The following is a 57,671-nucleotide window of genomic DNA, read 5'->3' on the forward strand; positions in this document are numbered from 1 at the left end:
ATTGGCGGGCGCCGGTGGCAAGCTTGTTTTACTCCTTTAGCGGGGGCGAGGCAGCTGTCCATTATGAATCGCCGGATGGCCTCGTAGAAGGAAATGTTCATTTAAAACGCAATCTGCTTGTGCGAGACAGCAATTTGGAACGTATTGTCGACAGCTATGTAAGAGGACAGGATGAAGAAACGGTAACCGACGAGTTTCTTTTGTATCGCCTTGGTGAAAACAAAGATAACCGGTTGCGTGATATTGTATCTACTATTCAGCAAGAGCAGGATCGCATTATACGATCGGAAAAAAATAAAGCCGTATTTATACAAGGGGTAGCGGGAAGCGGAAAAACGACGGTGGCGCTTCATAGACTGGCCTTTCTTTTGTATCAATATGCCGGCAGAATCAAAGCGGAGCGCATGGTTATTTTTGCGCCAAACCAAATGTTTCTCGATTACATTTCCGGCGTTTTGCCAGAGCTAGGCGTAGGCGATATTGCACAGACGACGTATGCGGAATGGGCAATTGGTCAGCTGGAGAAGGCAGTCCGCATCGATGAATCGGCAGATGCCTTCGCTTATTGGTTCGAGCAGCCCCGCACGAAGGATGAAATGCTGCAGGCCTCGGGACGGTTAAAGGGCAGCGCAGCGTTTAGGCAAATGATTGATGATAAGCTTATGGAGCTGGAAAAACAGCTATTGCCTGATCAGCATTTTGAGCCGATCGATGGGATGCTGCTGCGTGCAGAAACGATTCGTGAATGGTTTGTAACGGACATTAGCGGCGATCCGCTGCTGCGCAGGCGTGAAAGAATAATTAGCAGAATCAAGCGCTGGTTTGAATCGGAGTGGAAGCTGAAGGGCATTGCCGACAGCAAGTTGAAAACAAAAGCGATGACGCGGCTTAGAGCGTATACGAAAAAAATCCCGGCGCTAACCGCGGTGCAAATCTATTCGGGCTTAATGGATGAGCAAGCTGTAATCGGCTTTTTGCCGGGGGAAGAGCGCGCAGCCATTAAAAAAAGATTGAAGCAGGGGAAAGCTTCAGCCGATGATCTGGCGCCGCTTGTTTATATTAAGCTTCGCGTTGCCGGTTCAGATCAGCCGGCCTATGATCATATTGTTATTGATGAGGCCCAGGATTACTCGCCTTTTCAATTAGAAACTTTAAAGCTGCTGCAGCGCCGTCCTTCCATGACTATTCTTGGCGACTTGCAGCAGGGTATACACGGTTATACAGGCATTCATAGCTGGTCGGAGCTGCAAGCGTTGTTCGCGGAGGATGATTTCGGCTTTTTTGAGCTGAATCGCAGCTATCGCTCGACTATGGAAATTATCGAATTCGCCAACAGCATATTAAGAGGCATGGGCGATGAAGTAAAGCCTGCAGTACCTGTATTCCGCAGCGGGGAGGAAGTAGAGGTGGAAGCCTGCGCTTCAAGCGACGAGCGCTTGGCAAGACTGTCAGACACAATTAAGCAATGGCAGGCGCAAAATATATATCGGACGATTGCTATACTTGGCCGTACAGAGCGGGCGTGCGAAAACATTGCCATGACGCTGGCAGCGGCCGGAATAGAAGCTTCCTTAATACGCAGTAAGCAAGAAGCTTATAGCGGAGGGCTTACAATCGTGCCTGTTTATTTGGCAAAAGGGCTTGAATTCGATGCGGTCGTCATTGATGGGGCTGATCATCTGCAATATACGGCGGACGATGCCAAGCTGCTTTATGTCGGCTGTACAAGGGCGCTGCATCGGCTGAAGCTGCTCTATAATGGTGAAAAAACACAATTAATACAGCTAGCCAAGCATTGACAATTGATGCCACGACACCTATACTCAACTAAGAAAACCTAATACCAATTAGCGGTTAGGCAGAGTCAAAGGAGAACCTTACCCGCGAACATGTCCTTTTTCCATTAGGAGAGGTGTGTTTGCTGGTGAGGTTTTTTATGTTTCAGACAGCGAGAATAGAAAGCGAGAAGGGGAGAGACATATGAAAGGATTTATCTTTGATCTTGATGGAACAGTGTACTTGGGGGATAGGATGATCTCAGGAGCAGCTGAAACGATCCAGGCTTTGCGGGATAGAGGAGATAAGGTGCTGTTTTTGACCAATAAGCCAATCGCTACGCGGCAATCCTATGTTGATAAGCTGGTAGGCATGGGAGTGCCGGCGACATTAAGCGAGGTGCTTAATTCCTCTCAGCTGGTAGCGCTTTATTTGAAAGAGCATTTGAAGGAGGGAGAGAAGGTTCTAGTCATAGGCGAGGAGCCGATAAGAAAGGAGCTTCATGAGCATGGCATTGCAATAGTCGATGATAACAGCTGCGACGTGGATTATGTGGTGCTGTCGTGGGATCGCCAGTTCCATTATGACGATTTGAATGTGATGTACCAGGCAGTTGTCCGAGGGGCCAAGGTGCTTGCCTCCAATCCTGATTGCACCTGTCCTATGGAGGATGGGCAAATTCCGGATACAGGCACGCTTATTGCAGCACTGGAAGCGGCAACAGGCAAGCCGGTTGATCTTGTTGTCGGCAAGCCGTCAGCTATCGCTGCTGAGATCGCCATGAACTATTTGGGGCTGAAGGTAGAGGATTGCTACATGGTGGGCGATCGCCTGGAAACAGATGTGAAAATGGGCAATGATGCTGGCATGAATTCTGTTCTAGTATTGACAGGAGTGGCTACAAGAGAGATGGCAAATACATCTATACATAGTCCCAAATACATCATAAGTTCAATAGTGGATGTTGTCTCCTTATAAATCGAGAGCATGTTATACTGTTTAAGTATGACATAAAGATGTTAGCTGTAAGAGCTAGGAGGGAGATTTGTAATGTATCCAATTGTAGATTTAGTTGAGCATCAAACGATTGGCGCAGTTCAAGCAGAGGAAGACCTGGAGATTGCACTTAATGGGAAAGTGAACATTATATTTTTATTAATGGGGTCAATATTTAATGTCAAATCGATTATAGATCGCATAAAAGATGCTGGTAAGCATGCATTTTTGCATATGGAATTTATAGAAGGCATTGCCGCGGATCGCAGCGGCGTTGCCTATGTTGCCCAAAACATACGTCCTACAGGAATTATATCGACCAGAAGCAATTTAATCCGTGTCGCGAAAGAGATGGATCTCATGACGATTCAGCGTATTTTTCTTATTGACCGCAACGCAGTGGCGAAAGGGATCAAAGTTGTCGAGCAGACACAGCCGGATGCTGTTGAAATTATGCCCGGCGTGATGCCGCGTATTATTAGCGAAGTAACTAATCTCACACCGCTGCCTATTATAGCCGGCGGTCTAATCGACAACCAACAGGAAATTGATAATGCGCTGAAAGCAGGAGCTCTCGCGGTTTCTGTAGGCAACAGTAAGTTTTGGGGAGCAGATCTCAAATAAAGGTAGTGAAGCTTCTTGAAATTAATACCGATGGATGTTTGGCATATCTCATATCTTGATTTAACGTTACGCTTTATTGTTTCCGCTGTTTTAGGCGGTTTTATTGGATTTGAACGGGAGTGGAGAAATCATCCGGCAGGTCTTCGAACACATATACTTGTATGTGTCGGGTCTACTGCTATTATGCTTTTATCTATTTATGGATTCTCAGAGTTTGTTGATGAAGTGAATGTTCGTGTTGACCCTGCGCGTCTAGCTGCGCAAGTGATTAGCGGTATCGGCTTCTTGGGCGCAGGCGCCATTATGCGTTCGGGGCTTACCGTATCAGGCTTGACCACTGCAGCCTCGATCTGGGTTGTAGCGGCTATCGGCCTATGTGTGGGAGCAGGCTTTTTTTATGTGGCAGTTATGGCTACGATCGCTGTGCTTATAAGCCTGGTTGTTCTTCATAAATGGGAAAATTATTTGATGCGCCATCGTCGCCGTCATGAAATATCTATGAAAATTGTAGATGAGCCGGGTAACCTCGCGCAAATTACAGCTGTTTTTGCCGATCAGGGCGTGCAAATTCAAAATCTTAGAATGCATGCGGTGGAAGGCGGAGAAGAAGGGGAAAGCCCGATTATGGAGCTGCATTGCACATTAAAGTCAGCTCATCCTGAACGGTTAAAGCGTTCGCTTAACAGCATTTTTTCGATGAAAGGCGTTATATCGGTTGAAACGGATCATATGGATCAGCTTGCTAAAAAAATGAAGAAATCAAGTGATCGCCTATCTGTCTAAGCACCAAAATAAAGTTTATTGCTTGACAACAAATTGTCGGTGTGATTTACTTAACATGAAAGCGTTTTAGGTTTTTCCTTTAATTGAATAGTGGTTTTGGGTGGAGATGACGAGATAACCCGAGAGTACCGCTTAAGCTGATGGACTATGTACATAGTGCCATGAGCTTTGCGTATTCTCGGTTTTTTTATTGCCTTTTTTCGGAAAAGGCACGGAAATCTGTGCAAACTGTCACATTCAATTAAGGGATATGCTTTATCAATTTATTCAAACAAGGGGGAACTAGTAAGTGAAATTAAATAAGTGGGTTAAAACATTAACGGCATCGACCATGATTCTAGCTTTAGTTGCAGGCTGCGGTTCCAATTCAGGCTCAGGCGGCAACACGCCTAATACCGGGTCTGGCGGCAATAATGCAAGCACGCCGCCGGAGGAGCAAAAGCCGATCACGATTCAGTACTGGCATGCTCATCCCGATACACAGACAGAAGGCCTGGATTATATAATCGAGGAATTCAAGAAGGTAGAGCCAAACATTACGATCGAGCCTGTATACCAAGGCTCATACGACGATCTTGCTCAAAAGCTGCTTGCTGCAGTATCTGCTAAACAAGTTCCTGCGGTAACAAATGTTGAGGTTGCATCAGTACCTGTTTTTGCCAGAGACGGTATTTTTGAAGATCTTACGTCCTACATTGAGCGCGATAAGCTGGACGTAGCTGATTTCTCCGAAGGTATGCTGAAGGCCTACGCTTACGAAGGCACACAATTTGGCTTCCCGCTAATCGTAAGTACAAGCGTAATGATTTACAACAAAACGTTGCTGGATTCCCTTAATGTACAGCCGCCTCAAACATGGGATGAGATGGATGACTATATTAGCAAGACAGCAATCGTTAAAGATGGCAAAACGGAGCGCTATGCATTCTCCGTTCCAGGCTGGGATGTATGGTATTACGATCCTTGGATGATTAACGGCGGCGGTTCTATTCTGAATGAGGATATGACAAAGGCAACGATTGATACAGAAGACAGCCTTCGTTATATTAAAAACTTTGAAAAATGGTTCAAAGACGGCGTAATGCAAATCGGCTACGGCAAAGGCGCTTCCGATACGATGCGTCAGCTATTCCTGCAAGGACAAGTAGCTATGGTTCAGCACTCCTCTGCTATTATTAAAACTTATGTAGAAAATGCAGACTTCGAGGTAGGCGTATCATTCGTGCCAGGCGATAAGAAGCGCATTTCGAATATTGGCGGAGCAGGTATCGTTATGATGGCACAAGCTAAAAAAGAGGAAAAAGAAGCAGCATGGAAATTTATGAAGTTTATTACGGGTGCAGAGCACAATCTGCAATGGGCTGAAAAGGTAGGCTACCTGCCGACTCACAAATCAGTCATCGATACAGAAGAAGGCCGCGCTTATCAAGAAAGATGGCCACAGTACAAAGCGGTGCTAGAAAACTTTGATAACGTTACGCCGCGTTTGCAGCATCCGGTATACCCTGAATTTAGAAATAAATATAAGGATGCCGTTGGAGAAATGGTATTGAATGGCGCAGATGCGGTATCCGCAATGCAAAAAGCCGCCAAAGAAATTGATGAAATTTTGGCTGATCAATAATAATGCAGCTGCTTCATGTTGTAGGTGTGAGATCATTCACACCTACAACCGTTTTTTCGAAATATAAGGCTTTAAAATATAGCAAGCTTTGCTAGCTAGCGGATTATTTTAATAGAGATGAGGTTTTTGTATGAAAGCAGAGAGCAGCCCTCCACAAGTAGTACCGGTTACAAAAACCAAGCGTACTTATTCTAGATTAAAAGAAAAATGGAAAGATTTTGGATTTGCCGCACCAGCCATTTTTTTGTTAACGACATTCGTATTTTATCCTCTAGTTTATTCTGTATATTTGAGTTTTACGAATTGGAATATGATCAAGCCGAACAAGGATTATGTCGGCGTTGATAACTATACAAAAATATTAACGGGCGAAATGTTTGCAAAGGTAATGAAGGTAACCGTCAGCTTTACCCTTATTGATGTATTTTTCACCTTGCTTATTGGGTTAGGCTTGGCATTGCTGTTTAACGTATCTACTAGATTTTTCAACTTTCTGCGTATGATCGTTTTCATGCCATATTATATTTCCATGGTTATCGCATCGATGGTATTTCTATGGATCTACAACGAGCGTTTTGGTCTGGCAAATGCATTTATGAACTGGATTGGCCTGGACCCTGTCAATTGGCTGACGAATACGAGCACAGCGCTCGGGGCCGTAGTCACTGTCTCCTTATGGAAAGGCGTCGGCTTTGCGATGATCATCTTTATTGGCGGCTTGCGCGGTATTCCAAAAGATTACTATGAGGCATCCAATATTGACGGTGCAGGCAAGTTCAAGCAATTCCGTTATATTACATTGCCGCTGCTGTCTCCTATTACGCTGTTCCTTGTCGTAACTAACTTTATTTCATCTATGCAGGTGTTCCAATCGATCAAGATTATGACAGCCGGTGGACCGCTGAACTCTACCAAAGCAGTTGTTTATTGGATTTACGAGATGGCCTTCCAGGATTACAGAACAGGAAGAGCCTCCGCCCTTATTGTTATTTTCTTTATAATCATTATCGCGCTTACTGCGTTGCAGTTTGCCGTATCAAAGAAGAAAGTTCATTACGAAGGATAGGGGGAACAGAAAGTGGCGAAATCATTTTTTAAAGGTTCACGTATCATAGCTGCAATAGCAGTAACCGCGATTATGTTTTTCCCTGTCTATTGGCTATTAATTACGTCGTTCAAATCATCATTTGAGCTAAGGCTGGCTTCGCCTTCCTTTTGGCCGGAGAAATTTTTGTGGAGAAACTATATAGAGGCTTGGAATTCAGCGAGATTCGATCGCTATTTGCTTAATACAATTATAAAGACGTCAGGCATACTTATTCTTCAAATGAATATTACGCTTTGGGGAGCATTCGCGTTTGCTAAAGGAAATTTTTGGGGAAGAGATAAGTTTTTCTTATTCGTACTGGCGGCGCTTATCGTTCCGACCCAGGTTACGTTCGTACCGATCTATGTCATGCTTTCAAAGCTGAATTGGATTGATACCTTTTATGCTTTAATTATTCCGCATGGCGCTTCGGCTTACGCTATCTTTTTGCTAAGACAGTCCTTTAAGTCGATTAATGATAATGTTCTTGAAGCTGCACGAGTGGACGGCGCAGGACGGTTTACAATTTTGTACCGTATTCTGTCACCGATGGCTTACCCGACTATTGCAACACTTACGGTATTAACCTTCATTAGCAGCTGGAATGAATACTTCTGGCCGCTTGTTATGACGAATACAGAGAAAATGCGTGTATTAACTTTGGGAATTGCCTCTATGCGCGATGCCATTGCAGGTGACGAAGCACTTACATTCCATCTGCTTAGCGCGGCGAGTATTATGGTCATTATCCCAATCATACTGGTATTTTTCTTTGCACAGAAGCATATTGTATCCGCCATGTCGAATTCCACTTTCAAATAGAGCTATTCAACTATAGAGAGAGCAGCTCCAATATACAAGTACTTAGGAGGATTGAGGATGGAACTTACGAAACCGCTAATTATTGCACATCGAGGCAGCGCTGGCGAGGCGCCAGAAAATACAATGGCCGCTTTTAAGCTTGCGCTTGAGCAGCAATGCGATGCCATCGAGCTAGATGTTCACTTATCCAAGGATGGAAAAATTATTGTGTGCCACGATGCGACGGTTGACCGTACGACGAATGGCAAAGGGCATATTCATGAAATGACGGTAGACCAAATTAAAGCGCTGGATGCTGGCAGCTGGTTTGACGCGAAGTACGCAGGCGAGCAAATTCCATTGCTGGAGGAAGTGTTTGATCTGGTTCCTCCTCACATTATGATCAACGTCGAAGTCAAGTACCCGTACGGCCATGAAATTGAAGCGAAGCTGATCCAATTGATGCGCGAGAAAAACCGTGTTGACAATGTTGTTGTATCCTCCTTTGATTTCAAGAGCCTGCTAGTGCTTAAAGGGCTGGAGCCGGAAGTGAAGATTGGCCTGCTCTATAACGTGAATTTTGTCAGACACCGCGATGCGGCTGTTATTATGCAGGTTCCGGTGTATTCCTTGCATCCGAATATGAAACGGATCAGCAAGGAGGACGTTGCTGACGCCAAAAGCCATGGACTGCATGTCTATCCGTATACGATTAATACGGAAAAGGATATGAGAAAGGCGATCAACTGCAAAGTTTCAGGCATCATTACAGATTACCCTGCCGTACTTAGAAAGGTGCTGGAGGAAGAAAAGCAACTGCAATAGGAGGTTACAGCCATTGCTGCGTAAACTTATGATGGCTTCAGGCACAGCTTTGTTTCTGCTCGTTGCAGCTGCCTGCGGCTCATCGACTACTGGTGAAGAAGCGGAGCCGAGCGCAACAGTGCCGGCAGCGGAGGAAAGCAATCCGAGTACAGAACAGCCGAAAGTGGATAAAACGAGTAAAAATATTACTCAGGTGGAGGCTAACATTAAGTTCCAGCTCGATAAGCCGGAGTTTAAGCAGCTTCTTGATATTATGCAGCCGGGACCGGTTATTCCCGGTCTGGAGCTGGATCTTGTGCCGCAAGGGCTGGATTATATAAAGGAAAAGGATTGGTTCATCGTATCGCATTATCGTGCGGCTGGCGGAGCTTCCGTATTATCGTTGCTCGATGCTGATTCTGGCGATATGGTGAAGTACTTTCATTTGAATAAGGAAGATGGAAGCGTCTATGCAGGCCATGCGGGCGGAGTAGCTGTCAGCAAGCAGCATGCGTGGGTTTCGTCGGACAAGCATCTTTATCAAATTAAGCTTGAAGATATTTATAATGGTGATTCCAATGCCAAGCTGAAATTTTCCGATCGTATCGAAACGGACACTCGCGCTTCCTTTAATGCCTATGCGGATGGCGTGTTGTGGGTTGGGGAATTTGCCCATGGCCTAGATTATCCTACAAATATAGAGCATCGTCTAATGAATCGGGCCGGTGAGGAGTATAATGCCTGGATTATGGGTTACAAGCTGGATGAAGAGACGGATACCCTACCTCAGGAGCGGCTTGACCAGCGCCCGGCGCGGCCGGATTATATTTTATCCGTAGCTGATCGCATGCAGGGTGTCGAGCTGCTTGAGGATCAAATTATTTTAAGCCAATCGTTTGGCAGAAACAATAGCAGTGAATTGCATTTTCACGAAAATGTGCTGCTGGAAAAACCGCATCAGCACGTCACGATAGACGGCGTGGAGGTTCCGGTGTGGTTTTTGGATAAGGAAAATATGATCCAGAAGCTGGAAGGGCCGCCGATGTCAGAAAGCGCCATTGTGAAGGATCAAACGCTATATGTCCTGTTTGAATCTGCAGCAGATAATTACCGCGACTCGGGAAGTTATCCGCTCGACCGCATTCAATATGTGGAGCTTGACAAGCTGCCAGCCAAGTAGGGCGGCTAGTGTGAGGGAATGGCTGATTTCATTAGCGTTCCCTCATTTCAATAGAGAGGGGGGATGCCGGGCTCTATGATCAGGCGGTAAAAATAATAAGTGCAAATAAGGAGGATGTTATGAGAAAAACCTTGAGAAAAATGGTCGCTGCTGTACTGATGGTCTGTTTATGTTCGATTTATTTTCAAGGAGCGGCAGCTGCGAGGGCTGAAGCTAATTCATCCAATCCAGGAATAGTTATTAGTGAAATTGTCGCTAAATCAAGCGGCAGTGGACAGCTGTATGAATACGTCGAAATCTATAACATGTCGGATGCGCCAATTGATCTTTCAGGTTATCATCTGCTTTATTACACATCGAATTTTGATAGCGCTGCCAATCGCTGGCCTATAGGTAAAACGATTGCCCCTAACAGCACGCTTGTGCTGTGGCTGCAAAAATATAATGTTTCCCCTAAACCTACGCTTGCTATGTTTAACCAAAATTATGGCGTCAGCCTGTCTGCTTCGCAAGTGGTCGAAGTATCGCTTACAACAGCAGCGCAAGGGCTGCATGATACATCCAAGCGGAGAGTGGGCATAGAAAATGCAGCTGGCAGTCTCGTAGCAGCAGCTTATTTCAATGATGCAGGCGTAGACGGCATTACCGATCGCAGCGTTATATATGGTCCTCCTGCAAGTGGAGTGGATGCTGTACGAATTGCCAATGATCAGGAAGCGACTCCTGGCAGCATCGTGCCTGGACAATTTGACAGCACATCGCCTATCCCGTCAGCATTGCCGAAATTGCTTATTACGGAGCTGGTTCAGGATACTGATAATTATGCGGGCTTTGATGCTTTTGAATATGTCGAGCTGTATAATACGACGGCTTTGCCTATTTCCTTGGAAAATTACAAGCTCAGCCTGCTAAGCGGCAGCAATGCGCTGAAGTGGGAGCAGGCAATCGGTGCCGGCGCAGTAATCGAGCCTTACAGCACATTTGTTATATGGACGCATGTAGTAGAGATTGATCCCATTATAGTAGAAGGATTTAATAGCTATTATTATGACTCTTATCAGCTTAAGTGGCTGAGCGGCAGTGAGCTGTACCGCATGGGGGGAGTCGGCGGCTTAGTCAATACGAGCAAGCATATTGTGACGCTTGCCGATCCACAGGGCGGGGAGGTTGTCCGCGCATCCTATAATGACACCGTAAAGGATGTTGCACTAGGAACATCGACCTCGTACAGCTATCCTGTCGACGGGTCGAAGCTGATGCGCAAAACAGGCGTGGCACAAACACCTACGCCGGGCTGGATTCATGCTGGGCAGGTGCCTGCGAAACCGAAGCAGGACGCAATTCCTCCAGCTATGCCGCAAGGCCTGCAGGCGATAGCGGGTGACGGCTTTGTACAGCTGAATTGGCTGCCTAACGCGGAGTCTGATCTGGACAGCTACCGCATTTACAAAGACGGTGCGCTGGAATGGAGTGTGCCGGCCGCACAGCAGGAGGCCGTTATATCTCAGCTATGGGGCAATGTCAGCGTCAGCCTTGCGGTCACGGCAGTGGATACGTCAGGCAATGAGTCCCAGCAGTCTGTAATCTCCGCAACACCGGGCCATCAGATTTTGACACAGCAAACGGTTGGCTCCAGCGTGCCGGGTGCCATGTTTGACCAGTTCTGGCAAGTGAGCGAGGAGGGGGCTTTAATTCCAGGCCTCCATCAGGATATTGTACCGCAAGGCATTGCCTATGATGCGGACAATGACTGGTTTATCATGTCCGCCTATATGCGCGACAAGCGACCGAGCAGCTTATCTGTTATCGATGCAAGCAATGGCCAGCTGATTAAATCAGTTCTGCTTAATAATGATGATGGCACGCCGTATGTTGGCCATGCGGGCGGCGTTACGGTATCCAAGCATAATATTTGGGTGTCATCGGGCGAATATTTGCACCGCTTGCCGAAGGATGCGCTGGAGCAGGCTGCCGATAATGATGAGCTTGCATTCAGCGATAAGTTTTTAACGCCTACACGCGGCTCTTCTGCGACCTATCATAATGGCGTTTTGTGGGCCGGTGAGTTTTATGCCAGCAGCAGCCCGACTGATCCGAGCCATGCGATGGTGAATCGGGATGGCAATACGTATAATGCCTGGCTGGCAGGCTATGAGCTTGACCCTATTACCGACCTGCCTGTCAACACTGCCGTGCCAAGCTACATTTTGAGTATTGCGGATAGTGTACAGGGAGCAACTTTTACGGATGATTATGTCATTACAAGCCAGTCCTATAACCGTTACGCGGATAGCCATCTGACGCGGTATAATAATCCGCTTGCGACTGCGCCGCATACGACAGTTATGTATAATGGCGTCTCTGTGCCGGTATGGTTCCTCGATAACCAGGAGCGGGCATCGGGCAACAGCTTGCTTCATTTGCCTGCCATGTCCGAAGGTGTCATTGCGGTTGGCGATGATGTGTATGTATTGTTTGAATCAGGTGCGACCCGCTATCGCTATACGACTACATTTGTAAGTGATCATATTCGAAAAGTAAGCCTGCCATTGTGGGAAGGTTTGCAATAAATATTGACAACTATAGCAGTGATAATGACCGATTTCTATAGCAGTGATAATGACCGATTGCCCTCATTTATGGGGGGGGATCGGTCTTTTTTTTGAGCAATGGTACATCCTTAGCCGGGGACATGCAGCGTCACTACTTGTGGCATCTGTTGCAGGCTCGAAACGGTCGATTCATCAGAACTTATGTTTCAAAGGCGAAAATATAGTTTACAAAATAGAAAGCCGCAATTCAAACTAATTAAGGCAGGTGTTTCACAATGAAAAAGCATATAGCAAGTGTCAACGGAAATGATTTGGTCTATGAAGAATGCGGAGAGAGCAGCAGGCGCGTTATCATTTTGCTTCATGGCTTCTGCGGCTCATCTCATTACTGGCACAAGGTTTGTCCGCTGCTAAGCGATAAGTATCGCATTATTATGCCACAATTGCGCGGACATGGGGGCTCATATGCACCTGATGGCGATTATTCTATTGAAGCAATGGCAGATGATATATATAAACTGATGGTAAAGCTGGAATTGGATAAAGTCGTTATGTTCGGCCATTCGCTGGGGGGATATGTGGCGCTCGCATTTGCAGAGAAGTATAAGGAGAGACTGCTGGGTCTAGGCCTTATTCATTCAACCGCTTTGCCGGATACAGAGGAGACGAAGGAAAAAAGACGCCATGATATTGACGATATTTCAGCTAACGGTATTAACAGCTATGTGGAGAAGCTTGTTCCGAAGCTGTTTACAGAGTCTAAGAAGCAGAACATGCAGGAGGACATCCAGCATATCGTTCATATTGGCCTTCATATGAATCAGGAAGGAGCTATTGGGGCACTGCAAGCGATGATGAATCGGCCGGACCGCAGCCATGTGCTGGCTGAAGCGGATTATCCGATTCTGCTCGTCGCCGGTGCTGAGGATGATGTCATATCGCCGCTCGATTCCTTCACTATTACTTGCAAAGGCGTGGCAGACTCCACCTTCGGCTATCCGCATATACTGGAGAACACGTTTGAAGATGTGTCGCATATGAGCCTGGTGGAAGTGCCGAATCAGCTCTCTCGCGTAATCGCTAACTACTTGAAGATTGTGTACGAGAAAGCAGAGCTGAGGGCGTAATGGAAAAGCAGAGCTGTGCGCGTAACGAAGCGGAGATGCGAGTGTAATGGAGAAGCAGAGCAGGGCTGCGAGCGTAGCGGAAAGCTGAGCTGTGAGCGTAATGGAAAAAGCGGGGGAGCGCATGCTCCCCCGCTAAGTCTGTTGAGCTTCAACAGACCTAATCCGCGATGAATCTCCAGTTTCACTAGCCTAGCTGGTCAGACGTTCCGCTATTACGTCCAAAATCGCTGTTTCGAGGCAGCAAAGTGACAGACGTTCCGCTATTGACCCATAAATCGCAGAAAAAGTATCATTTAGAGCCGAATAGCGGAATGTGTGACCGCGAAAATAAAAAAATGGTAGTTTTAAGGCAAATAACGGAACGAGTGACCGCGTGAATATGAGCAAACGTGGGTAAACAGCGAGAAAGGGGAGTGAGGGTCAATATGGAATCAAAAGCTTCCTAGCCGGTCAGACGTTCCGCTATTACGTCCAAAATCGCTGTTTCGAGGCAGCAAAGTGACAGACGTTCCGCTATTGACCCATCAATCGCAGAAAAAGCATCATTTTGAGCTGAATAGCGGAACAGGTGACCGCGAAAATAAAAAAATGGTAGTTTTAAGGCAAATAGCGGAACGAGTGACCGCGCTGACGGATGGACAATTCTATAATTTCGCGATAATTCCAAAACGAGCAGCGTTTGTTTTGATGCCTTTCTCGCATTGGTTTTCGTCAATAAATTGCTGCAGTATATTAAAATCGGATGCCTGATGTCCAAAGTCGGGAATGATAGGTGTGTGCTTTAACAGAAAGATCAAATCTTCCGCTGTTTGATAGTACTCGGTCACCTGATATTCAAATGACTGGATATCGGCAAAGCCTGCGTCACGCAATTCTGAAATGTATTGCTGTTTTAATGTACCTGCCGGTGTGCCATACGTTTGTCCTCTCCCGAATGCTTCTTTTATATTTTGCTTGTCGTTTTCGTTAACCTGTTGAGTAAGAAATATCCCGCCATCGCCTAACACTCTGGCTACCTCTCTCGCACAAAATGGCGAATGTCTGCAGGAAGCGATCTGGAAGAAGCGGTTAGGGAAATCCAGCTTTTCTGCATCCATTTGCATAAAACGCACATTAGGCTTATCCGCTGCGGCACCATTGTTAATGGCTGTTTCTATCATGCTTGACGATTGATCAATACCTACCAAAAGCAGCGCCGAATCGGATATTTTTAAAATAGCTTCCCCACCGCCGGTTCCGATATCGAGCAGCACATCTGATTTTTTGCAAATTTTCACTACTTCATGATATAGGTCCCACTGCTTTCCTTCAGATTGACATTTCACCTTGCTGAAATCCCATCCGTTCCTTTGTCCAACTTGATCATAAAACAGCTTATAATCGTGTGTTTGCATAGTTATGCTCCACCTTTCATTGAGTACAGATTGAAATAGCCATTCTATTTACATTCAAAGCATAGCTTCTATGGATCAAAAGGGCAGACTTCCCCCTTGATAGCTGGTACGCGTTTTTTCCAGCCCGAAAACTAAATACCTCGAACGATACGGAAGGACATCCCATTCACCCCAATTGAAAGATAATTCCATCATGCAAAGATAATTCCATCATGGAAAGTTAGTTCCATCAAGGAAAGTAATTCCATCATGGAAAGATAGTTTCATTATAGAAAGATTATTTTCATTATAGTTGGACGAAAGCTTGGCAGGCAAGCGAATGCCATGCGGACATATATCGACGAACTATATATTATTTATTGACATATATCGATCGTCTATATACAATGTTATATAGATGATCGATATATAAGGAGGACGGGATGAAATGAAAATTGATAAAAGTTTGATGAGCGGAAGCACAACATTGCTTATTTTAAAGCTTCTTGACAGCAGCGATATGTATGGCTATCAAATGATCAGCGAATTGGAGCGCCGCTCAGAAAGTGCTTTTACGCTAAAAGCAGGGACGCTGTATCCGATACTTCATAATTTGGAGCAGCAAGGGATGATAGAGTCATATGAGCAGGCGGAAGACAGCGCCAGACCGCGCAAATACTATCGCATTACTAAGCAGGGCAAGCAATTGTTTGCAGAGCAAAAGGCGCAATGGACGACGTATACTTCAATTGTAAATCAAGTGCTGGGAGGGGCGAATTGTGCAATCATCTAGCAGGAACTACGTTGCTTCTTTTTTAGAAGAGGTGTGCAAGGAGATACGCTATAAGGGCATTCATAGAAGTATACGAAGGGAATTGACGGATCATATTGAGGATCAAAAGAGTGAATACATATCGCAAGGGATGGAGGAGGAAGCGGCAACCTTAAAGGCTGTTCAGCAAATGGGCGATCCATACGTGGTCGGCAGGCAGCTTGATAAGACGCATCGGCCTAAGACGGAATGGTCGATTCTAATTATTGCCGCATTATTCGTCGTAGTTAGCGGTGTGATTCAATACTTTTTTTCGCAAATCAGCGAGCCTTACAGTGAGGGTATGTTTTTGCATTTTCTTATGTACGCGCCGATTGGTATAGCTGCCTTTGCGCTTTTGTATTTTTTTGATTATACGTGGCTTGGGCGCCATGCAAGGCTTGTCTTCTTTATTTTATTTGCCATGACGATTGCCGGCTGGCTCGTTTCAACAACGAAAATTAATGGTTCATACACCTTCATCACTTACGCTTCCTTAGTGTTGATTCCCGCATTTGCCGGTTTAGTCTACAGCTTTAGAAATAAAGGTTATGCCGGCATTTTGTACAGCAGCTTGTGCTATGCCGCAGCAGGGGTTATGTTTTTAATGGCGCCATCCTTTTCTTCCTTTGCGCTGTTCACGAGCTGTTGTTTAATAATAATGACTGTTGCGATCACAAAAGGGTATTTTGGAGGCAAGCGGCTGCCAAGCCTTCTTATCGCCTATGCTCCGGCATCGCTTGTACTGCTGCTTTCATTCTTTAACATGTCAGCCTATCATTTTGCAAGAATCCAATCATTTTTTGACAGCAGCGACACAGCTGGATCTGGGTATCAACTTGCGACAGTTAGGAAGTTGTTTGCTTCTTCACAGCCAATGGGGGAGGCGGCGCTTAGCGGTTATGCTGATCATTTAACGCTTGATCGTATATTGCCGGCTTGGTCCACGGATTTATCGCTAACGTATATCATTGCGAAGCTGGGACTTATTCCAGGGATAGCGTTAGTATCGATTCTGCTTATCTTCATAGCTAGATTGCTAATTTCGGTATTGAAGCAGAAGCACGCATACGGTTTTCTTGTATCTTTCGCAGTTTGTCTTGCCCTCGCAGGGCAGATTATCATTTACGTATTGTCGAATATCGGTGTTATGCAGGCCATGTCCTTGCCTCTTCCGCTAATTTCTTTTGGCGCTGCCGGGTTTGTGGCTAATATGGCATTGCTGGGCTTGCTGCTCTCCGTACATAGGAGAACGAACCTAGTCAGCGGCAGTTTGTCGTCTTAGCTGTATTGAAGGCTTAATCTAGTGATTGCCGATATTGACTAGGCGTCGTTCCAACGATGCGTTTAAATACAGTTAAAAAGTAGCCGAAATCTTTGTAGCCGACCATTTCTGCAATAGCTGAAACTTTAAGCTGAGTGCTTCTAAGAAGCTCTTGGCTTTTTTGTATGCGCAACGACTGCAAATAACGGCTGAAGTTCTGCTCTGTATGCCGCTGAAATAATCTTTGAAGATGACGCTCGCTCCACATGCTTATTTTGGCAATCTCAGAGAGCTTTAAATCTTCATGAAAATGCTGATCGACATAGCTTAGCAGCTGATCGAACAGAGTAAGCTTATCACTAGGAGGGCGATAATTTTTCTTTTCTTTTATCCGTTTTATAACAAGGAGCAGCTGGAGTACTAGAGCCTGTAAGAAATCATCAGAATCCTCCTGCTGTATGGAGTATTCTCTGTGCAGCGCAAAAAATATTTTTTCAATGGCTTCATTTTGATCCGAAATAGAGAAAGGAAGGGTGCCGCTGCTTGATAAAGATTCAATAAATGAACGGGTGCTGTTATTTGAACAGGCTGAAGCTAGTTTAAACAAAAGATCCAAGCTGAGCACGCAATTGTACACAATTAGAGGGTGTTTGCTTATGTTGGTAGTTGCAGGCCGAAATACATGGGGCACACCTATTGGGATATAACAAAGATCGCCTTTGTGAACACGGTAAACCTCGTTATTAATATGATGGAAACCGCCGCCTTCTGCAACATAGGCAAACTCGATAAACTCATGATCGTGTAAAGGAAGGTTAAAATCTTCAATAGCGCGATTGATATATATTTGCGGCCCATTCCGAAACATCGGCTGGCTCTTTAAAGTAGTAATGGAATGACTCATACCGATTCACCTCTATATTTACATGATGAATAATGTCGTAATTGCCATACTAAAATGTCTGATTCATCTAATATATTATAACAGCTGCTCCCTTATTATAGAACTAAATGTTGGCAATAGAGAGGAGTGCTAAATCAATGCTTGAAGTGGTAGATTTACGCTGTGAATATAAGGTCAATCCGATAGGGATAGACGTACGCCGCCCGCGAATTAGCTGGAAGCTGAAAACGGATGAGAGAGCAGTGCTGCAAACCGCCTACGAAATCGAAGTCGCTGCGGACGCGGAGTTTAGCCGGATTATTTGGAGCTCTGGAAAAGTGGAGTCCGATCAATCGACCCATGTAGAAATTGTTGATGTGCAAATTGCTTCGAGCACGCGGTACTACTACAGGGTAAAAAGCTGGAGCAATAAAGGAGATAGCTCGGATTGGTCGGCGGCTGCTTTCTGGGAAACAGGGCTGCTCCATACCTCCGATTGGTCAGCGCATTGGATTGGCGCTCCCGCAGAAGTAATTGCTGAAGATGCTGAGCAATCGCCATTGCTGCGCAAAAGCTTCGAACTGAAGGCTGGCATTCGCCAGGCGCGTATTTATACCACTGCGCTAGGGTTGTATGAGCTAGAGCTTAATGGCGCTCGTGTAGGAGACAGTTATTTTACGCCAGGCTGGACGAGTTATAATCACCGTCTGCAGGTGCAGACCTATGATGTGACGAGCATGCTGCAAGAAGGAGAAAATGCTATTGGCGCCATGCTGGGGAAAGGTTGGTACAGCGGCAATTTGGGCTGGCAGGATCAGAAAGATATTTACGGCAGCCAAATCGCATTGCTGCTACAAATGCATATTTGGTATGAAGACGGCAGTGTCGAAACAATAGCAACGGATGAGCAATGGTTGGCTTCCGCAAGTCCGGTATTAATGTCAGAGATTTACCACGGCGAAACGTATGATGCAAGATTGGAGCAGCCTGGCTGGAGCGAGGCTGGCTTCCATGACAGTGCTTGGCAGCAGGCTGTCCGTGTTGAACGCGGGCTTAGCCAGCTTGTGGCGCAGGAGAATGAGCCGGTTCGCAAAACCGGGGAGATTAAGCCGATCGCGCTTATTCAAACGCCTAAAGGCGAGACAGTTATAGACTTTGGTCAAAATATGGTAGGCTGGGTGCGGTTTAGGGTTCGCGGAGATGCTGGTTCGACAATAGAAATCCATCATGCGGAGGTACTGGACAACGACGGAAACTTCTATATGGAAAATATGCGCAGTGCCAAGGTAACGATTTGTTATACATTAAAGGGTGCAGATGTGGAAACCTATGAGCCGCGCTTTACATTTCAAGGTTTTCGGTATATTAGACTAATCGGTTTCGATGCTGGTGTGCAACTTGGTGATTTCACGGGAATCGTTCTGCATTCTGATATGCCTGCTATAGGAACATTTGAGTGCTCGGATCATCTCATTAATCAGCTGCAGCATAATATTGAGTGGGGGCTGAAGGGCAATTTTCTCGATGTGCCGACGGATTGTCCGCAGCGCGACGAACGGTTAGGCTGGACTGGCGATGCTCAGATGTTCATTCGGACGGCAACCTATCTGTACAATGTAGCGCCTTTCTTTACAAAATGGAGCCGGGATCTTGCGGCCGACCAGCTAGAAAATGGAGGAGTCCCGTTTGTAATTCCGAATGTGCTCAGCAAGGAGTCGCACTCTTCATCGGCTTGGGGGGATGCAGCTGTTATTGTTCCATGGACGCTGTACATGGCATATGGCGACCAAAGAATTTTAAAGGAGCAGTACAGCAGTATGAAAGCTTGGGTCTCCTATATTCAACAGCAGGGGGACAATCCATTTTTGTGGAATACAGGCTTTCACTTTGGTGATTGGCTAGGGCTCGATGCCAAGCCGGATTCTTATGTCGGCGCGACAGACAGGGATTATATAGCAACAGCTTTTTATGCTTACTCCACTTCATTGCTGCAAAAAACAGCGGCTGTGCTTGGCAAAACAGAGGATGCCGAGTATTACGCCAAGCTGTATGCAGACATTGTGGCGGCATATACGGAGGAATTCGTAACACCTGCCGGGCGTTTATCTGTATCTACGCAGACTGCACAAGTACTGGCGCTCATGTTCGGCTTGCTGCAAGGGAAAGCGAAGGAGCGGGCAGTCGCTAAGCTGATGGAGCTGATGGAGGAAAGCAAGTTCCATCTTACAACCGGCTTTGTAGGAACACCTTATTTGAATCATGTGCTAAGCGATCATGGCCAGCTGGACACAGCGTATCGGCTGCTTTTCCAACAGGATTATCCATCGTGGCTGTATCAGGTAACCAAAGGCGCTACAACGATTTGGGAGCACTGGGACGGCATCAGAGAGGATGGCAGCTTCTGGAGCAAAGATATGAATTCCTACAATCACTATGCATATGGCGCTATTGGGGATTGGATGTATCGCTGCGTTGCAGGAATAGATACGGATGAGGAAAAAGCAGGCTACAAGCATATTTTTGTCCGTCCGCAGCCAGGAGATCAATTAAGCTGGGCTGACGGCAGCCTGAATACGATGTACGGAAGCATACGCTCCAAGTGGAGCAGAGCAGAGGACGGTGCTATGGAACTGCTCGTTGTGATCCCGCCTAACACGACTGCCACAATTGTTCTTCCGGGAGCAGATAGCGATAAAACGATGGAATCGGAAATTCCGCTGCAGCAGACCGAAGGAATAAGTTCAGTTGAACAAGTGGAGAATGGGGTTTCCATGCTGGCAGGCTCAGGGGAATATCGTTTTACTTGGTAAAGGAACGAATTGCGAGGAATTTGGCTGGATGTAATCGGCTACCGAGCAATGATTAACTTCTAAGGGTTGCCACAAACGCTATTCGTGCAAAAATGACAGCTTGAATTTTTTAACGGTTGCTATTGTGCTTAATTCCCAAAAAACACTGATTTTTCACGGGAAATGGCACAATAGCGCTCGTGGCAACCGTTAAAAGCTCAAATGAGTTAAAATAATCGAAATAGCATCGCTGACATCCGTTAGAGCAATTTTGTCAGTTAATTATAGAATACGTGTTGATGGCCCATATAAAAGACACCTTCGTGGTTTAGCAGCTGATCTGCTAGATCTCTTTTCCTTATATTGATGCTTTACGGTAGACGTTTACAGCAATCATTTTTTACTGCCGCTATTGCCAAGGCCATGCTTCAGCTTGTAATCGCTGGGCGTCATGCCGACATATTTTTTGAACACTTTAGAAAAGTATGGTCTATCCGAATAACCAAGCATCATGGACACCGATTCCAAAGTCTGATTTGAGGTTTTTAATATTTTTGAAGCGATCTCCATTTTGTATTGGTGGACATAGTCAGTAAAATTAATGCCGGTCAATCTTTTAAAATAACGGGAAAAGTAGCTTGGATTCAAATATAGATAATACGCCATATCTATGGAAGTAATATTTTCAGACAAATGCTCATCGATATAATTTTGAATCACTTGCAGTTTTGGCTCTTGAATCACGGAGGCTGTACGCTCGCCCCGGTTCAACAAAAGCTCATTCAAACGCCGCTGCATCAGATCTAACACATCATCTGCGTTTTTTGCGATGCCCATATAATAGTAGCAATCCTCGTCGCTTCGTCCGGCAAATGCCATTTCAAGCTCCCTTAGTAAAAAAGCAGCGCTGCTTATAAAAGCATGCGGCTCGATTCTATCCTTCGCTGTGCTTAATATTTCTTGCAGTACCGAAGCAATGCCTTCCTTATCGCTTTTTACCAATGTGCGTTCAATTTGCGCTTTATAGTTGTCAAGAAACTGTTCGGTCCTCGATGAAAAAACGATCCGGCTAAACTGCTTTCGGCTCGTAACAATAACATCCTCCGGCTCGTAAAACAGATTCAGCTCCTTATCAGTCTGCAAATAAATAGCCCGCAGCGTTTGAAGATCTGTCCGATCTGTAAAGATGAGGATACGCAACCGGATTTTCAAAAACTGGACGCAGCGGTCATACAGATTTTTCATAAAGTGCTGTAAATGCTGCTCCGTATTATGCGCTAAATTTGGGCGGAAGTTATAAATAATAATAATATTCTTATTCTCCTGCTCCAAAAAAACAGTAATTCCTTCATAGGAATCAGAAAGCTCTACTGCAATATTATATACAGCATATAAAATGGAAAGGATGTCCTTTTTTTCGTAAAATTCATCAAAAGTGGCGTAAACCATATTCGCCTCAGCAATCATAAAGTCGGGGTATTCCCATTTGATGCCCAATTGTTTGGCATGTACCAAAATTTCTTCAGTGCGCACTCCATCTATTATTCGTTGGAACAGCCCTTGCTTATACAAATCATTATTATAATTCGACATTTTCTCCAGCCCGGTTTGATCTTTAGGGGCTAAAAATCGTATCGACTTCAGCAAACTTTCCTTGAGCTGTTCTTCCGTCAATTGATCTTTAATTAAATAATCATCGGCATCAAGCTTAACTGCTTGCTGGGCGTAATGAAAATCCTCGTGACAGGTTAGGAAAATAATTCGGACACCCGGCTTCTGCTTAATAAACATTTCGGCAAGCTCAATTCCGTTTTTCTTCGGCAAGCCAATGTCCGTAATGATAATGTCCGGTGACATCTCTTGAAACAAATGCATAGCCTTTGTACTGGAGTAGCTTGTTCCGATTAGCTGCAAATTCAATTCTTCCCAGTTAATCATTTGCTCCAGCACCTTTAGCACAGGCACATCATCGTCAATAATCATCACTTTATGCATCATAACTTAGCTGCCTCCCCTGATACAAGTAATTCACTTTCTTGAATCGGTATGCGAATAATAGCTGCAGTTCCGCCTGTATCAAGCGACTGCAAGGTTAATGAAACGGATTGGTCGAATGTAAGCCTTAACCTTCGCACGACATTAATAAGCCCAACTCTTTCATAGGATGAGTATTTCTCCGGATCATCATTCTGCAAAAGGTGATTAAGTGAATCGAGCTGCTCTTGTTCCATCCCTTCGCCATTATCCTCAATCACGATGACAACATCCTGCTTGTCCCAGCTGGCGCGAACAATAATTTTTGGATCAGGCACATCAACCAAACCGTGCACTATTGCATTTTCTACAACGGGCTGAAGAACAAGCTTTGGAATAATTAGCCGCTCGGTGGAACGATCCAGCTGAAATTGCAAATCAATTTGCATTTCATTGCGAATTTGCATAATATCGGCATAGTGGCGAAGCAATCTGCACTCTTCCTGCAGTGTAACAGGCTCGCTGACTTTCAAGTATGCGCGAAGCAAATTCATTAAGGAGTCAATAACGCCTGAGTGCAGCTGATCCTTTTGCAGCATAAGACTGAATTTAATTGAATTAAGCGTATTTATAAGAAAATGAGGCCGGATTTGCATAAATAGTGCTTCCAGCTCCATTACTTTTTTCTGTTCTTGTTCCTGTTCAATATCTGCGATCAGCTTTTGCAGCTGATCCAGCATCGTATTTATTGATTTGCTCGTCTCCGCAATATCATCCTCACCTTTTACATCCAGGCGCATATCTAAGTTCCCCATACCGAATTGCCGCACAACCCGCTGCAGCTTTTGAATTGGAGTATACAGCTTCTTGGCAATATACATGGAGAAAATGGAGAATACAAAAAACAAGCCGATTATGCATGCAATCGCCGTATAGAAAGTACGGGAAATTTGACCAGTTAATGCTTCTTGTGTCGTTTCGTAAACAAGCTTCCAGCCAGTTTTGTCCAAAATGATTTCAGAGCGCAGATTGTCATTTTTCTTATCCGTCTTTTCGAAATTAATATCACTTTTATTTAGTATAATTTTGCCTTCAGAATCAAATAATGCGGCCTGTCCGAACTGCACAGGCTTTAGTAAGCCTTCAAAATAACTGTCAGAAATACTAATTAATAAAATAGAAGCAGGATCTTTTTGGTTCAAATAAGGAATCACTCTTGCAATGAAATAATTGCTCTTCCCGGATGTGGCGTCTGTAAACAAGCCGAGCCACTGCAACGACTCCAGCTGCTTTGTATCCACCTTTTGGAGCAGGGCTTTCAAATTGAGCTGCACATTTTTCATGCCTTCGCTATTAGAAGAAATAATAAAGTCTTTGCGATTTACGAGGAACATACGAATGTTGTAGTTCAACGTTTTTGAAGTAATAAGCGATAAATCATCTTCTATCTGTTTATACATCTGATAGTCGTTATAACTGTTCAAACGCTCGGTATTGGCAAAATCGCTCAAATACTCCTTAAACCGGGTGTCATTTACGATATAAAAAGAAGAGAATGAAATATCATCGATGGTCCGCGCAATTTCGTCATTAATTACGTTCAAAAAGTTGTCATTGCTAAGCTGGACCTTTTCGATCATCGAATCCTTAATTAAAATATAAGATCCAACAGATACTGCAATAATCGGCAAAAAAATAAAAACGAGAAACGACAGCTGTATTCTTCGATGATAGGATAATTTTGACATGGCTAATCGCTCCTCGCTTTATATCGGAATAAACAAAATTATTGTAACATACAACCTTTAGAACCGTGCAATTGCAGACAAGCTTTTTCTAAATCGGCCAACGTGCTCCTCCAAAGGACGGCGGAAGCGGTTGATCCTTGCGGACAATCATTATGAAATAAGTGAAATCGTGCAAGACTCGCCTTGCTCCATTTGAAAGCTATAAATATTGTTTTTTTCATCAACATGAAGCTGAACCGCTGCTTCAGGTTTATTGATTTTTAATTGTTCAAGGCTAAAAATAGAGATAATTCCTGTCGCTGTAGCTGTAATCCGCGCCTGCAGCAATTTTGCTTGCTTCCATTCCAAATCTATCGTAAATCCGCCTCTTGCACGGAGCCCGTTCACTTTCCCTGAAGGCCATGCCTGCGGCAGGGCAGGCAGAAATTGCAGCTCTCCGCCATGGGATTGCAGGAGCATTTCTTGAATGGCGCTGGCTCCTCCAAAATTGGCATCGATCTGGAAAGGAGGGTGGTCGCCGAATAAGTTGGGGTGGACAGCCTTTTCAAGCAATTGTCTAATGCTGGAATAGGCTTTTTCCGCATCGCCCAGTCTGGCCCAGAAATTGGCAATCCATGCCTGGCTCCAGCCCGTATGCCCTCCGCCATACGACAATCTGCGTTCCAGCGTCGTTCGAGCAGCAGCGGCCAATTCAGGCATATGACGAGGTATAATTTGTTCACCTGGATGCAAGGCAAACAGATGAGAAATGTGGCGATGTCCCGGCTCTGCCTCATCATAGTCCTCCGACCACTCCATAATTTGACCATGCTTGCCGATTTGCGGCTTAGGAAGCCGCGACTGAATATTGCGCCATTGTGCAATAAGCCTGCTGTCAGTATCTAATTTTTCTGCCGCATTAGCTGCTGCATCAAGCAAGCAGTAAATGACTTGCGAGTCCATAGAAGGGCCCATACAAAGCGAGCCTTTCTGTCCGCTGGAAGCTATATAAGTATTTTCCGGAGACACCGACGGTCCCGAAACAAGCTTGCCTTGCTCGTCCTCTACAAGAAAGTCTGCAAAAAATAATGCCGATTCTTTCAAGACGGGATAAGCACGCTCTTGCAAGAACATTATATCTTCGTTATAGCGATAATGCTCCCACATATGAAGCGCCAGCCACGCGCCGCCCGTTGGCCAAAAGATTGCAGGCGTCCAGGCCGTAAATATATCTGTCTCCGCCCAAATATTCGTTACCGAATGGGCAACAAATCCGTTTGCACCATACAAATGGCGTGCTGTTTCTTTTCCGTTTGCGGCCATTCTTTCAATTAAATCAAATAAAGGAGTATGACACTCGGCCAGATTGCCGGTTTCTGCAATCCAATAGTTCATCTGCAAATTAATGTTAAGGTGAAAATCTGATTCCCACGGTGGCGTAAAGCTTTCATTCCAGATGCCTTGCAGGTTTGCCGGCAAGCTGCCATCACGCGAGCTGGAAATGAGCAAATACCGTCCATACTGATAAAATAACAGCTCCAAGCCATTATCTTCATGGCCTGCTTGATATTTTTTAAGCCGCTGAGAGGTCGCTGCTTGCTGCAGCTCATCTCTATGGGCATACGGTATTTCCAGTGAAACACGATCGTATAAAGCTTTGTAATCTTGCTGGTGCGCCGCCTTCAGTTGTTCGAAGGGAGCAGAGGCGCAGAGGGCGGCTTCTTCCAATGCATGCTTTTGCGGATCTAATTGGCGAAATGATGTTTGTGCCGTTACGACAAGCATAACGCTGCTTGCCCCTTGAATATCCACATAATTGCCCGATGTTTGACAGGTTCCGCCTTCCACAATAGCCTTAAGCACAGCTGCATACTCGATCCCATCCGGTCCGCACTGACCTTTCATGATGAGCGTATGCTCATCCTCATTAGCAATAGTTCCTTCGAAGGGTCTGCGGCTAAATCTGGCCGTTAGACTAAGCTTTTGCTCTGCTGATGCTGTTAATTTAATAATGATCGCCTGATGAACCGCGCTTGCAAATAGTTCTCTTTTATACTGTACACCCGCAGCATTGTACTCAACGGAAGCGACCGCATCATTCAAATCCAGGCTGCGTTTATATTGCTCTACAGCATCCATGTTTTCAAACTGCAGCAGAAGATCGCCAAGCGGCTGATAGGGGGAAAAGTAATGCGGCGTATTGGTCATATGAAGCAGCGCCTGCTTTTCCGCCTCGCGCAAATGGCCAGCTTGCAGCAAGCTTCTTATTTCTGTCAGCTTCTCCCTGGACAATGTGCGGCTGCTTCCTTTTTTGCCGCCATACCATACAGAATCTTCATTCAGTTGTATCCGTTCAGTGCCTGTGCCGCCAAACACCATAGCTCCCAGGCGCCCGTTCCCTATAGGGAACGCGTCAGTCCAAGCCGCTGCAGGCTGCAGTTCAAGCAACCTGCTGTCATATTTCATTGCAGCTCCTCACCACCTTTTCAGATAAAAATAAACAGGTATCAATTCTAGTCTATCCGTAATAACGGTGAAGTACAGGCATTCTTTCTATTCAATCGTGAATTTTTTTACCTTTACTAATTTAAAGGATTAACTAAGGAAAGAGACTCACTTGAGGGTGTCGATTAATTGTGGATAGGGCAACAAGCAATAGAAAGAAATGCTACTGCGATCCAGTTTGGGATTCCGACCGCTGTTGTAGTCCAATTTTCTTGAATAAATAACCCCTGTAAAGGATAAAATTGGCCTACAAAGGCGGACGCTGACGCTTCTCCATTCCCAATCTTGCTCTCCGTGCCTCTTTCTTATTGCTTATCAAAGTTGCCCACAATTAATCGACACCTTCCTCTATTCTCTTATCATTTAAACTGTGCAATTGTAGACAGCCAATTTGCGAATGAGTGGGGTGTCCTCATGCTCCGTTACGGTTAATCTTACTTTAGTGGCTGCAATCGGCTCAAAGCGGTCAATTTTTTTATGACCAATGGCGCTTCCTTCTGCTACCGTTTTCCATGCGCCATCAGAGAATACTTCCAGCTTGTAGGCTCGAACGCGCTCACCGTATGCAATATGCTCCATGGTCACAATGTGATCGATAACATTTTGTTCGTCGAGAACAAGCTCCGTCACGTTACCTTCAGCGGCAGTCTCATATAGAGGTGCGGCAAAGCGTCTTCTAATTTCTTCACCAAACTCAAGTACTCTTTCCACATCTGCATCCGGGAACAGCCCGCTGGAATCTGGTGCAATATTAAGCAGCAATACGGCCCCATGACCAACTGAACGATAATAAATATCCATTAATTGCTCCAATGTCAAAAGCGTATGCTCTTCATCCGGATGCCAAAACCAGCGGTCCTTGCGGATCGGCACGTCGCATTCTGCCGGCACCCAGCGCGGCGTTTGCGGCAGCCATTTTAATGAAGCATCGCTAAACATGCTCACTCGAGCTGATTCTGCAGTATTCCAGCAAGGATATGGAGCAAGGCCGTCCTCATTGCCCACCCAGCGAATCGTTGGCGCACCCATATTAAATACCATCGCATTTGGCTGATGCTGATTAATCAAGTCCATGATGCGCTGCCAGTTGTATTCTCTTCCTTCTGAACCGGCGCCATCAAACCATATTTCGGTAAGCGGTCCATAGCCGATAATTAGCTCTTCTAATTGTTTTGCATAAAACTCATCATATGCTGCGGCATCCGGGTAGCAGGGCTCATGACGATCCCAAGGCGACAAATACAAGCCAAAGCCGATGCCTTCTGCACGGCAAGCTTCTTCGCACTCGCGCACAACGTCACCTTTTCCGTTTTTCCATGGGCTGGATGCGACAGAATAGTCTGTCGTTGCCGTAGGCCACAGACAGAAGCCGTCATGATGCTTCGCCGTAAGTACAAAATATTTAAAGCCGGCTTCTTTTGCCGTTTTTACCCATTGTCTGGCATCAAGGCTTGCAGGATTGAACTTCACTGGCGAGTCCGTACCATCTCCCCATTCCTGATCGCAAAACGTATTCATCCCGAAATGGCAGAACATGCCCATCTCCATATCCTGCCATGCCAATTGCGCCTCGCTTGGACGAGGCAATTGCTGTACCTGCTTCTCCATCCCAATAACTCCTTTGCTTATGCAAGAAGAGCTTTGAATTAGCTGCTGTTAGCGTCCTTCAAAGCTCTATCTATTTTTTAGCTTATTACTTAACTAAGCCTTTTTCTTCAATAATTTTGTTAGCTTCTTTTACCATCCATGCTTGCACTTCATCGATCGGCTCGTTGCTCAACATAAATTTGCTGAAGCCGTCGCCGATTACTTTAGTAATTTCGGAAGTACCAGTAGTCATCACTTTTGGAGCATCCAGGAACTGAATGTCTTCGCTGGCTACAGAGTAACGAAGGGAGTCTACATCGTACCATTCTTCTTTACCTTCGATCAAACGTTCAAGGATCGCATTGTTGTCAGCTTTTTTCCAGCCGGAGAATTCAACTCTTGATTTAGAATCGACTGTTGTCATAAAGCGCATCAATTTGAAGGAAGCTTCTTTATTTTTGGATGTATTACCCATTACCAATTGGCTGCCGCTTGTAAAGTATTTGCCGTTATCATACTCTTTTGGCTCAGCGCCTTTTGGAGGAAGCGGAACCGGTGCAAATGCTGTTTTGAAATCATGCGGATACTGATCTTGGTTACCTGGGTCAGGAATTGTAAAGTTACCTGTAAGAATCATTGCTGCTTCATTGTTGAAAAACTCTGTACGGTAGTTCAATTTTGCTGCCAAAACGTCAGCGTAAGGCTTAGCGGATTTGTCGATATCTTCCATGTCTTTGCGAAGCTGGAAGAAGTATTTGTAGCTCGGGTCAGCCAAAATGCTTGTACCGTCGTCATATACAAACGGGTCTTTCATAACGGTTTGCGCAGGAGCGTTCATATAAAGCTCCCAAGTGTGGAAGTAGGATCCGTAACGTTTGTCTACACCTTCACCTTTAGTAAGCTTTTTCGCATAATCGCGGTAGTCATCCCATGTCCAGCCGAATTTAGGAACTTCCAAGCCCGCCTCATCAAGAGCGTCTTTGTTCAGCATGACATAGTTTACGCTTTTCGTATATTGCATACCATAGTACTTGCCTTCAACTTTAGGATTTACATAATACTCATCTTCAGCAACTAGTCCTTCTTTTTCATAGAACTCGTTCAAAGGAGCAAGAGCGTTTCTTGTTGCTCTTTCAAGCACTGCGCCCAAGCTTGGAATTTGTACAACGTCTACAGCTTCTCCAGAAGAGATCAAAAAGTCAAGCTTTTTAAGCATTTCCACAGAGTCACCTGGCACCAATACAACATGCTCTACTTTAATATCCGGATTTTGGTCCATGAACTCTTGAAGCATAGCTTTTGTATTAGCCTCAGTCGCTTCGTTATCCCAGTTATAATACTTGATGGTTACTTGCTTGCCATCACCGTTTCCAGGTTTAGAGCTTGAGGTGCCGCCATCCGTGCCATTGTTTTCGTTTTTGCCGCCGCATGCGCTAAGCACAGTCGCCAATACAAAAACAAGAGCAAGCATAGCTAGAAAACTACGTTTTTTATTTTGCATCATCTTCACTTACCCCCTAAAAATTTTCGTAATATATTCTGTTTCGCCCTAAGTATAACGATAAAGCACAAATCGCAAGAGTAAAATTTTGAGCATGTACGATTGTTATTTTTACCTTTAGAGCAAAATTAAACCCGATTAGCCTTTAACCCCGCCAAGCGCAATTCCGTTAATAACTTGCTTTTGCAAGACGATAAACACAATGATTAGCGGAATAATCGCGGACAAGGCTGCCATCATCATAATGGCATAGTTATTCGTATAATCATCTCTAAAGAGCGTTATACCAAGAGGAATCGTATAGAGCTTTTTGCTTAGCAAGAAAATAAGCGGATTTTGATAATCGTTCCAAGTCCAAATAAATTTGATGATAGCAACTGTAGCCAGTACCGGCTTACACAGCGGCAGCATAATGGAAGTGAAAATTCTTAGCTGCCCAGCTCCGTCTATTCGCGCCGCTTCCATAAAGTCGTCACTGACTCCTGCCATGAACTGGCGAAGCAAGAATGTGAAATAGATGGAAAACATGCTCATGATAATAATTGCAGCATGCGTATCATACAATCCCATCCATCTAATAAGCAAGAAGCGTGGAATTAGAGTCGCTTGGTCAGGAATAATCATGAAAGAAATCAATCCTAGAAATATTAGGTTTCTTCCTTTAAATTGCAATTTTGTGAATGCGTAAGCTGCCATTGAAGAAATAATCAGTGTAATCACTGTTGTAATAATAGCAATCTGAATCGAGTTCCAGTAGAACGTGTAGAATGGTACTCTGCCCATCCATACCGCCTTGAAATTGTACATAAAGTTCGTTGCTTCCGGTATCCATTGAATCGGGAAACGCATAACGTCTTTTTCAAACTTGAATGCTGCCGAAATCATCCAAATGAGCGGAATAAGGAATACGATGGATAGTGCGCCCATAATGACCGTTACAACAATTTTACTAAAATTTTTCCGCACAAGCTGCATGGTAGTCTCTCCCTTCTTATGTCTAGTTTTCTTTGTTCATTTTCCAGGTCAGTGCCGTAACTAAACCGATAATGGCAAACAACAGCCAGGAAATAGCCGAAGCGTAGCCCATATTGTAATTTTTAAAGCCTTCTTCATAAATCCGGTATACCAGCACGGAGGAAGAGTTGTTCGGTCCGCCCTCTGTTAAAAATGCAATGATATCGAACACTTTGAAGGAACCGATCAGCATCGTAATAAAGAGGAAGAAAATAGTCGGACGCAATAGCGGCACTGTAATTTTAAAAAACTTTTGCAAGGTGGTGGCACCGTCAATTTCCGCAGCTTCGTACAGCTCTTCAGAAATATTAGTAAGACCGGCCAAGAAGATAATAATGGTGTAGCCAAGCCCTGCCCATGAAGTAATAATCGCAATCGACAGCAGGGAGGTTTTCGGATCAACAAGCCATTTCGGCGGAGAAGATATGCCGATGTCCATCAAAAACTGGTTAATCGGCCCAAGCGAAGGATGGAACAATGCGCTCCACACTGCAGCTACCGCTATAATGGAAGAAATATAAGGAATAAAGAAAGTCACCTTAAAGTAATCCTTAAAATGAACCTTGCTGTGAATAACAACTGCAAGCACTAGCGCGATTGCAATCGGAATAGGTACAGTTAGAAACGTATAGAGTAAATTGTTTTTCAGAGCCGTCATAATCGTCGGATCATCTGTAAACATTTTCACATAGTTGGCAAAGCCGTTGAATTTAATGCCGGATATGCCGGACAGCAAATCCCAGGATGAAAAACTCAAGTACAATGAGAACAGCAGAGCAAAGACATTCAGCAATAGCATGCCGATAATTTCAGGCGCCAAAAACAGCCAGCCAATCAAAGCTTCCTTCCGCTTTGGTGTCCAAAACTTTTTAGCTCTTTGTCCGTCCATAGTAGATAGTTGCTTAGCAGAATTCACTTTGTATCACCTCGGTATCCATTTATTTTTCATAATCATAATAAAAAAAGCCTTCTTTCGAAGGCTTGATTCTGACTAGAGGCGTGTAAAATTTTGACCTTTTTTTGATGGTCATTTACATTTATTGGAGATATTTGCTGTACAAGCGTTGATATGGAATACTCGTCATCCGTCGTATGGAAATTGTGGTAGCACCAGGTAGCGCCGACCGTTTTTGTATGGAATATCATATACATTACTCACGCGCGCTGAGCTAACTGTATCTCCTCAGGCCGTTGAAAAACGCTAACGGAACTTAGGAGGGAGTCGATTAATTGCGGGCAACTATTAAAAAGCAATAAAGAAAGGGGAAACGGAGAGCAAGAATGGGAATGGAGAAGCGTCAGCGTCCGCCTTTGTAGGCTAATTTTATCCTTAACAGGGTTTATTTATTAAAAAAATTGGACTACAACAGCGGTCGGAATCCCAATCTTGATCGCAGTGGCACCCCTTTTTATTGCCTAAATAGAGCTTCTCAGTTCCGTTACAATTCTAAACTATAACGTGAAGAATGTTATCGAGAGTTTACGATTCAATGGTGTGAGGATAATGAAATTGTCTTTGAATAAGTTTGGGCTAAGCCTCAAAATCGTTTGAAGTGTCCTTCACCCGATACCAATACTGATATATTTCTTTGTAGCCAAGCTTAGCGTACAATCTAAGCGCAGGTGCATTATTGGCAACGACCGCAAGGTAGCTGTCTGTAGCACCGTTTTTTATTCCCCAATGCAGCAGATGAAGAATCATTTGTTCGGCAAAGCCTCTATTTCGAAACGCTACATTTGTAACAATATCGTATAAGCCTATATAGTTTCTTTCGATAATCCCAAGACCGCAAGCGGCTGTTTGCCCCTCGTGAAAGAATGTAATAAATGCTTTTTTCGTTTTAATATTGGACAGCATGCGTGTCATCGTCGTTTTTTTGTCAGGGTTGATTTGATTGAATAGACAGAAGGAATCGAGCCACTCCAGACCAAGCTGCTCATCTATTTTCATGGTATGCATTTGCGGCTGAATGATGCTGTCCAGCTTCATCGTTTGTACACTAGTCGTATCGATGCGTAAATAGCCCGCCTGTTCAAGCAGACAGTCTAAGCTGCCGGGTTGCACAAAAGGTGTAATTTTATAAGTAGTCTGCAGCTGATTTTCCTTGTATATCTGCTCGCAGCAGGCTATTTTTTGTTGTATATCCAGGCTTGAATGGTAAATGGGATTAATGGAATTGGCTCGCTTCGTATAGCCGTCTGCAAAACGCAGTATCCAGCCGTCATACAGTAAGGTAGATAGGGGCGGCCAGTTATTTAACGATAGCTCTTCAATAAATTTGTTGTGCATCGTTCTTCTCCTTGCATAGATATAAGTTATACTGAATAAATATACAAAATAATTAATAAATATTCAATAGGTGAACCGGCAGCTTGAACAACATTTGCCCAAATGTATTATACTGATTGTGAATCATACTTAGAAAAGGCAGCACATACGGGTGGGAGGAAGCAAAGTGGAGGAAGAGCAATTTACAATTTTTGATCATGAAATGAAGCCGATTGGAGTCGCAGCCAGAAGCGAGGTGCACAAGCAGGGCTATTGGCATGAAACGTTTCAATGCTGGTTCGTCTCGCGTGAGGAAGATGAACATTATATATACCTGCAAATTCGCAGTGCTGATAAAAAGGATTACCCTTCGCTTTATGATATTACGGCAGCTGGACATCTATTATCCGATGAAACCGTGGAGGACGGAGTAAGAGAAATAAAGGAAGAGATCGGAATCGATGTCAAGTTTGATGAGCTCAAGTCTTTAGGCATTATGAAATATGCGATTGAAAATAATAAAATAATCGACAGGGAATTTGCCCATGTTTTCTTGTATCAATCCAATCGCAGTTTTGAGGATTTTACTCTGCAAACAGAAGAAGTTGCAGGTATGCTGAAGGCAAAGCTAAGTGATTTTAGCGGGCTGTGGAGAAAGAATAGGGCCAACATTGAGATCGAAGGCTATGAGCTGAATGAAAGCGGGAAGAAACAATTTTTTCGCAAAATAGTAAGCAGAGAGCACTTTGTGCCCCATAGCGAGCAGTATTATATGGACGTGATTGAAGCTATCTATCGTTATTTAGATTAGATTGCTGAGACAGAAAGAAAGATCGGAGCCACGTGCCCAATCTTTCTAAACTGTCCGTAAACGGGAGTGAGTAGTGAAGCTTTCGCTTTGCCGAGTGCAATTACAAGAAGCGGACCAGAGCTTCAACGAATTTTTCCAAATAAAGCTGATCCACTTCGTCGAACCGGTTTAAGCTTGGGCTGTCAATATCAAGCACGCCAAGCAGCTCACCTTCTTTTAGAAGAGGAATAACGATTTCAGAGTTGGATGCAGCATCGCATGCGATATGGCCTGGAAATTGGTGAACATCCTCGACGCGCACCGTTACTCTTTTTTGTGCTGATGTACCGCATACGCCTCTTCCAATCGGAATTCTTACACATGCCGGCAAGCCTTGGAATGGGCCGAGCACTAAACCTTCCTCATCCAGCAAATAAAACCCGACCCAGTTAATATCCTGCAGGAATTGGCCCAGCAATGCTGAAGCGTTTGCCAAATTCGCAACTTGGTTCGTTTCTCCCTCGAGAAGTGCAGCTAATTGCTTAATCAAAAGACTGTATTTTTCTTCGCGTGTACCTTCATAAGCAGTCGTTTGGAACATTGGCGATTCCCCCATACTTTTCTATTAAACTAATCCTACTTGATTACTATGGTTTAGTCAATCGCAAGTCCGTGCGAATAAAATAATTTTGTTTATAATTCATACTTTACTTATAGGAATTATATGTTTATTATAAAACATAATTACTGGAAATCACTTTGAAGGAGGAGTTAAATTGGCAAACAACCATTTGGATGTAAGGAATATTGGAGGAATACACGCTATTCCTGAGCTGGCGCCGCAATGGAAAAAGCTTGATCTCGCTGAAATATTGAAGCGGCCTGCAGCATTTGTATCCGTTAGCCAGAACAAGTCGCTCTATGAGCCTTGGGGCGTGCAGGGGCATGAAAATCACCGTGAGAGAGGGAGCTTGCCAGCAACCATTAAAGTTGTTGAGGCTGCCCGCCAATTTGACAACTTCGTATCGTTTAACTGGATTGGCTATTGTGTATTTCGCGAGGATTATCCGCAATCTATTTTTGATAAAGTGCAGTATGAGACATGGGTGGAGAAAGTGAATTTCACAGAGGAGCAGAAGAAGGAGGATGCCGAGCTGGTGGATGAGCTGCGCGCATTGGTGCGGCCAGGTGATTTGGAGTTTAATGAGCTTGCCCTGCAAACCGCTTTTGTCGGTACTCAGCTTCCGCTTGAGCTGGCTAGAAAACGGGTAGAAGTAATTGTGTTTACTGGCATTCACCTTGACTGGTGCATCGAGGGAAATGTGCGCTCAGCGCGTGACAATGGGTATTTGCCAATTGTCATTGGCGACGCCACAGGCTGCGTGAAGCCGGAGCAGGAGGCGGCGGCTATGGAACGCATTAACAATTTCTTTGCACCGGTTATTTCAGCGGACACCTTTGTTCAGCTGCTTGGAGCTCCAGCGGCGGTTGGAGCGAGGTAGATAGATAAGGAAAAACAGCCCTTCCTTTTTTGAAGGAGGGCTGTTTTTCTATACGCAAAATGAGCAATTAACAGGATTATTTTTGCTATACAGTGTTTCTCTCGGGATTTTATTTAAACTTACAATATTACACAGACCTTACCTTTTCATTGCCTTCTTTCAGCAGCTTGGCTGCTAATGCCCCAATCAGCAATGACCATACAGCGGATGAAATGCCAAAGAAGGAAACATTCGCAATAGAAATGACAAAGGCAAACAAGACGGAGTATTTGAATTGCGTCTCCTTGAATGCCGACTGCAGGCTGCCCAGCAAGACGCCAACAAGTGAAAAGCCGGTCAATAAGGCGATGAAATAGCCAGGGAGCATCTGGATAAGAACGATTAGTTTCCATGAGAATAAGCCAAATAAAATAACGAGGACACTCGAAACGATAGCGGCTTTATAGCGCTGCGACTTTTCTCCTGCTTCCTCACTGCTGCAAAGAGCAGTCATCATTCCTCCAATATTTAGTGCTTGTCCCCCAAAAAAACTTGCCATTACCGTTCCGATTCCAGAAGCAACTATTGTTTTATTAGCTGGCGGATCAAATCCGTTCTTCTTTAGCGCTGCCAGGGCTACAGCTAGATCATTGCTGATGACCAGTATAGCAAGCGGCAGTGCCAGCGAAAGAAGATTCGCAGCGGAAAACTGCGGCACTACAAATTGCGGCAAGCTGAACGGAATAGGCACGGCTTCAGGAAAACTGTACACAATAAATAAGCCGATCAGACCAAATACGAGCACGCCGAGCAGCGGCGGCAGCGCTTTGGATAGTTTAGGAGTAAGGAAGAAACCGAGAATTGCGAGTCCTGCCACCAATGGCGATTGCTGAAATACCGGTACAATATCAACGACGTAATGCAGGATTAAGCCGGCAAGCATAGCATCGATCAGTGGCCTTGGAATAAGCTCGAGCAGCTTATTGAATATACCGGTCAAGCCCAGCACGGCAATGATAGCGCCTGCCATCAGATAGCTGCCGACTAGCTCGGGTAAGCTTACCTGCATAGCGCTTGTACTCAAAAATGCAGCAGCCGTTATAGAGTGTGCTCCGGCAAATGGGATTTTATAGTGCAGAGTGAGCCATAAATTCAGCCCTCCTCCAAAAACATAAACAATAAACAGCCAAGAAACGAGTGCTGCAGTCGTTAACTCTAATCGCTGCGCAGCTGTAATTACCATCATCGCTCCGCCTGTACATGCCATAAGTGCAGATAAGATTCCAGCGGAAGTGTTTTGTGCGTTCATTTGTGCATTCCTTCTATTCTTTAGGTACTTAAAGATGACAGAGGTTCCGTTATTTCGTCAAAAACGGCGATTTTGGGCATGGAAGTTGACACACGTTCCGCTATTACCCCGAAATACCCCGAAAACAAGGAGAATCAAGCGAGTTAGCGGAACGTGTGTCCTCTAAGATTAAAATAAGGACATTTTTAAGCGAATAACGGAATGAGTGTCCAGTTGCCAATCTCTGCTCATTCTTGAAAGTCGCTTGGCTCCGATATTACGCCGTATCGCTCCAAAGCTTTGCTTGTCGTCTCTAGCATCCGCCGTTTCAAATAACCGCCATTGATAACCCGCACACGCTTGCCCAGAAAACGCAGCTTGGACAGCAAGTATTCCTGCTCTCTTTCCATCAAGCATATGGTAACGCTGTAGACGTCAGTTTCTTCGTTATAATCTACGGTTTTTTCGAAGCTGGACAGGGCATAAAGAATGCGCGACAGCTCTCTATTATACATGGGCAGCACTTCGATGCGCACTTCTCTTTTTCGTGAAGCTAGCAATCTTTCTATTTTTGCCAGAATGCGTTGTGCCTCGGACGGCTCCAGCTGCTCTTCTTCGATGGCGGCTAATTTACTAAGCCTAGTGCTCATCATCGTTTTTCGTTTCAAATGGTACCAAAGCAAGTACCACTCCTTCTTCACCATGGAATATTCCAGCTTGTAGGGCAAGGCCGGATGCTCCTCAGCCGGATTAGCCGGAGCGGCATGATCGCGAAGGCTGCTTGTGAACGTTAGACGTATTTTGTTATGCTCCATAATATGCCGGCGCAGCACGCGGATAAGCGGATGATAAAGCTGTTTTTCTTTGCTGCGCGCCTTCTCGATCAAGTGGGAAGAGAGGTTCAGAGCAGTGTCCTGCTCGACAATTGTGCGCAGCTTTGCCAGGGTATCTTCCGTAAAAGCAGCGACAGCGGAAGGGTGGTCCAGCATCGTTTTGAGCCATGCTCTTTCTTGCGAGGTCGTCATGAACGTGCCTGAATCGTCCAAGCGCGAAATAATTTGATAGTTAAAGATCTTCTCGAACAGATTCATAATATGACGCGATCTCCTTCCATTCAGCAATCAGCTCCTGACGCAAAAAGAGCGGCTCCAGCACCTCGCAGCTTGATCCGAAGCTGCGCAGCCACGGCTTGATCTCAGTCGTGCCATTCACCGTGATCTCATAAATAAAGGAGCTCTCACCCTCGGAATGAATATGTCCCCATTGTCCCTGGAGCAGGACCCGTTCCTTTATAAAATTATTACCAGAGCCTTTCGGATGAAAAAAACGCGCGCGTACTGTAACTGGGCGGCCAGTATCAATCAGCCAGCTGTTTGTCATACGCTGCTCCAGCTCTATCGATTTTTGTTCAAATGGCAACTGCCCAACCGCGTCCTCTACCTCCAGCTGCGTAATGCCTTCCAAACGATATTTGCGAATCCCAATTTTGCTGTTGGACAACAAATACCAGCGGCCATACTGGTGGTCATAGACAACCTTAAGCGGAAGCGTCGTGACGTGCTGTCCTGCATGCTCGCGTTCAAAGAGGGGATTCGTATTTTTAGAGGAGTAGCTTTTTTCAGACTTTGGCGAAAAGTATAAAAAGCTCACTTTGCAGCGCTGTTCGATGGCGCTAATGAGCGTGAATAAATGTGCTTCGTCCAATATGCGGGAATTGTAGTGATATTTATATAAAAATGGCTCTGCAGCCGCACTGCCGGACTGCCTGCGCAGAAGCTGTTTTTTGAGACTGTCGCGCAGCAAATAGCCTTGCACAGAAGGAACCTGCGTATTGGCCATGATGTCTACGAAATCGAACAGCTCGACCAGCTCCTCGTCAGACAAGCCAGCAGCGAGGTCGTTCTGCAATCGGTAACGGAAAGGACGCGCAGTATGTTCCTTTTTTATAACGCCTACTTCCTCTAAATATTTCAGATCGGCGCGAATCGTTTTCTCATCCGGCATGGGAAGATAGGAGGGCAGGCTTGCACTGCATATTTCCAGCAGTTCTTTGGCAGTCAGCACCTGCCCGTCCATCGCATCGAGCAGCAAGGAAATACGCTCGCTCTCCGTTTCCTTGACAGATTTGGCGCGAAATAAAAACAACAGAATCGGATCGCTGGACTCATAGTAGCTGAATTGGATAGCGTCGGACAGCTGCTTGCGCTGCTCCTCAGGCAGATGCTGATACACGCCATTCAAAATTTCTTTTAGCCGGCGCTGCGTCTTATCGAAAGTATGAACAGATATGCCAAGACGCTCGGCAAACTGCTGCCTGTTGAATGCGCCGCTCGTCAGAACGAGCATGCGCAGAAATTGAATTTCTTTATCAAAACCTTCCTTCGCCACTGGCATCCCTCATTTTCTTCATCCTGACATGCAAAATGCCGGCGTCGAGGAAGGTTTCCTCCGACACGGCGGCATAACCCAGCTTGTGGTAAAATGACTCGGCCGATAGCTGCGCATCCAGGATGATAGCACTAAAGTTCTGCTCGCTAATATCCTTTTCCATCAGCTCAATCAGCTGCCGCCCCAAGCCATGTCCGCGGTAAGAGGACAGCACGGCAATTCTTTGCAGCTTGGCCGTATGCTCATCGTACATGCGATAGCGCCCTGCTGCGACTGGCTTGCTGCCGTCGAGCAATAGAAAATGCCTGCAGGCATCCCAGGTTGAATCAAATTCATCGACCTCAAGCTCCACAGGAACCTGCTGCTCTTTGACGAATACTTCCATTCTAACTGCAAGGCATTGCTTAAGCTGCTCATCGGACGTTACTATAATTTCTTGTATATGCATAGGTCAACCACTCCTTAATGCCGATAACCTTCTATTCTATCTATTTCTGAAATTGTAACATAATCGCGCTATGGCAACCAATTGGTATGATCTTCTGCAATGCGGCTAATAGGACAGCTGTAAATTATTCGTCGCCATACTTTTACCATGTTCATATGGGGAATAATAAGCGAAGATAGGTTTAGTTGGGAAGGGGGCATCAAGATGAAACAGACTATAGTAGAAGAGCTGAAAAGGATTGAACGGCAGGAGCAGGTTCAGATCGTCTATGCATGCGAATCTGGCAGCAGGGCGTGGGGTTTCCCGTCTCAGGATAGCGATTACGATGTAAGATTTATATACGTGCGTCCAGCAGAGTGGTATTTATCTGTTTTTGACAAGCGGGATGTCATCGAAAGACCGATCAGTGATAGGCTGGATATCAACGGCTGGGATATAAAAAAAGCGCTGCGCTTGTTCCGCAAGTCGAATCCGCCGCTGTTGGAATGGCTGCAGTCTCCTATCTGCTACATGGAGCATACGCCGGTCACGGAGAAAATTCGCGAGCTGACAGCAAAAGCATTTTCGCCAAAAGCTTGCATGTATCATTATTTGCATATGGCAAAAGGGAATTACCGCGAGTATTTGCAGGGTGAGCAGGTTAAAATCAAAAAGTATTTTTACGTGCTGCGTCCTATATTGGCTTGCGCATGGATTGAACGCTATCATTCGATGCCTCCTATAGTATTTGAGGAGCTGGTTGATTCCATCGTACCGCAGAGCAGCGAGCTTAAAGCGGTTATTATTGATTTGCTGGCCCGCAAGCGGGCAGGCGAGGAATTGGATGTTGCGCCAAGGATTAACGTCATTAATACTTATTTGGATAAACAAATTGATTATTATGAACAGCTGGCTTCTAGCATGGAGAGCTCAGAGGGCGTAGTGGACAAACAACTGGATGAATTGTTTCAGTATGCTTTATATGATAAAAGGGAATGAGGGAGTTGAAGGAGTAATGGCTTATCAAACGATAAATGGTGTTCGCGTATGGGGGAATCCGGATGAAGGAGCGCTTTCCCAAGCGATTACGTGTTCGAACACAGGCAAGGTTGTGCAGACGCTGCTTATGGCAGATCACCATAAAGGGTACAGTCAACCGATTGGCGGCGTAGTTGTATATGAGGGGCAAATATCGCCTTCCGGGGTCGGCTATGATATTGCCTGCGGCAATAAAGCGGTGCGAACGAATTTGTATGCCAAGGATATAAAGCCAGGCCTGTCTAAAATTATGGATGAAATTGCACGAAATATTTCCTTTGGCGTAGGACGTGTCAATAGTAAAAAGGTAGATCATGCGTTGTTCGATGATCCGGACTGGTCCGTTTACGCGGCTATCGGCACGCAGGAGCATGACAAGCTGAAAAGCCTGGCACGGGACCAACTGGGCACAGTCGGCAGCGGTAATCATTACGTTGATATATTTGAGGAGGCTGCTACGGGACGGATTTGGATCGGCAATCATTTTGGCAGCCGCGGCTTCGGTCATAAAACGGCAAGCGGATTTATTAATTTGGCTGCTGGCAGGGCGTTTCTTGCAAACGCGCCTGGAGAGAAAATGGATCAGCCGCCTGTTTTGCTGAATATAGACAGTGAGCTTGGCGATATGTATTATCGCGCCATGAAGCTGGCAGGACGGTACGCTTATGCAGGACGCGACTATGTCATCGAAGAAGTGTTAGCTATTCTTGGCGCTGAAGCAGACATGGAGGTGCATAATCATCACAACTATGCCTGGAAGGAGACGCATAACGGAATAGAAACGGTAGTCGTCCGCAAAGGAGCAACTCCATCAGCACCAGGCCAGCTTGGGTTTATTGGGGGCAGCATGGGGGATATTTCTGTCATTGTAAAAGGGAAGGACACAGCGGAAAATCGTGAAGCCTATTACAGTACCGTTCACGGGGCTGGACGCATTATGAGCCGGACCCAGGCAGCGGGCAAAATGAATTGGAAAAAGCGGACACGCAGCGGCGGACAAATTTCTACAGCGCAAATGCTGGAAGCTGTGCGGAATTTTGGCGTAGAGCTGCGCGGAGCGGGAACCGATGAAAGCCCTTTTGTCTATCGCAAGCTGCAGCAGGTGCTGGATGCGCATGCCGAAACGATCGAGGTATTGCATGTGCTGAAGCCGATCGGCGTATGCATGGCAGGCGCTGATGAGTTCGATCCTTATAAAGATTAGGCGGTTTCAGCCATTTCTAGCATTTTTTTTATTAAAAACTGCTCACAAGCCTATTTTAGGCTTGTTTTTTTGTCATTCTTTTCACAGAATAATAGTAGGGAATAAAAAACTTGCCAGAGTAAGAGGAAATTTAATCAAGGCGTAGAAATTTGTAGAATATCGTTATCACATTGACAGCAGGATGTTTGCAGATTACAAGGGCGGACAAGCTTTTAAGCGCTTACTCTTGTAATTATTCTTGAAGGGCAGCGGAAGCCGATATCCCTGTCGGTTTAAAATTGGAGGGGTGATAATGTTAAAAGAACAGATGAGATATTCTCGGCTTGCGAATTTGACAAAGTTAATAAACTCGAGGCTGGAGCTGAGAGAAGTGTTGGAGCATGTTACTGCTGCCATTTCAGAAGAGATTGTGCAGTGCGATTCGGTCGGTATTTACTTGCCCCAGGAGGATGGCACGTTAAGAGGCTATGTTGGTAAGCCGGAAACCATTAATGGCTGGACGCTGGACATGCATATTGTAGATACAGATGTAGATTTGCTGGCAAAAGAAGTGATCGAGACAAAAAAAACGATCTACATACCAGATACCTCCAGAGATAGTCGACCTGACCCGCGCGCCATCGAAGGCTTCAAAATCAAATCGCTGCTTGCTCTTCCCATTTCCATTGATCAGGAATTTTTTGGCCTTGTATTTTTATTTGATTACGGCATCCCTATGAATCTGACAGAGTCTGAAATCCAGACTGTTGAGGCTTATGTCAACATGGCGGCGGTGGCGATTCATAACGCTAATATTTTGACGCATAAAGAAAATTTGCTGGCAGAAAAGCAGCTTCTTCTAGACGTCATCGGTGATTTGGCAAGATGCTCTACGATGCAGGAGGGGATAGACAAGTGCTTCTTTTATTTGGGGAAGGTGCTGAATAACAGCAATATCGGCATTCATCTGCTTGATCCTATTGCCGAGAAGAAGATTAAACCTGCAAAATTGAGCAAAGACAGCGACTGGACAGAGGAAGACTGGATCAAGACGCATAGCATGAACACTATTGATGAAAGCAATGATCACGTCTTGCGGGAGGTCGTTAGAACAAAGAAGGCGGTGCTTATTCCGGATGTGTTTAAGGATAACAGGCCGAATCATGAGCTTTGCCGCAACTTTGGCATTAAAGGGATTTTAATGCTGCCACTGCTTTCAATGGGGGATCCGCTTGGCGTAATTGCTGTCGCCAATTTTGAAGAAGGAGATTTCGTATATTCGCCGGCCGTTATCCAGCTTGCACAGTCTATTGTAGACGCTACGGCATCCACATTATCGAATTTGCTCTATTTGGAAAAGCAGGAAAGCATCATTCAAGAAAGAACATCGGAAATTATGGTTAAAAATAATGAGCTGGAATGGGTCATTACAGAATTGCAGCAGCTAAGCCGCGAGAAGGAGCTTATTCTTAACTCGGCGGGCGAAGGGATTTTTGGCCTGGATTTGAATCGCAATATTACATTTTGCAATCCGGCGGGTGCCGCCATGCTGGGCTATGAGACCAAGAGCGAGCTGATCGGGCAATCGTCCAGCATTATTTTTAATGCGATGGAAGTGGAAAGACAGGAAAACTATTATAAGGAAGAGAGATTTTATCGCAAGGATAAGACTAGCTTCCCGGTAGAATTCGTTATTTCTTTAATAAATGAAGGACAAGAGATAGTAGGTGAGGTAGTTACATTCAAAGATATTACACAAAGAAAACAGATGGAGGAGGAAATTAAGTATCACGCATATTATGACAGCTTAACCGATCTGCCAAACCGGGTATTATTGAAGGACAGATTGAACCAAAGCTTGACCCAGGCGCAAATTAATGAGGAGAAGCTTGCTGTACTGTATTTGGATTTGGATCGCTTTAAGCTCATTAATGACTCGCTAGGACATAGCGTCGGCGATAAACTGCTTCGGGATGTAGCGGCGCGCCTAAGCCTTTGTGTGCCGAAGGGAGCAACCGTATCGCGGCAGGGCGGAGATGAGTTTACAATTGTTTTGCCTAATATTAGAAATGAAATCGAAGTTTTGAAGGTAGTCCAGCTAGTCATTGATTCCTTCTCAGAGCCTTTTCAGCTGCTGGACAATGAGATTTATGTGAAGACGAGTATCGGCATCAGCATATACCCGGAAAATGGCGATACGAGCGAAATGCTTATTAAAAATGCGGATACAGCGATGTATAAATCCAAGGAAATCACGGGCAACAGCTATCATTTCTTTAGCGAAGGAATGGACACGAGAACGTTCGAGACGGTCAAGCTTGAGAATGCGCTGTACAAAGCCTTGGACAGAAACGAGCTCGTGCTGCACTATCAGCCGCAAATCGATTATGCCAACAATCAGATCGTTGGCGTAGAGGCGCTGCTGCGCTGGAACCATCCGCAAAGGGGCATGATCGCGCCGGACCAGTTTATTTCAATTGCAGAAGAGACTGCGCTGATCGTTCCTATAGGCGAGTGGGTGCTGCAGGAAGCATGCAGGCAGCTCAAGGAATGGCAGAATAAGGGCTACGACCAGATCAGCATGTCCGTTAATTTGTCGGTGCGCCAATTTGAGCAGAACAACTTGTTTGCCATGATCAAAAGCGCGCTGGAAGCTGTCGATTTGTCACCGGAATACCTTCATTTGGAGCTGACGGAAAATTTAATTATTAAAAATACCGAAGCGACTCTGAAGACGATGAAGGAACTGAAGAATTTAGGAATTCAAATTGCAATTGACGATTTTGGAACGGGTTATTCATCACTGGGCTATCTAAGAAATATGCCAATCGATACTTTGAAGATCGATAAATCATTTTTGCAGGATATAACAACAGATGACGATAATGCAGCAATTGCAAATATTATTATTACATTGGCTCAAAATTTGAATCTTAGTGTAATTGCCGAAGGTGTTGAAACGAAACAACATGCAGAATTCCTATCTTCAAGAAACTGTTATTTGATGCAGGGCTATTACTTTAGCCGTCCAATGAAGGCGGAAGAAATAGCTGAGAAGTACTTTCAAAAATAATGGTCAAAAGATGGGAGTGTTGAGTGTGAAAGCAGCACGTACGGTATTGGAGTTCCTCAAAACTAATGGGGTAAAGTATATTTTTGGCATTCCGGCAGGGTCTGTAAATGCATTTTTCGATGAGCTGTATGATATGCCGGACATTGAGCCGGTTGTTACGAAGCATGAAGGGGCAGCTACATATATGTCTGCCGCCTATGCCAAATATTCCGGCGGGCTTAGTGTAAGCATCGGCTGCAGCGGTCCGGGCGGCACGAATTTGGTAACGGGTGCGGCCAATGCGATGCGCGAGCATTTGCCGATCTTGTTTTTGACGGGAGCTGTGCCCGTTCAAACGATGGGGCTGAATGCTTCCCAGGAGCTTGATGCGGCTCCAATCTTCAAGCCGGTGACGAAATACAGCGTTATCGTCAAGGATGCCAAGAATTTGCTGGACGAGGTTGCAAAAGCTTGCGAAATTGCGCTGTCGGGAGTGCCTGGCCCCGTCCATGTGGCGGTGCCGATCGATGTTCAGCATGCCGAGGTTGGCGAGCTGGCTACTCCTGTTCTATCGGGGAGTCAGCCTGTTACACCTGATGCGGATACAATTGCGGCAGCGGCTAAGAGACTTGGCGCACAAGGAAACGGCTGTATACTTGTCGGCCAAGGCGTGCGCGGCTCGGTCGATTTGCTGCTGCAGCTGGCAGAAATGCTCAACTGGCCGATTGTGACGACACCGCAGGCCAAAGGCTATATCCCTGACCAGCATCCGCTGCTGGCCGGCGTATTCGGCTTTGCGGGCCATAAGTCGGCGGCGGATATTATCGCTGACGAACAAAGGGGAACACTTCTTATCGTTGGCTCAAGCCTCGGAGAGACTGCAACGAACAATTATAACGTCAGCCTTACGAAGAATCGTGTAACGATCCAGCTGGACTTCGACCCTACCGTATTTCATCGCAAATATGAAATCGATATTCCGGTTTTAGGCGATATTCATATAAGCCTGTCCTTGCTCATTGAGCAATTGGCGGCACTGGGATTGTCGCGCAGCTCCTTGGAAGCCTGCCAGGAAGCAGCAGCGGCCAGTGCTGTGGCCGAAACCGGCGTGGAAGCAGGCGAATACAATACACAAAACGTACTGCTGCGCCTTCAGCAAATGCTGCCGGCCGAGACGAGATATACAGTTGATATAGGAGAGTTTATGTCCTATGTCATTCAATATATGAAAGTGAAAAGCCAGGATTCCTACAGTATCAATGTTCACTTTGGCGCCATGGGCAGCGGTATAGGCTCAGCGATCGGCTCCAAGCTGGCCGAGCCTGGCCGTCCAGTTGTCAGCATTACGGGTGATGGCTGCTTCTTTATGCACGGTATGGAAATCCTTACAGCCAAGGAATACGGACTGCCCATATTATTTGTTGTCATGAATAACGCGCGGCTAGGGATGGTTTATCACGGTCATTCGCTGCAGTTCAAGCGCACCCATCCTTCATTCGAGCAGGAGCCTGTCCATATTGCCAAAATGGCGGAAGCGATGGGCATCTCCAGCTATAGAGTGAATAAGCTGGAGGACTTGAGCGAGGCTGCATTAAGTGAGCTGCTGGCTGCAGATGGCCCGGCAGTTCTGGAAATCGCTTTGGTCGATAATAACACGCCGCCAATGGGAGACCGGGTCAAGTTTTTGTCTTCCTTTGGGAAGTGAACGCGCATGTCCTAAGGACGGGGTGGCGGGTGCCGCCGTTTATCCATGTCATGCAGCGATGGAGCGGCGCGGATTCTAACGCATCCAGGAAGCCTTATTTAGCCGAAAAAGCCACTTTTGAAAATCTAATGAATCTATACGTGGTTATCTGTGTCTAAAGGTACCTAAATCAGTGTATTGTTCACAGATAGCGCTGGCTGGCAGGGTGTCGATTAAATGTGAATAGGGCAATAAGCAATCGAAAGGGGGGGCACTGCGATCAAGATTGGGATTCCTGTGGTAGTCCAATTTTTTTGATGAAATAACCCCTGTAAAGGATAAAATGGGCCTACTAAGGTGGACGCTGCCGCTTCTCCATTCCCAATCTTGCTCTTCGTTCCCCTTTCTTATTGCTTATCAGTAGTTGCCCGCAATTAATCCGGACATAAATGTCCCTTAGCCAGCGAAAATGGGGAGAAAAAATTAGAAACGGACATTTGTGACCGTTACACGGCCAAAATGGCAATATAAGCGAGAAATTATACTGTAAGGGACATTTTTGACCGTTACAAATGCAAAAAGCAGAAAATAGGGCTTTAACGGTCATTTATGACCGCAACAAACTGCATGCAGCTTGTCCGTCATCGGTAAACACGTCTGTCCAAAGGACGATGGAGTCGTTTATCCTTGTATATGTGAGTAAGCCTGACTAATGACAGTCAAAATAGCTTGAATAGTTTTTCCTTTAAATGCATCCGGTACAGCTTCTCCAGAAGGACTGGAGAAATAATAGCCCTTGCCTGCCGGATCTTCGCGATATCCCAGCGGAAGCAATTTGTCTATTAAACTTTTCGGTAGCTCATGCAAGCCTGTTTGCTCGGTAAAGTAGTCAGTATGATAAATTTTCACATCCACATCTCCTACCCCCGTATAAACAACAAAAAGATCCTCGTGATGCTGAAGCATCCATTGTCCTTTAGAATACAAAGAGATTCCCGCTTTCTCCAAGGCGGAAAGGGCATCCAGATTAATCCCAAAAAGCTGATTAATAAGCTGGCGAACCTGAGTGCCAGTCATACCGTTGCTGGAGTTCGTTAGTGAGACTTCGATAGCAGCCTGCGGTGTTAGAGAGTGTAAACTTTTCGATGCTATTTGATCGTCAGGCAGCATAGCCATTTCTTCCAAATTAATAGAGAACACACGATTAACTATATTCATAATGTCATGACTATTAAGCGCCGCACAGGAAGCGATGAGCTTGTCCATAGCCTCTATTTTTGTTTCAGCCAATTCATTTACATCATTTAACATATGTATAAAACCCCCATTATAAATAATATTCACAATAGTTCATGAAATAATTATACTTTATTTATAGTATGAATCGATATTAGCTGCTTGTAACTAATTATATTCATGGTCTAATTTTCCAGTAAAGATAAAGTATAGATGTCGATTTCACGGTATGATAATTTTCGACAAATGACGACAAACTCTTACAAGAAAAGCTATAGCTATAACGTAAATACTGTAGTACAATTATATTTAGATTAGAAACTTTAGGTAAAATTGTAAAGGTGGAAAACAAAAGATAGCTATAAGTGTCGAAATTTAATAGTTACTAGGGGCTAAGATTTGACTTTTATAGACATTTAAAAGTTTAAATAGTAGACCTTAAGAATTATTTTTTTGATGCGACGAGGGTCTTTTTTTGTTTTATAGCATCTTTAAGAAATGGTAAATGAATCGAATTAGTAGGGAGGATCTGCCTTGCTAGACTTACACTCTCATATTTTAGCGGGAATGGATGATGGTGCATCCTCTATTGAAGAAGCCGTCCAGATGGCTTTGCAAGCAGAAGCAACAGGAACATCTTTTATTGTAGCAACTCCCCACCACGCCAATGGCGTACATACTAATAAAGCGTCAAAAGTAATCGAGCAAACGATACATATTAATGAAGTTTTGACATCCAGACAAATCCCAGTTATTGTTTTTCCTGGGCAAGAAATACGGGCGTATGAATCTCTAATCGATGATTACCATAAGGGAGAAATTTTAACCCTTGCCGGATCATCTTACATATTAATTGAGATGCCAAGCTCTCATATCCCTTCTTTCATGGAGGAATTAATCCATGAGCTGAAGGTGCTGGGAATTAAACCAATTATTGCACATCCAGAGCGTAATAAGGGAGTAGTAGACGATTACAAGCGGCTCGAAGAGTTAATTGACCTTGGGGCGTATGCGCAAATGACCTCTCACTCTTTGTTAGGCAACTTTGGAAGCAAAGTGGAACAACATGCCTGGTCACTATGTCAAAAAGGACTTATTCATCTTATTGCAAATGATGCTCACAATTGTGAAAGACGCGGATTTTGCTTAGATAAAACTTACCACCTTGTTCAAGAAAAGCTTGGAGAAGAGTGGAGAAGCTACTTTGAGAATAACGCACTTTGTATTCTTGAAGATAAAGAATTTGCTGTGCAGCCGGTTATTACCGCAAAGTCTTCTAATTTATTTCGTAGTTTTACTTCATACTTTTTCAAAAGATAGTCACCAATGCTAGTGACAGAAATTCTGTTGAATGAGTAGAAATTAAAAAATATATTTTTGAGGTGAAAGATTATGACGTTTAAAAGAAAAGTTGCAGCAACAACTATCGCAGTCAGTTTGACAATGTCTGCTTTTGCAGGCATTCCACTAAGCACAGAAGGATTAATGGCCAAGTTTGTTTCGAGCCAGGTGGCTTCTGCTGCAGGGGAATTTCCACATTCTCAATTTAAAGCAGATTTGGAAAAATTGTATAATGCTCTAGGAACAGAGGGGGTTAATAAAGTTAAGGCGCTCCAAAGTAATACAGAAGCCCTTGGAGCTAATGGCGAATGGACAGCGATTTTAGGTCCGATTACAGAAAAGTTAGATACATTAACCCCTGGAGAAATAACTCAATTCGAAAAATTTTTATTAGATCTTATTACTATTGACTATGACCCAGCATCTGATTACGGTATCTCAGAACTGGAAGGCCTTCGTTTATCTAGCAAAGAATTACTTGAAAAACTATCTTCGAAAAAAAATTTAGAAACATTAACACTTGATGATTTTGTGAAGTTGTTCCAAACATTCCAAAGTGACGTGTTTAGTCAACTGGATACTCTATCTTTTAATGAGCTAAGCGGCGTGCTTGGTGCTTTTATTAATAAAAATAGTGACTTTAAAGATTTGTTTAATGCTTATGGAATTTCTAATACAGTCATCGCAGGTGTGATGCTTGACTACACGCTAAAGGCAGATTTGGAAGTTGTTCAGGATGCAGCATCTGCCTTAAACAAAGCTTATAAGAGAATGAACACTACTCCTCCAACTGGTGGAACAGGTGGCGGCTTCCCAGTTCTTCCAAGTGAGTTGCCAGCGCCAGTACAAAATCTGCTAGATAATCTAGAAAAAGCGTTGGAAAAAGCAACAGATGAAGAGAAACAAGAATTGGTTGATTCCTTTATTGCAGATGCAGCTAAAGAAGCAGCTAAGCTAGCTGCAATTGATGCAAAGAACGCTATTAAAACAGAAGACGGCCAAGCTTCCATTTCTTTGGATGAAAAAGAGCTGTTGAAAGCTATTGCGGGTATTAAAGCCCTTGAAGAAAAAGTAAATGAACTGGATACTGATGCTACAATTTTGCCTACACTTACAATTCAAACAGGCGAAATTGCTGAAGATTCAATTGTTTACAATATTCAAGATGCGGTTATTAAGGCTGCAGCTGCAGCAAACCTTCCTAATCTCGTATTAGAAAGCGGCAAGTTTGCAGTTGAAATTCCACTTCAAGGTACATTTACTGCTGGAATTCGTCTTGAAGTTAATAAACTAGATGTAGATGCTGAAAATGTTAGTGACTTGAAAGCAGCTTCCCAGCTATATGAACTGAATCTTTACGTTGGTGAGAAGAAAGTAGAAACTTTTTCACATCCATTGATTGTATCGATCCCGCTAGGTGATATTACTGGACTTGATAAAGAATTGCTTTCCTTGGCTAAATTAAATGGCGATCGTCTGGAGTTCTTTGGTGGTCGTGTAAAAGGCGATATTATTGTAGCAGCTCGCGATTCTTTCTCCAAGTATGTAGTACTAGAGAATAAAGTAAGCTTTAACGATATCGCTTCAGTACAAGAATGGGCTGGACGAGCAATTGAAGTTGTAGCAGCTAAAGGTGCTATTGTTGGCAAGCAAGAAGGAGTATTTGCACCAAGAGATAGTGTAACTCGTGCTGAATTTGCAAAAATGCTTGTACATGCTATGAACTTGCTTGACCAATCAGCAACTGAAAGCTTTAATGACGTGAATGATTCAGACTGGTTTAAGCCGTATGTAGCTTCTGCTGTTAAGCTAGGCATTATCAACGGTCGTTCTGCAGATCGCTTTGATCCTAAGGCGACAATCACTCGTGCTGAAATGGCAACAATGATCGCTCGCGCACTTAAAGTAACGGAGAAGATGGAAGATGTAAAAGATCAAGATGCTGTATTGTCCGTATTTAAAGATGCTGCTGCGATCCAGTCTTCCTTGAAAGCCGGTGTTTCTTTTGCGGTTGAGCATGGTATTGTAGTTGGCTTTGATGGTAAATTTGCGCCTAACGATAAGTCCACTCGTGCTCAAGCAGCCGTTATGATTCATAGAACTTTGAATGTGAATTAATTAGAAGCATCAAGAAAAATCTTCCTCTCATTGATGGGAGGAAGATTTTTATCAGCTATTGGAGGATATTAGAGTGTCGAACGAACTGGATTTAAAGCAACTTTTTCATATCATCAAGAAAAGATTTATGTTGATTGTGTTAACGGTAGCAGTTGCAACAGTTGCAGTTGCACTTTTTAGCAAGTTTTATATTCAGCCCAAGTATGAGGCATCTACTAAAATCATTGTAAATCAAACAGCCAATCAAGTTGCAACAGGACAAATCGATCTTAACCAGATTAATTCAAGCATTAGAATGATAGATACATATAAGGAGATTATTAGAACTCCTGCTATTATGGGCAAGGTTGTAGAGCAGTATCCTCATCTGGATTTAACTTTGCAGCAGCTGGTCCAAAAAGTGAAGGTAAGCTCGGTAAATAACACGCAAGTGATGACTCTAAATGTACAAGATACGAGTTATAAGAAAGCCGCACAGATTGTTAATGCGGTTTCTGATGTGTTTAGTACTGAAATTATCCATATCTTCCAAGTAGAAAACGTATCTATCCTCAATTATGCGGATGAAAATGAAAGCTCAGCATCACCAGTTTCACCTAATGTTAAACTAAACACTGCGATAGCATTTGTAGTATCTTTAATGCTTATGGTTGGTCTCGCCTTTTTACTTGAGATGTTGGATGACACGATTAAAACAGAAGAGGATGTCATGGAGCATCTTGGCCTGCCTACATTAGCCTCCATTATAAAAGTAGATACGGAAGGAATGGGGAAAAATAAACAACTAGCCAAAAAATCCAGTTACAAAGTGGGGGAATTAGAGCGTGTCACGATTGATAAATAAACGTAAGTTGATTACAGTGATTGACCCGCGTTCACCAGTCTCTGAGTCCTATCGAACTTTGCGCACTAATTTGGATTTTTCATCCATCGATGAAAAGCTGCAAGTATTGATGGTGACTTCCGCAGGACCAGGCGAAGGAAAGTCTACTACGATAACGAATCTTGCCGTAACCTTTGCGCAGTCCGATCGGAAGGTTGTTCTGATTGATTGTGATATGCGCAAGCCTACTACGCATCATACTTTTACTCTTTCTAATCGTAGGGGAGCATCATCTGTTCTTTCTTCGCAGCTTAATTTGGAGGATGTTATACAATCTACCTCGATTCCTAATTTAGATATTATTACATCCGGTACAATACCGCCTAACCCTGCAGAAATGATCGCTTCAAATCGCATGACGGCCATGCTGGATGAGTTAAGGCAGATGTACGATATTATTTTGGTCGATACGCCTCCATTGTTAGCCGTAACGGATGCTCAGATTGCTGCTACAAAAAGCGATGGGGTCATTCTGGTTGTGGATCAAGGAAAAGTAAAAAAAGACGCTGCGGCAAGAGCTGTAAAAAACTTGGAGCTCGTAAAAGCACGCATACTTGGCGTTGTTCTTAATAATGTGAAACGGAATGCAAAGGAGCAATCCTACTATTATTATTATGGCAATGGCGAAGCAGGCAAGTAGTTTAAAACGATGGAATAAGGGAGATAAGATGTGAGTCGGACTAGTAAAACATTCATAGTAACTATTGTGGATATGTGTATCATTTGGGTAGCTGTGCTCGCATCTTATCTTCTTCGTTTTGATGGGGAACTAAGCAGTATATATGGAAAACAAATGATACAGTTTGCAATTATTTTAATTGTAGTTTGTGCAGTTACCTTTACTTTTTTTCGTTTATATCGCCATATTTGGCAATACGCAAGTATTGGGGAAGTTATTGAATTATTAAAGGCCATTACGGTTGGAATAGTAATATCCTATGCTTTAACTTATTTTGTTTCAGGAAGTCGAATTCCTTTCTCTGTTGCTCTACGTACTGTTGAGCTTATGATTTTATTAATGGTTGGAGCTAGATTTACATGGAGAATGATCCGCATAAGCCGATCCAAGTTTAAGAAAAAGCATCATAATGTACTTATTGTAGGTGCTGGTGATTGCGGTGTATTAGTTGCCAAAGATATGATGACGAGTACACTATTTGATAATTCAAGAATCGTTGGTTTTATTGATGATGATGCGAACAAACACAAAATGAAAATTTTCGATATTCCTGTATTGGGCAGCCGTCAGATGATCTTAAAAGCTGTTGAAGATAATCAAGTGCAAGACATTATTATCGCGATGCCTTCCGTCGGCAGATCCATACAACAGGAAATCATTAATATATGTAAAGAAACTGGAGCAAGTGTAAAGATTATACCTTCCATTAATGATCTTATCCATGGCTCTATAGCAGTACAATCGATGCGTAATGTAGAAGTAGAGGATTTGCTTGGCCGAGATCCGGTTGCGACTGATTTGGCAGGTATTGCTGGATATGTTTCAGGGAAAACCGTTCTTGTGACTGGCGCTGGAGGGTCAATTGGTTCAGAGCTTTGCCGTCAGATTGCAATGTTTAATCCAGAGTGTTTAATGTTGTTGGGACACGGTGAAAACAGTATTTATACGATTGAAATGGAGCTGCGCAATAAGTATCCCAATTTAAAATTAGAAACAATTATTGCAGATATACAGGATATGAACCGTTTGGAAAATATTTTTAGTACGTTTTATCCGCAAGTTATTTTTCATGCTGCTGCTCACAAGCATGTGCCTTTAATGGAAAGAAATCCTTCAGAAGCAGTGAAAAATAATGTATTTGGAACAATGAATGTCGCAAATTGTGCAGACCGTTATGGTGCAGAACGCTTCGTGATGATTTCGTCGGATAAAGCAGTGAATCCTTCAAGCATTATGGGCGCTACCAAACGCATTGCTGAAATGTATATACAAAGCTTGGATCAGAGCAGTAAAACTCAATTTGTCGCAGTCCGATTTGGAAATGTTCTTGGCAGTCGGGGAAGTGTTATTCCGAGATTCAAAGAACAAATTGCGGCTGGCGGTCCCGTAACGGTGACACATCCGGATATGGTTCGTTATTTTATGACGATACCTGAAGCTGTCTCTTTAGTCATTCAAGCAGGTGCTTTTGCAAATGGCGGAGAGATATTTATTCTGGATATGGGAGAGCCAGTACGAATAGTAGATTTGGCAACCGATCTTATTCGCTTATCTGGATATGAACCTGGTGTTGATATTAAAATCGCCTTTACTGGATTACGTGAAGGGGAAAAATTGTTCGAGGAATTGCTGACGGATGAAGAATCTGTTACCGCTACTCACCATAAGCGAATCTTTATTGGCAAGCCAATGGATATGGATCGTGCAGAGCTAGCGAGCCATATCGAGCGATTCGAGCGGGTAATGGATGAAGGTCAGGGCGATATAAGGGAAATTATTGAAAGCTTAGTTCCGCTGTATTCGAATGTTTCTTAGATAAGTGTTACATAAGTTGGACTAAACTGCTATACACTGCCAATTAGGAGATGGGAATATGAAGCGTTGGAAAAAAATTGTGATATGGGCAGCTTCTATTATAGTGTTACTTGGCATTGGCGGATTATTTGCAGCTAATTATGCTGCTGACCGGCTTATTGCTTCACTCGCGGCTAGTTTAGAGGCAGAGTTGATATTGGATGAATCAAATGATAACAGTGGGAGCGGCACTCCAGATGTATCGGCAACGCCTGAACCGTCGTCACCAACATCTTCAAACGTAACAAATCAACCACCAGCTGGCGAAAAATCCAGTGAAGGTTCAGAAAAGCCAGACAATAACACTCCTAATACCGATTACAAGGCAGAAGTATCTGTAGATAAAGCAAAAGAAGTACAAGAAAACATAACATTAGGTGAAAAAGCTAAACTAACCTCTGTTTTTCTTAAGCAGCTTAGCATTGAGGATATGAAGGAGCTGCAGAAGCTCGCTAGCGGGGGATTATCCGTTGAAGAAAAAAAGAAAGCTAGATCGCTTATTTTGGAAAAATTAACACCAGAGCAATATGATGAATTAATTGAGATAGCCAAGAAGTACGGAATGAGTCAAGGGAAGTCATACGAGGAAGTGAGTAAGGAAAAGTAAAACTTAATGGAGTATAGAAAAATACTAGTAATACTAGGCACTACTGATTAAGTAGTGCTTACTGTTAATTAAGGGGATGTAAAGTTTGAAAGTACGCAAAGCGATAATTCCAGCAGCAGGTTTAGGTACTCGTTTTTTACCCGCGACGAAAGCTATGCCTAAAGAGATGCTTCCAATCGTAGATAAACCTACAATCCAATACATAGTGGAAGAAGCAATTGAATCAGGGATTGAGGACATTATTATCGTAACGGGCAAAGGGAAGAGAGCGATCGAAGACCACTTTGACAACTCATTCGAGCTGGAACAAAACCTGTTGGAAAAAGGAAAACTTGAACTGTTAAATGAGGTTCAGAAATCCTCCAAAATGGTAGATATCCATTATATTCGGCAGAAGGAAGCTAAAGGTTTGGGACATGCTGTCTGGTGCGCTCGGAAATTTATTGGGAATGAACCTTTTGCAGTGTTACTTGGTGACGATATTGTTCAGGCAGAAAAACCTTGTTTAAAACAAATGATCGATCAATACGATCGATATCGATCGTCAATTATTGGTGTTCAAAGTGTACCGTATGATGAAGTTTCCAGATACGGTATTGTAGATGGCAAAGAGATTCATGAGCGCTTTTATAGCGTAAGTAACTTAGTGGAAAAGCCAAAGAAAGAAGAAGCCCCTTCGAACATAGCCATTATGGGACGATATATTCTAAGCCCGAAGATATTTGACATTCTGGGCAATCAAGAGCCTGGTGCAGGCGGCGAGATTCAATTAACGGATGCTATAGCAGAGCTGAATCGGAGTGAAGCAATCTATGCATATGATTTTGAGGGTACTAGATATGACGTTGGAGAGAAGTTAGGGTTCATAAAAACGACCTTGGAGTTTGCATTACAGCGCGAGGAACTGAAAGAGGATTTGCTGGAGTATTTGCGGGGATTGATGAAATAGGTAAGGTTGAGGGAAGGCGAGGGTTATTATGTATGTAACTATAAAAAGAATAATGGACATTTTGCTATCAACACTGAGTCTAATCATGCTGGCTCCAATTTTTCTTATTATCATACTGGCGGTCAAAATAGAATCTAAAGGTCCAATATTTTTTTTGCAAAAAAGAGTGGGTATTCATAAAAACCTTTTTAACATCATTAAATTCAGAACAATGAGAACCGATGCGCCCAAAGAAACACCCACGCACTTATTGCAAGATCCATCACAGTACATAACAAAAGTAGGGAAATTTTTAAGAAAAACATCTCTGGACGAACTGCCGCAAATCTTCAATATAATAGTTGGACATATGAGCATCATCGGTCCGCGCCCCGCGCTTTGGAATCAATATGATCTGATTGCTGAGCGCGACAAATATGGAGCTAATGATATACTGCCTGGATTAACAGGTTGGGCGCAAATTAACGGTCGAGACGAATTACCTATTGGGGTAAAGGCAAAGTTGGATGGGGAGTATGTTGAGAAGCTCGGTGCGCGTATGGATGTAAAGTGCTTTTTCGGCACATTCGTGAGGGTGCTAAAGAGTGACGGGGTCGTTGAAGGTGGTGTAACATTAAGTACTAAGTCAAGGAGTTTGCAACAGAATGAGCATAGAAAATAAGTCAGTTAAAAAAGTATTGATTACAGCAAAAAACAGCTATGTTGGAAACTCCTTCGCATCATGGGTTTCTAATGATGAGCGATACAGTTTGGATTTTATTTCATGCCGTAATGATGATTGGAAACAATCATCATTTTCGAACTATGATGTTATCTTACATGTGGCAGGGATTGCACATGTTGATGCAAGTTCTGGAAATGAAGAACTGTATTATCAAGTGAATCGTGATTTAACAATTCAATTGGCTGAGAAATCGAAGAATGATGGAGTAAGTCAATTTATTTTTTTAAGTAGTATGATTGTATTTGGAGAAAGTAATATTAATAATCCTTATATGGTAGTTAATAACAGCAGCAAACCAAATCCAAGCAGTTTTTATGGTGCTAGTAAACTTCAGGCTGAACAGGGGATCGCAGCTTTACAAGACGAAAAATTTAAAATCGCGATAATACGTCCTCCAATGATTTACGGGGAGGGATCAAAAGGGAATTTTTCAAGATTGACTAAGATAGCAAAGGTGTCACCCTTTTTTCCAAATATAAAAAACAAACGAAGTATGTTATATATAAATAGTTTGTGTGAGTTTGTTCGCTTAATAATTAATAACGAGGATCAGGGAGTTTTTCATCCTCAAAATAAAGAGTATGTCAACATTACTGAGCTAGTTTATACCATACGTCAAATTCATGGAAAGAAAGTTGTTCGGACAAAGTTATTTAATGTTGCAATAAAATTAATTAGCAGAAAAATTAATGTAGTTAATAAGGTATTTGGTACGTTCATATACGATCAAAACATGTCAGTTTACAAGGAAGAGTATTGTGTTACTAGTCTTTATGACTCAGTAAAGCAAACAGTGAGAGGCGAAACATGAAAAAAGTTCTGATATTAGTTAACCATGAAGTAGTTATTTACAACTTTAGAAAAGAACTCGTTGAGCGTCTCTTGGAAGAAGGCAAGG

46 protein-coding genes (2 of these 46 cut by a window edge) are annotated in these 57,671 nt (G+C 44.1%); 30 read left to right on the plus strand and 16 right to left on the minus strand.

Features of this window, described 5'->3' with window-relative positions:
• The 11 genes from V1L65_RS17755 to V1L65_RS17805 form a co-directional block, all read left to right on the plus strand.
• Positions 1-1,799 carry the 3' portion of a HelD family protein gene (locus V1L65_RS17755; RefSeq protein ID WP_331700556.1) on the plus strand. The gene continues 289 nt to the left of window position 1, outside the view, so 1,799 of the gene's 2,088 nt are visible here — the last part of the coding sequence; its start codon lies off the left edge, out of view; the stop codon is at positions 1,797-1,799.
• Positions 1,800-1,980: 181 nt separating this feature from the next.
• A complete protein-coding gene (locus V1L65_RS17760) occupies positions 1,981-2,754 on the plus strand; it encodes an HAD-IIA family hydrolase (protein ID WP_331700557.1) in 774 nt (257 codons plus the stop codon).
• A 72-nt stretch (positions 2,755-2,826) separates the two neighbouring features.
• Entirely contained in the window at positions 2,827-3,396 is a 570-nt protein-coding gene (locus V1L65_RS17765) for a glycerol-3-phosphate responsive antiterminator (protein ID WP_331700558.1), read from the plus strand.
• A 15-nt stretch (positions 3,397-3,411) separates the two neighbouring features.
• Positions 3,412-4,179 (plus strand): MgtC/SapB family protein, encoded by a 768-nt coding sequence (locus V1L65_RS17770; RefSeq protein ID WP_432501707.1) that lies wholly within the window; start codon positions 3,412-3,414, stop codon positions 4,177-4,179.
• Between the two features lie 289 nt (positions 4,180-4,468).
• Complete coding sequence (locus tag V1L65_RS17775; protein WP_331700559.1) at positions 4,469-5,803, plus strand: ABC transporter substrate-binding protein; 1,335 nt, start codon at positions 4,469-4,471, stop codon at positions 5,801-5,803.
• A 130-nt stretch (positions 5,804-5,933) separates the two neighbouring features.
• Positions 5,934-6,869: a carbohydrate ABC transporter permease gene (locus tag V1L65_RS17780; RefSeq protein WP_331700560.1), complete on the plus strand. Its 936-nt coding sequence runs from the start codon at positions 5,934-5,936 to the stop codon at positions 6,867-6,869.
• A gap of 72 nt (positions 6,870-6,941) precedes the next feature.
• Positions 6,942-7,712: a carbohydrate ABC transporter permease gene (locus tag V1L65_RS17785; protein ID WP_331700618.1), complete on the plus strand. Its 771-nt coding sequence runs from the start codon at positions 6,942-6,944 to the stop codon at positions 7,710-7,712.
• A 57-nt stretch (positions 7,713-7,769) separates the two neighbouring features.
• On the plus strand, positions 7,770-8,516 hold the full coding sequence (locus V1L65_RS17790; protein ID WP_331700561.1) for a glycerophosphodiester phosphodiesterase: 747 nt from the start codon (positions 7,770-7,772) through the stop codon (positions 8,514-8,516).
• Between the two features lie 13 nt (positions 8,517-8,529).
• Entirely contained in the window at positions 8,530-9,675 is a 1,146-nt protein-coding gene (locus V1L65_RS17795; protein ID WP_331700562.1) for a hypothetical protein, read from the plus strand.
• A 119-nt stretch (positions 9,676-9,794) separates the two neighbouring features.
• Entirely contained in the window at positions 9,795-12,245 is a 2,451-nt protein-coding gene (locus tag V1L65_RS17800; protein WP_331700563.1) for a lamin tail domain-containing protein, read from the plus strand.
• Positions 12,246-12,502: 257 nt separating this feature from the next.
• Positions 12,503-13,354 (plus strand): alpha/beta fold hydrolase, encoded by an 852-nt coding sequence (locus V1L65_RS17805; protein WP_331700564.1) that lies wholly within the window; start codon positions 12,503-12,505, stop codon positions 13,352-13,354.
• Between the two features lie 644 nt (positions 13,355-13,998).
• Here the strand turns inward: V1L65_RS17805 and V1L65_RS17810 are convergent.
• Positions 13,999-14,748 (minus strand): class I SAM-dependent methyltransferase, encoded by a 750-nt coding sequence (locus tag V1L65_RS17810; protein WP_331700565.1) that lies wholly within the window; start codon positions 14,746-14,748, stop codon positions 13,999-14,001.
• 427 nt (positions 14,749-15,175) lie between these two features.
• Here V1L65_RS17810 and V1L65_RS17815 point away from each other — a divergent pair, with 427 nt between their 5' ends.
• Both V1L65_RS17815 and V1L65_RS17820 read left to right on the plus strand, forming a co-directional pair.
• Positions 15,176-15,520: a PadR family transcriptional regulator gene (locus tag V1L65_RS17815; protein ID WP_331700566.1), complete on the plus strand. Its 345-nt coding sequence runs from the start codon at positions 15,176-15,178 to the stop codon at positions 15,518-15,520.
• Positions 15,507-16,823, plus strand: coding sequence for an FtsW/RodA/SpoVE family cell cycle protein (locus tag V1L65_RS17820; protein ID WP_331700567.1), 1,317 nt, complete (start codon positions 15,507-15,509; stop codon positions 16,821-16,823). The genes V1L65_RS17815 and V1L65_RS17820 overlap by 14 nt, the downstream gene beginning before the upstream one ends.
• 13 nt (positions 16,824-16,836) lie before the next feature.
• Here the strand turns inward: V1L65_RS17820 and V1L65_RS17825 are convergent, their stop codons facing one another.
• The gene (locus tag V1L65_RS17825) at positions 16,837-17,706 is read right to left on the minus strand and encodes an AraC family transcriptional regulator (RefSeq protein ID WP_331700568.1); all 870 of its coding nucleotides are present in this window, start codon (positions 17,704-17,706) and stop codon (positions 16,837-16,839) included.
• A gap of 137 nt (positions 17,707-17,843) precedes the next feature.
• Between V1L65_RS17825 and V1L65_RS17830 the strand changes: the two genes are divergently transcribed.
• Positions 17,844-20,495, plus strand: coding sequence for a glycoside hydrolase family 78 protein (locus tag V1L65_RS17830; protein WP_331700569.1), 2,652 nt, complete (start codon positions 17,844-17,846; stop codon positions 20,493-20,495).
• Between the two features lie 372 nt (positions 20,496-20,867).
• Here V1L65_RS17830 and V1L65_RS17835 read toward each other — a convergent pair whose 3' ends face one another.
• From V1L65_RS17835 to V1L65_RS17870, 8 genes are all read right to left on the minus strand, one after another.
• The gene (locus V1L65_RS17835; RefSeq protein ID WP_331700570.1) at positions 20,868-22,472 is read right to left on the minus strand and encodes a response regulator; all 1,605 of its coding nucleotides are present in this window, start codon (positions 22,470-22,472) and stop codon (positions 20,868-20,870) included.
• Positions 22,469-24,196, minus strand: coding sequence for a sensor histidine kinase (locus V1L65_RS17840; RefSeq protein WP_331700571.1), 1,728 nt, complete (start codon positions 24,194-24,196; stop codon positions 22,469-22,471). Before V1L65_RS17840 ends, V1L65_RS17835 begins: the two co-directional genes overlap by 4 nt.
• 150 nt (positions 24,197-24,346) lie before the next feature.
• Positions 24,347-26,641 (minus strand): glycoside hydrolase family 95 protein, encoded by a 2,295-nt coding sequence (locus tag V1L65_RS17845; RefSeq protein WP_331700572.1) that lies wholly within the window; start codon positions 26,639-26,641, stop codon positions 24,347-24,349.
• A gap of 402 nt (positions 26,642-27,043) precedes the next feature.
• On the minus strand, positions 27,044-28,288 hold the full coding sequence (locus V1L65_RS17850) for an alpha-L-fucosidase (protein WP_331700573.1): 1,245 nt from the start codon (positions 28,286-28,288) through the stop codon (positions 27,044-27,046).
• A gap of 85 nt (positions 28,289-28,373) precedes the next feature.
• Positions 28,374-29,771 carry an ABC transporter substrate-binding protein gene (locus V1L65_RS17855; RefSeq protein WP_331700574.1) on the minus strand — a complete coding sequence of 466 codons (1,398 nt, stop codon included), beginning with the start codon at positions 29,769-29,771 and terminating at the stop codon, positions 28,374-28,376.
• Positions 29,772-29,906: 135 nt separating this feature from the next.
• Positions 29,907-30,743: a carbohydrate ABC transporter permease gene (locus V1L65_RS17860; protein ID WP_331700575.1), complete on the minus strand. Its 837-nt coding sequence runs from the start codon at positions 30,741-30,743 to the stop codon at positions 29,907-29,909.
• A gap of 22 nt (positions 30,744-30,765) precedes the next feature.
• Positions 30,766-31,671: a carbohydrate ABC transporter permease gene (locus tag V1L65_RS17865; RefSeq protein WP_331700619.1), complete on the minus strand. Its 906-nt coding sequence runs from the start codon at positions 31,669-31,671 to the stop codon at positions 30,766-30,768.
• 642 nt (positions 31,672-32,313) lie between these two features.
• A complete protein-coding gene (locus V1L65_RS17870; RefSeq protein WP_331700576.1) occupies positions 32,314-33,072 on the minus strand; it encodes a GNAT family N-acetyltransferase in 759 nt (252 codons plus the stop codon).
• 166 nt (positions 33,073-33,238) lie between these two features.
• Between V1L65_RS17870 and V1L65_RS17875 the strand changes: the two genes are divergently transcribed.
• A complete protein-coding gene (locus V1L65_RS17875; protein ID WP_331700577.1) occupies positions 33,239-33,862 on the plus strand; it encodes an NUDIX hydrolase in 624 nt (207 codons plus the stop codon).
• Between the two features lie 100 nt (positions 33,863-33,962).
• On the opposite strand, the gene V1L65_RS17880 is transcribed toward V1L65_RS17875, so the two are convergent.
• Complete coding sequence (locus V1L65_RS17880) at positions 33,963-34,442, minus strand: GAF domain-containing protein (RefSeq protein ID WP_331700578.1); 480 nt, start codon at positions 34,440-34,442, stop codon at positions 33,963-33,965.
• A 175-nt stretch (positions 34,443-34,617) separates the two neighbouring features.
• On the opposite strand from V1L65_RS17880, the gene V1L65_RS17885 reads away from it, so the two are divergent.
• The gene (locus V1L65_RS17885; protein ID WP_331700579.1) at positions 34,618-35,343 is read left to right on the plus strand and encodes a cysteine hydrolase; all 726 of its coding nucleotides are present in this window, start codon (positions 34,618-34,620) and stop codon (positions 35,341-35,343) included.
• Positions 35,344-35,470: 127 nt separating this feature from the next.
• On the opposite strand, the gene V1L65_RS17890 is transcribed toward V1L65_RS17885, so the two are convergent.
• The 4 genes from V1L65_RS17890 to V1L65_RS17905 all read right to left on the minus strand — a co-directional run bounded on the left by V1L65_RS17890 (position 35,471) and on the right by V1L65_RS17905 (position 39,446).
• Positions 35,471-36,631 (minus strand): benzoate/H(+) symporter BenE family transporter, encoded by a 1,161-nt coding sequence (locus tag V1L65_RS17890; protein WP_331700580.1) that lies wholly within the window; start codon positions 36,629-36,631, stop codon positions 35,471-35,473.
• 227 nt (positions 36,632-36,858) lie between these two features.
• Entirely contained in the window at positions 36,859-37,701 is an 843-nt protein-coding gene (locus V1L65_RS17895) for a WYL domain-containing protein (protein ID WP_331700581.1), read from the minus strand.
• Positions 37,676-38,998, minus strand: a complete 1,323-nt coding sequence (locus tag V1L65_RS17900) for a helix-turn-helix transcriptional regulator (protein WP_331700582.1) — start codon at positions 38,996-38,998, stop codon at positions 37,676-37,678. Before V1L65_RS17900 ends, V1L65_RS17895 begins: the two co-directional genes overlap by 26 nt.
• A complete protein-coding gene (locus V1L65_RS17905; protein ID WP_331700583.1) occupies positions 38,979-39,446 on the minus strand; it encodes a GNAT family N-acetyltransferase in 468 nt (155 codons plus the stop codon). The genes V1L65_RS17900 and V1L65_RS17905 overlap by 20 nt, the downstream gene beginning before the upstream one ends.
• 204 nt (positions 39,447-39,650) lie before the next feature.
• Here V1L65_RS17905 and V1L65_RS17910 point away from each other — a divergent pair, with 204 nt between their 5' ends.
• The 4 genes from V1L65_RS17910 to V1L65_RS17925 all read left to right on the plus strand — a co-directional run bounded on the left by V1L65_RS17910 (position 39,651) and on the right by V1L65_RS17925 (position 46,403).
• Positions 39,651-40,424, plus strand: coding sequence for a nucleotidyltransferase domain-containing protein (locus tag V1L65_RS17910; RefSeq protein ID WP_331700584.1), 774 nt, complete (start codon positions 39,651-39,653; stop codon positions 40,422-40,424).
• 16 nt (positions 40,425-40,440) lie between these two features.
• Positions 40,441-41,667, plus strand: coding sequence for an RtcB family protein (locus V1L65_RS17915; protein ID WP_331700620.1), 1,227 nt, complete (start codon positions 40,441-40,443; stop codon positions 41,665-41,667).
• Between the two features lie 292 nt (positions 41,668-41,959).
• Positions 41,960-44,719, plus strand: a complete 2,760-nt coding sequence (locus V1L65_RS17920) for an EAL domain-containing protein (protein WP_331700585.1) — start codon at positions 41,960-41,962, stop codon at positions 44,717-44,719.
• A 25-nt stretch (positions 44,720-44,744) separates the two neighbouring features.
• Positions 44,745-46,403 carry a thiamine pyrophosphate-binding protein gene (locus V1L65_RS17925; RefSeq protein WP_331700586.1) on the plus strand — a complete coding sequence of 553 codons (1,659 nt, stop codon included), beginning with the start codon at positions 44,745-44,747 and terminating at the stop codon, positions 46,401-46,403.
• Between the two features lie 660 nt (positions 46,404-47,063).
• Here the strand turns inward: V1L65_RS17925 and V1L65_RS17930 are convergent.
• A complete protein-coding gene (locus V1L65_RS17930) occupies positions 47,064-47,693 on the minus strand; it encodes a hypothetical protein (protein WP_331700587.1) in 630 nt (209 codons plus the stop codon).
• A 459-nt stretch (positions 47,694-48,152) separates the two neighbouring features.
• On the opposite strand from V1L65_RS17930, the gene V1L65_RS17935 reads away from it, so the two are divergent.
• The 10 genes from V1L65_RS17935 to V1L65_RS17980 form a co-directional block, all read left to right on the plus strand.
• Entirely contained in the window at positions 48,153-48,938 is a 786-nt protein-coding gene (locus V1L65_RS17935; RefSeq protein WP_331700588.1) for a tyrosine-protein phosphatase, read from the plus strand.
• A 72-nt stretch (positions 48,939-49,010) separates the two neighbouring features.
• On the plus strand, positions 49,011-51,077 hold the full coding sequence (locus V1L65_RS17940; protein ID WP_331700589.1) for an S-layer homology domain-containing protein: 2,067 nt from the start codon (positions 49,011-49,013) through the stop codon (positions 51,075-51,077).
• A 73-nt stretch (positions 51,078-51,150) separates the two neighbouring features.
• On the plus strand, positions 51,151-51,921 hold the full coding sequence (locus V1L65_RS17945) for a YveK family protein (protein ID WP_331700590.1): 771 nt from the start codon (positions 51,151-51,153) through the stop codon (positions 51,919-51,921).
• Positions 51,902-52,600 (plus strand): CpsD/CapB family tyrosine-protein kinase, encoded by a 699-nt coding sequence (locus V1L65_RS17950; RefSeq protein WP_331700591.1) that lies wholly within the window; start codon positions 51,902-51,904, stop codon positions 52,598-52,600. The genes V1L65_RS17945 and V1L65_RS17950 overlap by 20 nt, the downstream gene beginning before the upstream one ends.
• A 153-nt stretch (positions 52,601-52,753) precedes the next feature.
• A complete protein-coding gene (locus V1L65_RS17955; protein WP_331700592.1) occupies positions 52,754-54,454 on the plus strand; it encodes a polysaccharide biosynthesis protein in 1,701 nt (566 codons plus the stop codon).
• A 58-nt stretch (positions 54,455-54,512) separates the two neighbouring features.
• The gene (locus V1L65_RS17960) at positions 54,513-55,100 is read left to right on the plus strand and encodes a hypothetical protein (RefSeq protein WP_331700593.1); all 588 of its coding nucleotides are present in this window, start codon (positions 54,513-54,515) and stop codon (positions 55,098-55,100) included.
• A gap of 85 nt (positions 55,101-55,185) precedes the next feature.
• Positions 55,186-56,049, plus strand: coding sequence for a UTP--glucose-1-phosphate uridylyltransferase GalU (gene galU / locus V1L65_RS17965; RefSeq protein WP_331700594.1), 864 nt, complete (start codon positions 55,186-55,188; stop codon positions 56,047-56,049).
• 28 nt (positions 56,050-56,077) lie between these two features.
• Positions 56,078-56,710 (plus strand): sugar transferase, encoded by a 633-nt coding sequence (locus V1L65_RS17970; RefSeq protein ID WP_331700595.1) that lies wholly within the window; start codon positions 56,078-56,080, stop codon positions 56,708-56,710.
• Positions 56,694-57,584, plus strand: a complete 891-nt coding sequence (locus V1L65_RS17975) for an NAD-dependent epimerase/dehydratase family protein (RefSeq protein WP_331700596.1) — start codon at positions 56,694-56,696, stop codon at positions 57,582-57,584. Before V1L65_RS17970 ends, V1L65_RS17975 begins: the two co-directional genes overlap by 17 nt.
• Positions 57,581-57,671, plus strand: the start of a protein-coding gene (locus tag V1L65_RS17980; protein ID WP_331700597.1) for a glycosyltransferase family 4 protein. Its footprint extends 1,040 nt past the window's final position; 91 of the gene's 1,131 nt are visible here — the first part of the coding sequence; the start codon lies at positions 57,581-57,583; the stop codon falls past the right edge of the window. The genes V1L65_RS17975 and V1L65_RS17980 overlap by 4 nt, the downstream gene beginning before the upstream one ends.

Origin of the sequence: Paenibacillus sp. IITD108 (assembly GCF_036541265.1) — a bacterium.
Lineage (GTDB): Bacteria > Bacillota > Bacilli > Paenibacillales > Paenibacillaceae > Pristimantibacillus.

Bases quoted from the DNA above. Each gene is read 5' to 3' on its own strand.
- V1L65_RS17760 (WP_331700557.1), top strand. From the start codon at position 1,981: ATGAAAGGATTTATCTTTGATCTTGATGGAACAGTGTACTTGGGGGAT.
- V1L65_RS17765 (WP_331700558.1), top strand. From the start codon at position 2,827: ATGTATCCAATTGTAGATTTAGTTGAGCATCAAACGATTGGCGCAGTT.
- V1L65_RS17780 (WP_331700560.1), top strand. From the start codon at position 5,934: ATGAAAGCAGAGAGCAGCCCTCCACAAGTAGTACCGGTTACAAAAACC.
- V1L65_RS17785 (WP_331700618.1), top strand. From the start codon at position 6,942: ATGTTTTTCCCTGTCTATTGGCTATTAATTACGTCGTTCAAATCATCA.
- V1L65_RS17790 (WP_331700561.1), top strand. From the start codon at position 7,770: ATGGAACTTACGAAACCGCTAATTATTGCACATCGAGGCAGCGCTGGC.
- V1L65_RS17800 (WP_331700563.1), top strand. From the start codon at position 9,795: ATGAGAAAAACCTTGAGAAAAATGGTCGCTGCTGTACTGATGGTCTGT.
- V1L65_RS17805 (WP_331700564.1), top strand. From the start codon at position 12,503: ATGAAAAAGCATATAGCAAGTGTCAACGGAAATGATTTGGTCTATGAA.
- V1L65_RS17810 (WP_331700565.1), bottom strand. From the start codon at position 14,748: ATGCAAACACACGATTATAAGCTGTTTTATGATCAAGTTGGACAAAGG.
- V1L65_RS17815 (WP_331700566.1), top strand. From the start codon at position 15,176: ATGAAAATTGATAAAAGTTTGATGAGCGGAAGCACAACATTGCTTATT.
- V1L65_RS17825 (WP_331700568.1), bottom strand. From the start codon at position 17,706: ATGAGTCATTCCATTACTACTTTAAAGAGCCAGCCGATGTTTCGGAAT.
- V1L65_RS17830 (WP_331700569.1), top strand. From the start codon at position 17,844: ATGCTTGAAGTGGTAGATTTACGCTGTGAATATAAGGTCAATCCGATA.
- V1L65_RS17835 (WP_331700570.1), bottom strand. From the start codon at position 22,472: ATGATGCATAAAGTGATGATTATTGACGATGATGTGCCTGTGCTAAAG.
- V1L65_RS17840 (WP_331700571.1), bottom strand. From the start codon at position 24,196: ATGTCAAAATTATCCTATCATCGAAGAATACAGCTGTCGTTTCTCGTT.
- V1L65_RS17845 (WP_331700572.1), bottom strand. From the start codon at position 26,641: ATGAAATATGACAGCAGGTTGCTTGAACTGCAGCCTGCAGCGGCTTGG.
- V1L65_RS17850 (WP_331700573.1), bottom strand. From the start codon at position 28,288: ATGGAGAAGCAGGTACAGCAATTGCCTCGTCCAAGCGAGGCGCAATTG.
- V1L65_RS17855 (WP_331700574.1), bottom strand. From the start codon at position 29,771: ATGATGCAAAATAAAAAACGTAGTTTTCTAGCTATGCTTGCTCTTGTT.
- V1L65_RS17860 (WP_331700575.1), bottom strand. From the start codon at position 30,743: ATGCAGCTTGTGCGGAAAAATTTTAGTAAAATTGTTGTAACGGTCATT.
- V1L65_RS17865 (WP_331700619.1), bottom strand. From the start codon at position 31,671: ATGGACGGACAAAGAGCTAAAAAGTTTTGGACACCAAAGCGGAAGGAA.
- V1L65_RS17870 (WP_331700576.1), bottom strand. From the start codon at position 33,072: ATGCACAACAAATTTATTGAAGAGCTATCGTTAAATAACTGGCCGCCC.
- V1L65_RS17880 (WP_331700578.1), bottom strand. From the start codon at position 34,442: ATGTTCCAAACGACTGCTTATGAAGGTACACGCGAAGAAAAATACAGT.
- V1L65_RS17890 (WP_331700580.1), bottom strand. From the start codon at position 36,631: ATGAACGCACAAAACACTTCCGCTGGAATCTTATCTGCACTTATGGCA.
- V1L65_RS17895 (WP_331700581.1), bottom strand. From the start codon at position 37,701: ATGAATCTGTTCGAGAAGATCTTTAACTATCAAATTATTTCGCGCTTG.
- V1L65_RS17905 (WP_331700583.1), bottom strand. From the start codon at position 39,446: ATGCATATACAAGAAATTATAGTAACGTCCGATGAGCAGCTTAAGCAA.
- V1L65_RS17910 (WP_331700584.1), top strand. From the start codon at position 39,651: ATGAAACAGACTATAGTAGAAGAGCTGAAAAGGATTGAACGGCAGGAG.
- V1L65_RS17915 (WP_331700620.1), top strand. From the start codon at position 40,441: ATGGCTTATCAAACGATAAATGGTGTTCGCGTATGGGGGAATCCGGAT.
- V1L65_RS17920 (WP_331700585.1), top strand. From the start codon at position 41,960: ATGTTAAAAGAACAGATGAGATATTCTCGGCTTGCGAATTTGACAAAG.
- V1L65_RS17930 (WP_331700587.1), bottom strand. From the start codon at position 47,693: ATGTTAAATGATGTAAATGAATTGGCTGAAACAAAAATAGAGGCTATG.
- V1L65_RS17940 (WP_331700589.1), top strand. From the start codon at position 49,011: ATGACGTTTAAAAGAAAAGTTGCAGCAACAACTATCGCAGTCAGTTTG.
- V1L65_RS17955 (WP_331700592.1), top strand. From the start codon at position 52,754: ATGATACAGTTTGCAATTATTTTAATTGTAGTTTGTGCAGTTACCTTT.
- V1L65_RS17960 (WP_331700593.1), top strand. From the start codon at position 54,513: ATGAAGCGTTGGAAAAAAATTGTGATATGGGCAGCTTCTATTATAGTG.
- V1L65_RS17970 (WP_331700595.1), top strand. From the start codon at position 56,078: ATGTATGTAACTATAAAAAGAATAATGGACATTTTGCTATCAACACTG.
- V1L65_RS17975 (WP_331700596.1), top strand. From the start codon at position 56,694: ATGAGCATAGAAAATAAGTCAGTTAAAAAAGTATTGATTACAGCAAAA.